We start from the raw sequence: 57,671 nt of genomic DNA, 5'->3' as shown, positions 1-57,671 counted from the left end.
GACGCCGTTTTGCATTTCACTGACGGTTATATCAAATTGAGTTGTCTGACCTTCTTTCAAAACCAATCCATCCACAAGAGACTGCAGCATACTAATGGTATTAGCCAGAAATCTATCAGGAATTTGAGTTGGATCCACAATTTGTTTTCTGGCGTCCATCAATTTGTTCCAACTTTCTTCTGTGTAAAGTGATGAATCCATAGAATCAATCTTTTGCAAAAGAGATTGTAGTTTCTCCAAATCAGTTTGTTCCACAGGAACAAGTTGATCAATCGCACCCTGCAGTTTTTCCAGAGCCATTTGTTGAAATCGTTCTGGAATCTGTGTCGGATCTATGATCGTGTCTCGGGCTTCCTTAAATGTCTTCCAGCTTTCCGGCGTATAATTTGACTCTTCAAGAGTGTCTGCGTAAGCAATCAAATCTTGTAGCTGTTCTAAAGTCGTTTTTTCCGCCGCAAAGACGTTGGCAATTCCTGCGCTCATGACCATCATCACAGCCAATAGCACAGCCAAACTTCGTTTAAGCCATGACTGTTTCGTTGTTGTCATTGTGTCTACCTCCATTCATTTATAAAAACAATGTTTCGGTTAGCATATTCTAACCGCTTGGTGAAAAATAATGCCGTTTCTACGGCATCATAAAAGATATCGCGCACCACTCCTCCTTTTGCGATGTTCTGGTCAAGAGAACAAGTTAACACGCTTGTTTCCCTGATATAAACGGGCAGAGGCAAAAGGTTATTCGCCTGAGTTAGGTTATGCTAACCAACCTCCTAAAAAATTGCTCCTTTCGGAGTTTTTAGGAGGGGATCGTTGTTGTCATATTGCTTTTGGCTCTGCTCTGCTGTTACTTTTCTGTCCGGCCTCAAAGACCAAAACAGGGCTGCGAATGATAAAACACACTGCTTTTATAATCCGCGTTTTCCTTAAAGCAAATTCAGTATAGCCAGTTACTATTTTGTTGTCAATGGATTTTCTGTTGCAAAACTGCTCCAAACAGCCCATCGGAGGGCTAAAAAAGCTCCTAAACCTCGATTATGACTGATAAATCAGTGTTGTTGCAAAACTGCTCCAAAAAATTTTTCGTTTCTTCTGAATCAGCCGCTTTTAATGGATGAACATGGTGAAAACAGCCGTACTCTCCGGCATATGCATATCCCCAACACTGCATTGCATTTTCAGGCATACGCTTCCGTGCAGCAGGGTATCCCGGCCTTTTCCCATAGAGATAAACCGCAGCGCCGTTACCGGAAAAAACACATAACGCCCGTCAATTCCGCCGTCACGGAATTCTCCGTCATATAAGTATTGCAGCTTCTGAATGCGTCCTTCCATTTTATTTTTGCTGGACATGGACTGGGCGGATACGGTTTTGACCGCCAAATACACAAGTCCTTCATGATCCTTTACGATGACTTCACACGGGTTTTCAAAACCACGGTTTGCCATGGAAAGGTTATTGTGATTTTTGATTTGTTCCCGGTAAATAATGAACGGAAAATAGTAACTGCCGTCACTGAGGTAATTACAAATATCCCCGCCATGGAAGTTCCGGCGTCCGGCAAATATTTCTTTGATATGCATTCGGCTTTCCTGTTCAGCCAGCCGCTCCATAAATTCATCAGAAAAACCGGCTGCCAATGCCCGAAGGGCATTCTCCTTAATCTGTGCAGGAGGGATATCCTGATACTGCATATATTTTTCTAATACCTTTCTCTGTTTCTGATACTTTTCTGCCAGTTTAACTCCCGGAACTGTCAAAACCGTTTTGCGATTCTCCAGACGTTCTACAATATTCAGCTTTTCCAGCGTATCCAGCGTACGAGTGACCACCCATTTACTCACATTCAGGCTTCTGGCGGAATCCGTTACCGTACGCTTTGACGGTTCCGCCGTCAGGTAATAAAGCAGCAGCTGAATTTGAAACGGCGTTAAGTTTTCTTTTTCTGACATTAAAATCCCCTCCGGTATTGTATTTGTATAAGGTAAAAACACTATAAAATCAAATGAATCATCTTCACCATACAAAACCGGTCAGAAACAGCCATACTAACCTTGGTGGATAGTTTTAAGCCGTTTTTGGGAATATAACGGTAGTAAGGCTCTTCCATAATCTCTGTAAACCCACCGCCGATCTTTCCGGCCAGTTCCGCTGCCGACTCCACATAAAAGAACATCTGCGCATCGGCGTGGCCTACCTGTTTCATGTATTTCTTTTGCATCATAGCCATACCTTTTTTATTCACAGTATCAAAGACGACTTCTATTTCTCCGAATTGTCTGAGCATACGAAGCAGAGAAATAACCTTATCTTCCTCAAAATAGTGAAACAGTCCGCCTGCGGTAACAAGGATAGGGGCGTCGGGCAAATCCGTGCGAACTTGCCTGATCCAGTCTTCGGAAAAGGCATCTCCGGCAAGATAGGTCTCCCGTTCCGATTCCGGGAGCAGTTCCCGCCGGTAGTCAATGACGTGTGGCAAATCAACGGCATACCAGCGCGTCTTTCCGTTATCACAGCGGTAATAAGTTGTTTCAAGTCCGCAGCCGAGCTGGACAATCACGCCGTCCGGTTTGCGCATTAAAAACTCCTGAATAAACCGATCCATATTGGCAGAGCGAGCCGCTGAAGCCAGCAGGGTATACTGGCTTTGACTGCCGTTTCCCAACAGGTCAGATGGCAGCTTTTCTTTTAATTCCAGAGCCTTTTTATCATATATGATCTGCGGGCAATGCTCACTGGCATAAATTCTTCCTAGCATAGGGATAAACAGGGTATCTTCTACAACGCCTAATTTCTGCATAACCAGTCCTCCTTTATAGTGAGATTATTTCCGGCCTACCAGGAGTCTGGAAGATCCTAGCATCATCATAGCTGCTCGGCGGTGTGAGCCGAACGCCTCTTGTGCAGTATCAATGAGACGAACATCCTGATACCCCATATCCCGCAGTTTCTGCGCAAAACCTTCCATGTCACCGTACATTTTTGGCTTCATATCATCGTTCAGAGCGAAGACGCCTCCTTTTTTTAACACCCGCAGGCTCTCCAGCAGCAGCTTGTGCATATCGGCTCCCATGACATTGTGGTAGACATAGTTGCTGATGACCGCATCAAAACTCTCATCGGGGAAATCCAGATGATTGGCGTCGCCATGCTGGAACACACACCGGGAGGCCACGCCTTCACTTGCGGCGTTTTTCTCACAGAGGGTCTTGCTGTAATTGTAAACAGCTCCCCAGTAGTCCATGCCAGTGACTTTTGACTCCGGCCAGGTCAGGGCCGCACGGATTGACAGCGCCCCGGAGCCGCAGCCGACTTCCAAGAGACTGCCCTGGCCGTCATAGTCCAGATGAGAGAGAACGACCCGGTGAACCTGTTCCATGATTCCGCCGCCGCCAAAGGCATACTGGCACCTGATCCATGTGATCCAGAACAGCAAAGCCACAAGTGCGATTGTGATAACAGCAAACAAAACACCCAGAACAGCAACACGGAATACATAAAAAGAGAGTACAGCCAGCACAGTGGCCAAAACTCCGATTCCGCCAATGATGTAAAAGACAGGATTGGACATCCAGCTTCCGTAGTCTTCCCCGTGAGTTCCAAGTCGAATATTCTCCTGTTTTAATTCTTTCTTGTTCATTGCATTATCTCCTCGTATATTTATAATCTCATCAACAATACTCCTACCCCTGCCTGCACCGCCGCCATCAGGGGACACAGGAGCAATGGCCATTGCAACAGATGCTCCGGCAGAGCGTAGTCTTTCATCCAGGCTTTGAACGCATAACCGGGGTGTCCCTCCGTTCCCGGGATGATAAACCGGCTTTTCGCCTTCCTCTGAATCAGCCAGAAATCCAGAAAAAACAGGTCACAGAAATTGACCATCATCCACTGGATATACCCGGTCAGGGCCAGACGCCAGAATCCTGTTGTCCCGCCCTCCATGGTACTGACCGCGCCATAAAGCAGGAGAGGCAGCAGCTCCCCAAAACAGATCCAAAGCCGGTAAAAACGATTCTCTGTTTTTGAGGGTGGTTCCGGCGCGTTCTTGATAATAGCAGGCGGGTAGCTGGGAAACATCAGTCGGGGATTGTATAGTGCCACGGCAGCAGCAAATAAATTAAAATAGGCTGCCATAGCAAATCCGTCTAATATCGTTCGCATCCAGTTCATACACATCCCCCATCACTATCATTTACTCGTCTTACAAGCGGGAAAAATTCGGTTAGGTATCATCGCACTCAAGCACCCAGCGCCACATCCAGCGTCATCATAAGGGTGAAACCAACTGCAAACAGAATGGTTCCCACATTGGAGTGCCTTCCGGCTGACATCTCCGGGATCAATTCTTCCACTACCACATAGATCATCGCTCCGGCGGCAAAGCTCAGGGCATAAGGCAGCACCGGGACTAAAATACCAGCCAGCAGAATGGTCAGAATGGCGCCTACCGGCTCCACTGCACCGGACAGCGTCCCATACAGGAAGGAGCGGGGTTTGGAGAGCCCCTCCGCTTTCAGGGGCATGGATATAATCGCGCCTTCAGGGAAGTTCTGAATGGCAATCCCCAGAGAAAGAGCCAACGCCCCCGCCAGTGTGATCCCACTGTCCCCGTAGAGCCACCCGGTATAGACCGCGCCCACTGCCATCCCTTCCGGAATATTATGCAACGCCACCGCCAGAGTCAGCATAGTTGTTTTTCCAAGACTGCTTTTGACGCCCTCGGCCTCTGAACTGCCGCGATGCAGATGCGGGATCAGCCGATCCAATCCCAGTAAGAATAAAATACCAAGCCAGAACCCAGCTACAGCAGGGAAGAAAGACCATTGCCCCATGTCTGATGCCTGTTCCATGGCATGGAGCAGCAGACTCCATATGGAAGCCGCCACCATAACCCCTGCCGCAAAACCGGTAAGCGCACGCTGAACCAGTTCACTCAAATTGTTCCGCATAAAAAAGACGCAGGCTGCGCCGAGCGTCGTCCCGGCAAAGGGGATCAGCAGCCCTTGCCATAATTCAAAAGGCATATCTTCTCACCCTCATCTATTTTCTTTTAAACAGGGAAAAACCTTGTTTTTCGTAAGGTTCACAACGAATATCCAACACCTTGTACCCGCATTCTTCCACAGCATGTTTCAGCAGCTGCGTGTCAACGGGGTCTTGTATAAGCAGTTCCGTAATCCCTTTTCTATGAGAAGAAGCCACTTTCTTAACAGAAAATACTTTTCTGATCGCATCGTTTATATGGGCCTCACACATTCCGCAGGACATTCCATCGATTTTCATTGTTATTTTTATCATCATTCGGTCCTCACATAGTTAGCGCAGGCTAACCACGACAAATAAAAAATAGTTAGTTAATTCTAACTAATTGATTTTACCATACCATGTTTCATTTTGTCAAGATACTGTGCTAAAGTGTTTTCGGATAAAGACAAAGCCACACTCAAAAAACAGCCGTGTTTTGCGTGCGGCATTTGCCTGTCATCCGGTTTGTTTCCGCATTAGAAAATCACACTATGCCAGCGTCCAGTTCTGGCTTTCTGTCTGTAATTTTACCATGCGGGTATAGATACCGTCTTGCCGGAGCAGGGTATCCGGATCGCCCTCTTCCGCTACCATACCATCGGAAAGCACGACGATTTTATCCGCACCGGCTACCGTGCGCATCCGGTGTGCGATCACCAGAACAGTTTTGTCTTTGATCAGCCGTGACAGAGCTGTCTGTATCAGCGTTTCATTCTCCACATCCAGAGAGGCTGTAGCTTCGTCAAGAAGGATGATCGGCGCGTTCTTTAAGAAGGCACGGGCAATAGAGATACGCTGGCGTTCTCCGCCGGAGAGCTCACAACCGTTTTCGCCTATGTTAGTATTCCATTTATCAGGAAGCTTCTCGGCAAATTCATCCACATTGGCAAGCCGTGCCGCAGCCAGAACCTCCTCATCTGTGGCGTCTTTGTTGCCAATACGGATATTTTCCAGTATGGTGTTGTCAAACAGGGTAACATCCTGAAACACAATGGAATAAAGAGAAAGCAGCGTTTCCGGATCCACTTTCGAGACATCCATACCGCCTACCGTAATTTTTCCCCGGCTCACATCCCAAAACCGGGCTGCCAGACGGGAGACCGTTGTTTTGCCGCCGCCGGAGGGGCCCACCAGCGCGGTTACTTCTCCCTGCTTGGCAGTAAAGCTTACATCCTTTAAAACCGTTTCTCCGGTGTTGTAGGCAAACCCAACATGGTCAAAGGTAATATCGTATCCTTTATTGGAAAGGCTGTTTTTGCCCTGCTGAATGGGATGGTCAAGGATTTCATTCATACGGGCGATATTTGTCCGGGTGGAAATTACCGCCGCCAGATTCTGCAGCGCACCCTGCAAGGGATCATAGAGCCGGGAAACCACCAGCAGGAACAGAAAGAAGGTCAAAATATCCAAACTGCCCTGCATCAACAAAACAGAGCCTGCAAGCGCGACCGTGGCAATCCCGAGCTTTAACACAAGGGAGGCGGATACAACAAAGGCCGCCAAACCGAACTCATTGAGAATGGAGCGGTGTTCCACTGCGCGGATCTTCTTTTCCAACCCTTTAAGGTATTCTTTTTCAGCGTTGTTGGCTTTCAGATCCTGTACCGTTTCGATGCACTCCTGAATCCCGTCCGCGCAGGCCATTTTCGCATCCATGGACTTCTGATTGAAACCTTCCTGTACCTTTGCGGAAAAACCTACAATGGCAAACGCCACCGGCATTACCCATAGAGCCGCCAGCGCCATACGCCAGTCATAGAAGAACAGGCTGACGGCAATCAAAACCGTAGAGATGATGGATCCGGCAAGCTCCGGGATAAAGTGGGAAAAGCTCTGCTCTAAAAAGGTGCAGTCCGCCATAATGGTGCTGGTAAGATCCGCAAGGTCTTTCTTTCCGAAGAAGGATAGGGGGATTTTCCGCAGCCGTTCCGCCAATGTAATACGGCGCACGCCGCTTTCCGTATAGGTGGCAAAATAAGTGGCGTTATACTGGAAGTAGGTTGTCAGCAGGATCAATCCCACACAGAGAATACAGCCTACAATATAGAAGGGCAACCGGCTTTCCGGAACACCGCCGTTCATCAGATCGCTCACCATGCAGTACAGCAGCCCAACAGGGAACATAAAAGAGATATTTTGCAGAACGCAGGCGAAGCAACCCTTGATTAAATCCTTTGCGCCCTGTTCGGACAAGGCATATCTTTTTTGCAGACGTCTGATCATCTTACTGTACCTCCTTTTGGACTTTCCACTGAACGGAAGTCTGATAGTTCTTCCACATCCTAGCGAAGAGACCGCCTCTTTCCATCAGCTCACGGCTGGAACCGCTCTCTGCGATTTGCCCGCCTTTTACAACGTAAATCTGATCTGCACCGGCCACCGTGGAAAGCCTGTGGGCAATCATAATGACCGTTTTGCCCTGAGACAGCTTGGAAAAAGCCGCCTGTACTCTGGTTTCATTGTCGGGATCCGCAAAAGCTGTGGCTTCATCCAGAATAATGATGGGGGTATTTTTCAGCATCACGCGGGCAATGGCAATCCGCTGCTGCTCGCCGCCGGAAAGATAGACACCCTTGGTGCCGATCACCGTATCCATACCATCCGGCAGTTTTTCAAGGATATCGTCGCACTGGGCATTTTTTAGGGCAGCCATGACTTCCTCCCGGGTAGCTTCCGGTTTGCCCAGACGCACATTCTCAAAGATGGAAGCTTTGATCAGTCGGCTGTTCTGGAACACAAAGGAAACCGTGTTCATCAGTTCTTCCTTCGGAATATTACGGACGTCCACGCCGCCTACCCTTACAGTACCGCTTTGAGGATCGAAGAAGCGGGAGATCAGATTTGCCAGCGTGGTTTTTCCACCGCCGGACGGTCCCACAAAAGCGACTGTCTGCCCGGCAGGAATAGAAATAGATATGCCCTTTAAAACCTCCTTTTCTCCGTCATAGCTGAAATGCACCTGTTCAAGCTCTACAGAGCCGTCTTTCGGATGTTTGGGATGAGCTGTTTCTTTCAGCGTCTCCAAATTCAGAACGCTGTCAATCCGCTGTAAAGCATCGTCCACGATCATAGCGTTTTCGCTCTGGAACATAATTCGTGTGAGCGTCACGGAAATGATCGGCGTAATGATGATATAGAATACCAGATTGAGTAAAAATTCTGTCGTGACCTGATCCTGCGTAAACAACAAGGCTCCTGCGATCAAGAAGACAAATACGCCGTTGATAGCTGCGGTATAGAACATCATCGGCGTGCGCAGCTGCTTGGTATAGGCGATCACCCATACTTTATAACGGTCAATGGAGTCTTTGAATTTCTTAAAGGAAAAGATGGTTTGGCCAAAGGTTTTTACCACCGGAATACCTCGGACATACTCTACAGCTTCATTGGACATATCATCCAGCGCATTCTGGTATTCCTTCATCTTCTGCTGCATTTCCTTTCCGGTCATCGCCATCATAATGAGAAAGCCCAGAAGTACCGGCGCCAGGCTCAAAAGACCCAGTCTCCAGTCAAACACAAACAGCAGAACCAGAAGACCGCAGGGGGTTGCGAGGGCGTTCGCACGGTCCGGGAGCTGGTGCGCCAGATAGGTTTCCGTAGCGGCGCTGGATTCATTGACGATTTTGCGCAGCTTACCGCTGCCAAAATGTTCCGCAAATCCCAGGGGGAGTTTTACGATATGGTTCATGGACTGCAAACGCAAATTGGTGGCAATGCGAAATGCGCCCAGATGGGAGCACATCAGCCCGGCGATGTACACCAGTACCGCAATGACCGCAAACATCACTGCCATCCAGCCGTTGTAGGTCAGATTCTGCGCACGGCTGAAATCCGGAGCGACTTCCAGCACTTCACGCATGACCTGCCAGATAAAATAATAAGGCACGAGTGCGATCAATGCGCTGATTGCGGAGAGGATCCAGGACGCATAGGTCAGATATCGGTAACTTCCCGCAATCGTGAGCAGACGTGATAAATTGGATTGTTTTTTCAAGAGAATTCCTCCTTTACCTTTCATTTATGATACAGAGGACAATGATGCGTCCTTCTTATATCCAACTCAGTTAGCTTAAACTAACTACAAGTCAAAAATTATAGGGCGCTATTGCCCCATAATTTTCATCCATCCTGCGGTGTAAAAGGCCCGCATTTCCTTTACATAGTTTTCCGCATCGGGAAGCGGCATTTCATGGATAACAAGTTCAAAAAACGTATGAAACATCCCGGTGATCAAAATATGCTCCAGAGTTGGGTCAAGCGGCGGGGAGGGTCTGCCTAATTCCGCCAGCACTCTTTGATAAGCGTGTGTCCCCTCCACTTCAATTTCCACCATCTCATCAATCAGCCCGGAAAAGCGGGTCCCTTCGGAACAACAAAGAATGAGCTTACATTCCTCTAAATGCTGATAGGCATAATGCAGCATATCAAACATGCATACCCCTGATATATCGCCCATCACTTCCGGCTGCTGTTCATGGGGCAGGTCGGCAAATTGCTTCTGAGCGTCCTTAAAACGATCAATCAAGTACTGATAATGCTCGCCAACCAGTGCCTCAAAGAGTTCTTCTTTGCTTTTATAATAACCGTAAAAGGCTCCCAGCGTCTTGCCCAAAGATTTGACGATATTCCGCAGGGAAGCGTCCTTGTAGCCTTTTTGCAAAAACTCCGCCTTTGCCGCCTCATGGATTTGATCCAAGGTTGTCAGATTCTCATCTATGGTACACACCTCCCTAAAAAATATAGCGGTGCTATATATCACTGCTATATTATAGCTGCCCGTAAGCTGAATGTCAAGTGCTTCTGCATTTTTTATGGATGAATAAAAAGAGAGAAACCACACAAAGATTTCTCTCTTTTGGTTGTCCGGCTATATACAGCAGTCATTTTCCTGTTTCGGTTTCGGCAGAGCACTCATACTACGCAGGCTGACGCCAAGCGTAGAAAGATTGTGCAGTGCGGCCGATGCTGCAGGAGGTAAAATTCCTGCCAATCCCAAGCCTATCAGCGTCCCGTTAAATCCGATGACAAACCGATAATTTGAGTGAATTCTCGCCATCAAAGCCATTGCAATGCGACGCAGCTTAACAAGCTCCCAAAGACTGTCCGCCGCAATGGTAATATCAGCAATTTCTCTGGCAATTGCTGCGCCGTCACTGATGGCAATTCCCGCATCCGCTTCTGAAAGGGCGGGAGAGTCGTTGATACCATCTCCGACCATTAAAACAATATGTCCTTTTTGGCGCAAATCGGCTACAAATTTTGCTTTATCCGCAGGAAGAACCTCAGCGCAGAATGCGTCAACCCCTAAGCGGTTTGCAACCGCAGATGCCGTCCGATAGCTGTCGCCTGTCAGCATAACTGTTTTTTGAATTCCCAAAGCACGCAGCGCAGACAATACTTCTTTAGCTTCCCTGCGCAGCGGATCGGAAATACAAATCACCGCCGTAAGTTCCCCGCCAATCGCCAAATACAAATGAGAATATTCTTCAGGAAGATGATCAAAACGCTCCTGTTCATTTAGCGGAACAGTTATTCCCTCATCTTCAAAAATGAAGTGCGCACTTCCAATCAACACCTTCTCTTCATTCACCGTACTGGCAATTCCGTGAGCCACTATATATTCTACCTTGGAATGAAATTCTTCATGGGATAACCCTCTGCACTGCGCTTCTTGTACTACGGCGTTTGCAATAGAATGGGGGAAATGTTCCTCTAAACAGGCTGCAAGACGCAGCATATCCGACTCGTCTCGCCCTCCGAAAGTGATGATCTGCGCAACCTTCGGACAAGCATATGTCAATGTGCCTGTTTTATCAAATATAATGGTATCCGCAGCTGCCACCGCTTCTAAGAACTTGCCGCCTTTTACAGTGATATGTTCTTTTCCGGCTTCCCGCATGGCAGAAAGCACCGCCAGCGGCATGGAAAATTTTAACGCACAGGAGAAATCCACCATAAGTACCGACAAGGCCCGCAGGATATTTCGTGTCAGCAGAAAGCTCAAGATACTGCCGGCAAAGGTATACGGAACCAATTTATCTGCAAGGTTAGCCGCTTTGCTTTCAGCTGCCGATTTCATCTGTTCGGATTTTTCAATCATGGTTACAATTTGATCATATCGACTGGAACCCATAGCTTGTTTTACTTCCAGTATGCACTCGCCTTCTTCTATGACAGTACCGGCATACACGGTGTTTCCCGGGTGTTTTACGACCGGTACAGACTCTCCAGTCAAAGAAGCCTGATTGACTGTGACTTCCCCCTCGGCTAAGATACCGTCCATAGGAATCATACTCCCGGTACGAATCACGATTTTGTCACCTGGGCGGATATCTGATACTGCTGTCAGAATTTCTGATTCCGGTGTCTTCAGCCATACCCGATCCACATTCAGGGCCATACAGCGAGCAAGGTCTTCCATTGATTTTTTTCTGGTCCATTCTTCTAACAGTTCGCCCAGTTCCAACAGAAACATGACAGTTCCTGCTGTTCCGAAATCTTTGCGAAATGCGGAAATTCCTATGGACAATGCATCCAGCACATCTACCTTCAGTTTTCCTCTCCAAAGACAGTGGATACCTCTCTTCAAAAAAGGGAGCATATGCCATACAATTCGTGCGATCTGCAATGGTTTCGGCAAAAAGAGCATAGACGCTGCTTTCAGTACCACTTTTCCGACCAGCTTTTCCTGAAATTTACGGTTTAATTCACGGCTGCTGTGCAGTGGCAAAGTGATTTGTGATTGCGCTTCCTGCAAGTTAAACTCACGGATAGCCGCCAGCACTTCCTTACGTGACCCGGAGTATTGCAGAATCACACACCCGGTGCGTTCATGGACAGTTACTTGTGTGATCCATGATTTCTTTTGAAACCAATTTTCCAGCACATCTGCTTCCTGCAAAGTCATTTTTTTCTGACTGATTCGAAAACGGATACGCCCTTTGCTTTCGTGTAAAATAATTGCCTTCATTTGTCGCTTCTCCTTCATAAAAAAAGAGCCGTATCAACGGCTCTTTTCTGTTACTCTTCCTCAGAACTTTCAAGTTGTGCGGCTGCCGCTTCTTCCGCTTCTTTTGCAGCTCTTTCTTCATTCAGATCCTTGGCAGAAGCTAAAATGTCCGATGCGTTTTCCTGCACGGTCGTTACCGTTTCCATGACATAATCTTTCATACGCAGCCCTGCGGCTGTTGCGTGAACATATGCTTTTTTAGCGTCTTTGCTGGACAGCAGTTTAATTCCAACCGATCCAAAAAGCGCGCCTCCCACAAAAAGAGCCAATTTATTGTATAAACTCATATAGAATCTTCCTTTCCGTTATTTTCTTTTGTATCCCGTAATCATTACCATAAGCAGGCAAATTACGGCTCCCCATGCCCAAAAACGGTGCTGTTTCAACCAGGTCCCTCCTTCATAGATTTTGTCTAATTATTATAACAACTTTAGCTAAATCATTCTTTTGGAAACAGACAAAAATCAACGGAATCAGACCTATTTCGATATTGTCTCGGTGTACAGGTATAACATTTTTTAAAAACCACATTGAATTGACTCAAACTGGAGTACCCGACAGCCTGTGCAATTTCAAGAACTGTCATAGACGAATAGCGAAGAAGTTCACCCGCTTTTTCCATTCGTTTTTGCAGCAGCCAGTTATGGACAGGCTGATCATAGACACTGCGGAAATATTTTTTGAAGGTAGTAGGGGATAGATAAAACCGGCGACATAAACTGTCAATAGTCAGTTTTTCATCTAAATGGAGCTCCATATAGGAACAAACGCTCCTTAAACGATCATGGACTGAGCCGTTCTTTTGCAACATTTCTACCTGTTGTACTTGTATCATTTTCTGACTCAGTAAATATAACAGCTCAATGCATTTCCACACACAATAATAATCCTGTTCTGTATCATCCAGAATATTTAAAACGGAAAACAGTGAAAATACCCACGGATTCCCCTTGATCAGAAAACCTCCGTTCATTTGCTCTGCATACTGCAAAGCCAAATGAATATCCAAATTCCAATTCCCAATTATTTTGGTTATAGCACAAAGACTATTTTGAATTTTTGGAATTTCCACAGTCAGAAAGAATCCTGATGTTTCTTTCTCTGTTTCAGATAAGGAAACGCAAACTTTTTCAGAAACACAGACAATTTCCTGCTGACGAGCATAAACTGCCTGCCCGTTCAATAACCGAATTCTTATTTTACCAGTGGAGCAAAAGATAAAATTTAAACACTTTTCAGGTGTATCCGGCAATTTATTAGTATAAAAGCAATCGGAACAAGAGGAAACATGAAAGCGAAACAATTTCATTCCGTCGATATTAAAATTGCACCCTGATTTTGTCAAAACAGCCTTTTTAAATGACTCGCTCATCATGTTTCCCTCCTTCCTGTTCTACCAATTTATTACAACAAAATATGCAGAGAGCATACTTGTTTTCAATGCCCTATGCAAAATGTGATTATCTAATTACACCAAAGCTGCGCCCAGTGCATTGCATTCTGCAACGGCTGCTTCGTCAGGTGCTTCATTACAGATTACGCTATCACAAGCTAAAACAGCGCCGTCTGAAGTACAGGTTTCTTCCCAGTTGCGCATCCATTCGCCGTCTCCCCAGCCGTACGAGCCGAACAAGGCAATTTTTTTGCCTGACAATTTGCTCTCGCACGAAGAAAACATCGGCTCAAATTCAGTTTCCTCCAGCTGTTCTGCTCCCATCGAGGGGCATCCGAACGCAATAGCATCAAACTGATCCATCATGGAAGAATCAAATTCTGAAGCTGTAAACATTACTGCTTCCGCGCCTTTTTCTTTGGCTCCCGACACAACAGCCTGCGCCATCGCTTCTGTGTTTCCCGTACCGCTCCAATAAACCACTGCAATTTTACTCATAAAATTTTCAACCTTTCTTATATTAGTCAAACAGCTACCGTGAGCCGTTCAATAGACTTTCCCTGCATATAACACCGACAATATGTATTTGTGCATTTTTTATATCGCTCAAAAGTTTTTTTCACTTTTTCCTCATCGCCATACACTTTCCAGCATCCTACATATTTGTAACCGCGGGCTTGATTTTGAATAAATCCCAAAACATCTTCCGGAGGATATCCCAAAAACAATCCGATTTCATGAGGAAAATCCGCACAGGAATTCAGTCTTGAAATTAAATTTCGAATCAAACACTTCGGAGAATTAACACAATACCCGCACTCTGTCAGAATCGTACGCGCTACATCATTTTCGAGATCTTTTGAAAGCTTTGACGGTCTGTACAAATAAATTAACGCGCAATTCTTCTGATACCTCAGCGGCAGAACACGAATCCCTTTTCCTCTGAACAAAGCATTCAATCTGCGCATCGTCTTGCGCAGTTCCGATGAATCCTTGAAATGATAAGTAAACATATTACCTGTTTTCATTCCGGCAAGGGTCGGAGCACAATGTCTGATAATCATTTCGTCAGGCAAGGAATCTCCTCCTTTTTACGCATGTTCATTTAAAATACTGCGCAAGGCCGAAGCCGAACTGGTGTGACAGCGCACAATCTTAATATCTTTCCCTTTTGTTTCATTCAAGGTAGAGCGAACCATTTTATGAGAAACAGTTCCTGTAAACAGCACCAATAAATCTGGTGATCCTATTCCTTTCAGGGCTCCGTCCGTTTTTGGGAAAACCTTGGATTTACAATGATACTCATCACAGATTTCCTTATAACGGCGAACCATACATTCATTTCCGCCCACAATGACCACGCTCATACCATTCACCTCTTATTAGGTTAGCTAAAGCTAACTGAAAGATGTTTTTTTCACCGCTCCTGCGGTGTTGTTAATATAGTAGCAAATTAAACCGCCACTTTCTGCTCCAAAAAGGTTGTATATAATCCAAACCGACCAAAACTTTATAAAACAGACATCACTACATAACCTAGTTTTTCTATCTGATTTATGATAGAAGTGTCATCTACCGGAGTTTCATACTCCACCAAAACCTGATTCTTTTTCAGGTTTACCGTTGCAGAAACTCCCGCAATACAGTTAACGGATTCTTCAATTCGGTTTTTACAATGTTCACAGTGCATACCGTTCACATAAAATGTTTTTTTCTCAATCACCGTTTTCAGCTTTTTCTTCTTCGGCTTGTATCCGCCTCCAGAACAGCACCCGCCTTTACCTTTCAATCGCTTGATTGTTGCACGCAGCGCAACCAACACAATGATTACTAACAGCACAACAACAATTATATTTTCCATCATATAACCTCCTTAGATTGAAGCTGTATCCGATATATTTCTTCTTTTGCAGACAGATCTGTATTTTACCGGAGAGAGTCCCTTTGCTGATTTAAAAGCACTTGCAAATTTGCTTGCATTTTCATATCCATGCTTACTCGCAATTTCAATCACACTTTCCTCAGTGTGTTCCAGCATATATGCTGCCGATTCCATTTTATGCGCTTTCAAAAAGGCATAAAACGGAATCCCGTATACCTGTTTGAATGCGTTCTTGATTTTTGTCGAGGAAATCTCAAAATATGAGGAAACTTCATCTAAAGTAATCCTTTCATCCATATTCGCAGTAAGATATTCACAAACCTCTTTGGCGAGTTTCACTTGATAGGGAGAAATCCCTTGACACAAAAGCTCATCACTTTCTAAATGGAACACACTTAAAAAAAGCATCAGCTCCAAAATTTTAATTTTAAAATAAGGCAGCCTGATATCCTGCGGAACGGTGTATAACTCTGCAAAAATATGTTCAACGGAAGCATTTGACCGGGTGATAAAGCATGGTTGAAAGCCGCTGAATTTTTGTTTTATCCTTTCGGGCTGTACCGAAACATCTTCCAAAAAACAAGACAAGCATTTCGGAGCTTGATCCACATCAATATGAATCGTAATACCATGATAGTGTTCTAACGGGAAATACATCACATCAGTCAACGGAATTTCCTGTGCAATCAGCAGATCGCCGGGAGAAACATAATAATAATGATCTCCGGCTTTACATTCCATTCTTCCTTCACGGCAATGGATAATCTCTAAAAAATCTTTACTTGCAGTTTGACAAATCCCCAGCGAGGATTCCTTTGCATGAATATTATGATAAAACAGCCTGATTCCCGGAAAAACATCATATCCGGTTGTGTTAGAATGGTGTAAATGATTAAACCTATCCATCTTTTAAGATCCTGCTTCCTTCGGAAAGAGACAGGCAAGTTTTTCTTCAGATAAATTTGCCAGAAAATAACAAATTGCTGTTTCTTCTATGTTGTCACATAGCTTTGAATGAAATAGTCGTTTATTCAATTCCATACTGTACTTTTCATATTCCAAAGCCTTTCCCATTCCATCATCCGTGAGTACAATATGTTTACCACAATCTCTCTTTACATACTGCACCTGTTCAAAAAAATCCACCATACGATGCACACTGGCTTTCGAAAGTTTTAGTTCCTTGGCAATATCTGCTCCGCGCACACTTCCCTGTCTCTCACATAACCTCTTTATCGCAATCAAATATCGTATCTGAGAAGCAGTTAATTCCGCATACTTTTTCATACACAGCTCTCCTCGTATTTAAAAGCAAACGCGGGGCGCGGTTTTATGTCCGCACCCCGCATCATTTGGCTTTATTGATTGCGATCCTTTTCCCGGTGATCGCATTTTCCTTTCGAAGCACACTGTTTTGCATAAGGACAACCAATACAGCTTTCGCCGCATTTCTTTGCTTTATACAGATAAACCAGAATGGCTCCTACAATCACCGCAAGGATCAAAATGATAATCAAATTTTTCATTATGATTTGCTTGCAGCATACGCTTTGCCTGCATTATTCAAAGCATATTCTGTTTTCAGCTTTTTATTGGTATTGCGGATCAAACCGATGATAACAACCGCAAACACAGCCACTGCTGCAAGTCCTGCAAGAGCTGCACCTACATTCAAGGTTTCCGGAGCCGTGATAAGGGTTCCGATGGTATAAACCGCATAACCTACGGTATAGCCGACGCCCAGCTGCAAGCCGATTGCGCCCCAAACCCATTTGCTGCTCTTCATTTCGGAGTTCATCGCACCGATTGCCGCAAAGCAAGGCGGTGTGTAAAGGTTAAACATCAGGTAAGCAAGCGCTGCCACCTTGGTGATGGCGATAATGCTTGCAGCCTCTGCACCTGCACCCTCAATCAAAGCGAGTTCATCGGCATCAATCAGGTTTTCCAGTCCTACAAAGCAAACGGCCAAAGTACCGACTACATTTTCCTTTGCGATAAAGCCGGTAACCGCTGCCGCCGCAAGCTGCCAGGACAGAACACCCACAATCGGAACGAGCAGATAGGCAAACGGAGCGGCGATAGAAGCGAGGATTGAGGAATCAGATGTTTCTGCAACGCCGAAGCTCCAGTTAAATGTCTGCATAATCTGAACAGCTGTGTTACACAAAAGGATAATAGTAGCAGCTTTTACGATGTACGCCCAGCCGCGGCTGCACATTGCTTTGAAAGCAAACCAAAGGGACGGTGCTTTGTATTCCGGCAATTCAATGATAAAGAAGGATTTTCTGTTTTTATAGCCTGCAATTTTGTTAACCAGCAGAGCTCCGAGGAAAATAAGTACAATACCTGAGAGATACATAGTAGTGCTTACCCAGCCTGCGTTGTCAAAAAACGCTCCGGCAAATAAAGCAATAACTGGGATTTTCGCACCGCACGGCATAAACGGAGCCAGCATCGCAGTTGCTCTGCGCTCACGGTCGTTGCTGATGGTACGGCTTGCCATAATACCCGGAACCGCACAGCCGATAGTGATAACAAACGGGATAACGGATTTACCGGAAAGACCAACCTTTTTAAAGATTGGGTCAAGTACCACTGCCACACGGGACATATATCCGCAGTCTTCCAAAATAGCGATGAGGAAGTACATGACCATAACCAGCGGCAGGAATCCTACAACAGCGATCACACCGCCGATCACGCCGTCTACCAGCAATGCGGAAAGAAGTGGATTTGCTCCTTCCATAAGACCGCCGACCCAACCCTGGAACATTTCAAGCAGGGGAACCAATCCGGGAATAAAGGTTCCGTTCGGCAGTTCTACGCCTTCTGCAATCCAGGTGCCCAGATAAGTCTGGGAAATTTCAAATACCAAGAACATGACAACGGCGAAAATCGGAATGCCCAGCCATTTGTTAGTCAAAACCTTATCGATTTTATCGTTGAGGTTTTTATCCTTGGTTAATACCTTACGGGTTTCTACTTCTTTCACAATACCATTGACAAAATCAAAGCGCTTGCGGTCTGCAGCCTCTACTGCCTTTTTATCTGTCAGGTCAATATTCCCCTGATGAAAAGGAGCCGTTTGATCCGTACCGACCTGAGCCGCTGCCTGCGTTACCACCGCTTTTAAACCTTCTGCAGAAATAGATACTGTTTCTACAGCAGGGCAACCCAACCTCTCGGAAAGCTTTTCAGCGTCAATCTTAGTTTCTTTCTTTTTGTTGACATCGCTTTTGTTCAGCGCAACCACAACGGGAATTCCCAGTTCCAACAGCTGAGTGGTAAAGAACAGACTTCTGCTCAAGTTGGTGGAGTCAACAATATTGATGATGACATCCGGATTCTCTTTTTTGACATAGGAGCTTGTGATGCTTTCCTCGCTGGTAAACGGGGACATGGAATATGCACCCGGCAGGTCAACAGCGATCAGCTGCTCTCCCCCTGCGTAATAGCTCTTTTTAATAGGATACTCTTTCTTTTCTACTGTAACTCCTGCCCAGTTTCCGACTTTTTTCATTTCGGCCTGTCAGCGCGTTATACATGGTGGTTTTACCCGAATTAGGGTTACCTGTCAACGCAATTCTCATAGCGGTTCCTTCTCAGATTTTGTCCATGATTTTATGTATAATTAGCATAGGCTAACCAACAAACAAAAAAATATATCAACTGCTGCAGATGCTATTATACAATAATAGCACCTGCCAGTTGATGATCAATGTTATATCTGCCGTCTTTGATAGAAACGACACATCCACCTTTGAGATGAGATACAACGGTAATCGATTCCCCCGTGTAGCATCCTAAAGAAAACAAAAAGGCATCCATCTCTTCATCGTCAGTTTCAATCGCCTTTATGATATATTCGGTTCCTTCGACCGCTTCTCTTAAGGTCATCTTAAATCCCACTCCTAATCATCCGAATAGAACAACTTTATGGCGTTAGCGAAAGCTAACTTGATCGGCTTAAATAAGGTTAGCGACTGCTAACTATTTGACAGTATACTCTATATTTTTTGTTTTGTCAAGCTAAACTTTAAAAACTATTATTTTTCATGATTATCATTTAAATATAAACGTCCTGCTTGAATCAAATGTCATTTTATGATATAATATCATAATTCACTAAAAGGAGTTTTTATTATGCATTTACAAGAATCCGGTGAAATGTATTTGGAAACGATCTATATCCTAACCAAAAAGAATCACGATGTCCGCTCGCTGGATGTCGCGGAATATATGAATTTTTCCAAACCAAGTGTCAGCAGAGCAGTTGGCTTGTTAAAGCAAGGGGAATACATTACGGTAGATCAGGAAGGGTATCTGCATCTTACTGCTATGGGAGAGGAAATTGCAGCTAAAATGTACGAGCTGCACATGCTTTTAACGGAATTTTTAATACGGCTAGGTGTCGACCGCGAAACTGCTTCAGCAGACGCCTGTAAAATCGAACATGACATCAGTGACAAATCTTTTGAAGCGATTAAACGACATGTCAACGAAAAGAAAGCTGTATCATTCGAATAAGTATAATTATGCGAAAACCAGAGGCGTTTATTTGCGTCTCTGGTTTGCTTTTATGTAAGGTTCAGTCTCTTTCTGAATATGAAATTTAACAGATTCATATTTAAAAATACAATTGAATAATGCAGTAAACCATGACAAAATAACAATCAGTTAGCATTAACTAACTGATTGTTATTTTAGGAACGGAGTGATACTTTGGATCATGTTTTTCTAGCTTTTTTCTGACACTTCTTGCCGGTCTCAGTACCGGTGTCGGCAGTTTCATCGCTTTTCTCTGCCGCCATACAAACCGAAAATTTCTTTCTGTCGCCCTAGGCTTTTCTGCCGGTGTTATGATCTATGTTTCCATGATTGAAATTTTCTTTAAAGCACAAGAAGCACTGGTCGCTCAAATGGGACATCGTATAGGCAGTTGGATCACTGTTGCTGCTTTTTTTGGTGGAATGCTGGTCATCGCAATCATCGACAAACTGATTCCGCCAGGCGAAAACCCCCATGAAATAAGGAAAATCGAAGATGTGCAAACTAAAGATCCGCAACCGAAACGATTGATGAGAATGGGCATATTTACAGTGCTGGCAATTGCTATTCACAATTCCCCTGAAGGGTTGGCTACTTTTGTATCCGCTCTTCAAGAGCCAAGCGTTGCCATACCCATTGTAGCGGCAATTGCTATTCATAATATACCAGAAGGGATTGCTGTTTCTGTTCCCATTTATCAAGCAACAGGCTCAAAAATCAAAGCATTTCGATATTCTTTTTTATCGGGATTAGCAGAACCTTTGGGCGCATTGATCGGCTGGCTGATTCTAAAACCCATTATGAGCGATACCGTATTCGGAATTCTCTTCGCCGGTGTTGCAGGAATTATGGTGTTTATTTCCTTTGATGAACTTCTTCCGGCCGCCCGTGAATACGGAGAACACCATCTCTCCATTTACGGTTTGATTTCCGGTATGGCAGTAATGGCAATTAGTCTGCTTTTGTTTCTGTAATTACCTTACATAAGATTCTGTTTGCATATAAACACAAAAAATCTTATCCATTCTTTTTCATTGAAAGTATTTGCCATGAGCTTTGCTCCCACACCTTGCCAAACCTCTATTCATCTTTGGCACTAAAAAAATTAAGCGCATCAGTGCGCTCTCCATTCTGCCATACTTCAAAGTGCAGGTGGTTTCCGGTAGAATTGCCGGTGGTACCGACATATCCGATCACTTCCCCCTGTTTCACTTTCTGACCTACGGTCACGCAGATAGAGGAACAGTGGGCATACAAGGTGTCAAAAGTATCATTGTGACTTATCTTGATATGATATCCATATCCACCGCCCCAAGAGTCGATGGCGTTGGCAATGGTGACGGTGCCACCCGCCGCTGCCAGAATTGGTGTGCCGCCCGGAGCACCGATATCGGTTCCGCTATGATAGGCAATTTCTCCGGTAAAGGGGTCCGCACGGTATCCAAACGGTGAAGTAATCGGGTAGCTCTGCGGAAGAGGCCACTGAAAGATCCCGATTCCTTCCCAATCTGTATCCGGATCGATAATCTCGCCGCCCCCACCGACAAATCCACCCAGCAGTTCTGCCCACAGATTCTGATTTTCCGGCTCCGACATTAAAGCAAGATATTCATTCTGTCTGGCATTGAAATTGTACTGCTGCGCCATTTCCTCCGCTGTTTTATGTGTTAGAGAGATTTCCGAATGGTTTCCGTTACCGTTTCGGTGCGGGTAGTTTCTTTTCCGTCCTCGTCTACTTCGGTAACTTCCACTTCATGGCTCTCAGTACGGGTGCTGGAAGACACTGCATTCATCTCCCACATAATATCCCGCATCTGCTGAACTTGAGTGTCATCCAAAGAAGCCACCTGAGCGCCATCTTCTGCACCGGTCACCTTGGCTGAAAAAACAGCGAGAACATCTTCCCAATTGATAGAAAGCACTCCGTCATTTGAAGTAAACTCCACCCGATCATGGCTATTGCTATCTTCAATTTCTTGAATGTGTGCCTGAAATTCCCCGTTTAAAGTTGTCACAGCCTGCGTAACGCTGGTGCCGGTTCCCGTAGAATCCGAACCGAAAAATAAGCCGAAACAGGAACCGACAATCAGGGCAATCAAACAAATTAACAAGATTATCACTACAGCTACCCAACCTCCGGCAGCGATGGCGGCAATCAACCCTTTTACAGCCGCAATGGTTGCTTTAACCGCTGCTATAGTTACACGGACCGCCGCTTTAACTCCTGCAATTGTTGCTTTCGCAGTAGCCTTGGCGGCCTGTGCGGCTTTTTGTGCCGCTTTTGCAGTGGCCTGCGCTGTTTTCTGCGCTGTCTTGGCTGCCTGCTGTGCAGTCTTTGCCGAGTGCTGGGCAGTTTTGATACCTTTAGCGCTATTCTTCACACCTTTCATAGAACGGCTGGCGGTTTTCACTGCTTTTTGAGGTTTTCCTTTGACCGCCTTGGCAGCGGTATTTTTGGTTCGTATTTTAGAAGCGGTATCCTTCGTGATCTCCGTTGCTTTGCTGCCAGCGTTTTTCGCTTCCGAGAGGGTACGGGAAATTTCTCTTTTTTCTTTGACTTTCCGAGCGGCGGTCTGCGCCAGTTTTTTCCCGCCCCGATAGGTAATGTTGGCACTCTTTTTTGCGGTGGTTTCGATACCGGACAGCATTTGATCTCCGGCCCTGTTGGCGGGGGCGTTGGAGGTTTCTCCCTGCTGGCTGGCAAAAGGCGTCCCCTTCAATTCCGATACGGCTTTCTCCTTGGATTTCAGCCATGCATCCTTCATTGCGGTTTTCGGGGCTTTGGCGGCACTCTCCAAAAGCCTTGGTTTTCCACCTTCCGGTTTGATTTTAATTTCTTTCAATGGCATACCTCCTATAAAAAATACAGGGAGCCAAAGGAGGCTCCCTGCTGCGGTGTTGTTTCATGTATGGGTTTACACCCCCCTCAATGCTTCGTCCGGCTTGGTGGTCATCAGCTGGTACAGACGGGTATTGCGGGGGAAGCTGTTTTCAAACGGTACAATGTTGCCAGCACAGCGGATGAGACCACAGCCAGCCGCTACATTGGTGATGTAGCCAAGCTGGGTGTCCGAGATATGGAGGAGATTCGCCAGTTCATCACGGTCGGTGGAGGACTGGTTCAGAAGGAGCAGGAACTCCGAGTTTGCCAGCATCAGGCGGGCAGTATCGGAACGGAGCAGCTCCTCCACATTCTGCGTGAGCCCTGTCACAAGGCCGTTATATTTTCGGATGCGCTTCCACAGCTTGTAGAAAAAATCGGCGCTGTACTGGTATCGGAACAGCAGATAAAACTCATCGGCAAATACCCATGTGGTTTTTCCTTTCTTCCAGTTTTGGATCACACGGTTGAAAATCGCATCGAGGGTGACCAACATCCCGATGGGCATGAGCTGTTCGCCCAATTCACGGATATCATAGGCGATGATGCGAGCTTTGGTGTCTACATTGGTGTGCTGGGCAAAGGTGTTTAAACTGCCGGTGATGAACAGCTCGGAGGAAAGCGCCAGCCCTCTGGCTTCCGGCTCCGGCTGCTTTAAGAGGGAATGGTACAGATCTTTCAGCGTGGGCGCTTCACCCTCATAGTTGTTTGCCATGTACTCCCGGTACACATCATAGGTGCAGCGGTCCAGAATAGATTTCTCTTTGGCAGACACACCGCCTGCCCCTACTAACTGCTCGAACAGCGAGAGAATGAATTCTGATTTTTCAATCAGTGGGTTGCGCTCGTCACCGTAGGCTTTGTCCATATCAAGGGCGTTCAGGTGGGTGTTGGAAGCTGCGGAAATCCGAATAATTTCCCCGCCAAGCGCTTCTACCATGAACCCAAATTCCGACTCCGGGTCCAGAATCAGGATATCATCATTGGTGGACAGCGCAATGCTCACGATTTCTTCTTTGGCGCTGAAAGATTTGCCGGAACCGGAAACACCGAGGCGGAAGCTGTTACCGTTTAAGAGCTTGCGGCGGTCGGCCACAATCATGTTTTTGGAAACAGCGTTCTGCCCATAGTAGATACCCCCGGTTTGCATGATTTCCTGCGCTCGGAACGGAATCAGCACAGCGGTGCTTTCGGTGGTCAGGGTACGGATGGCTTGGATTCTGCGCAAACCATAAGGAAGCACAGTATCCAGCCCATCCTTCTGCTGCCAGCGCAGAACACTCATCTGGCACAGATGTTTTCTGGCTGTTGTGAGGATCGTTTCTGTGTCACTGTCCAATTGTTCCTTGGTATCAGCCAGATGGACCATGGTCACGAGACCGAACATCATTCTTTGATCCCTGTTGGTCAGATCGTCCAGCATTTCCTTGGTTTCTTTTCGCTGCTGTTCCATGTCGTAAGGAAGGACAGAGGAAAAGTTGTTGGCTGCGTTCTGCTTTCGCTGCCAGTTTGCCGCATTGGTTTCCACACCCAAGAGCTTGTTCTGGATTTCCCTTACTGCTTCATCGGTGGGAACAGGCAAAATGTCAATGGAGAGCATGAGGCTGCGGTCCATATCGCAGAGTTCAGCAATCATGGAATCTTTGATATAGCTGGCGTAGCCCTGTAAATACAAAACCCTGCCCCAGCGGTCATTCAGGCGGAAGTGGTCTTTCTGGAATTCCATGCTGTCCGGGCAAAGCCAGTCCTTGAAGCTGTGTCCCTTTTTCATCTGTTCCTTGAGATCAAAGGCAAAAGCGGCAGGTTCATTGCCCTTAAAGAAATCCCGGAACACCTGCAGGCGGGTTCCGGCGTCCAGTTCCCGTCCAATAGAGGAAAGCTGGGACAAATGGGTGATCAGATCCGTACCCACACGGGAGAAATAGGTGCGGGCTTCATCGATATTCCGTTTCGCTACCGTGATGGTGATGTAACGGTCCTGCACCACACTGTTGTTGGTGCCGGTTACCTTTGAGAGCAGCATTTCGTTGTACTCTTTGCGGAAATGGTCCAGCCCGTCCTCTTTCATCGGAAGCAGCAGGGATTTCTCAAATTCCGCTTTATTGATTTTCCGGTTGTTGATGGTGATCTTGGCGCTGGCACCGGAATCCAGCGCATTGAGGAGCTCTGAATAATCGAGAAACATCGCTGTCTTATCCTCTTTTCCGGCGATTTGATAGTTAATATCGGTAAAGGAAAAGGTTTTGGAAAACCTGCTTCCTACCTGAAAAATCCCATCCGGCCAGATGCGCTGGATGAGGATGGCGTCCTGTACGGACTTCGGGATTGTGAATTTTTCTTTCTCTAATTTCGTTGCTTTGAGAAGCGTTTTGATAATAGGCATCCTTCCTTTCAGTGCAAAAAATGAAAAGGTTACTGTTCTTTCCCAGCAGGTGGCTGAGACTTACTCTTTTTCCTTTTGCGGGGCGGTTTTTCGCCCTCTGCGATGGCGTCCTTCAAGGCTTCGTAGTAGAGATTCTCAGACTTAAACACAAGCTTTTTCGGATACAGAAATTCTGATTTAAACCAAGCCCATGCCACTTGTTCGGCAGTCATCCCATGGTATTTAAAAAACCCGCAAGCAGCGAATGGGGCTGCTCCAAGAATGCACATCCAGCCAACTTCTTCGCTGCCGATCAGAGGGCGTAAACCAAAATACAGACCGACTGCCACCCCTACTGCAAGCAGGGAACAGATAAACTGTCGGGTAGAAAGTCCAAAAAAGATGGACTCCTGATAATCCCGGATTTCCTTTGGTACTTTTACTTCTATATTGCTTCACTCCTTTCACGGCCTTACAGACCTAACAATTCCTTGACGATCCGGTCGCTCATCCGCACAGCTCCTACTAAAACCAAAAGGTTAAAAATGAGCTCGCCTACATAACTCCATACGGCGGTAACGGCTGAGACGTTAGGATCAACCGCTGGCGGAGAAGCCGCCATAACGGAAAAGATAATACAGGCAAGGGCAATAATAGCACCTTCCAAACATACCCCGGCATAGGAACGCAGGAAGTTCTTGCCCACATTGCTGGTTGGTTCTCCCGCAAAGCTGGAGAGAGGGATAGGCGCAAGCGCTGTGTACATATAGAGTTTAAACATACGGGAATAAACCGTTAAAATCATGATAAAGGACAGCACTGTAATAAACAGACCGCCTAAAAGGGTTACCGCCCACAAAGGGATACTGTCCCAAAATCCTACGTTATTGATTTTATCGATGATTTCCTGCGGGAGCGTGGTGCCGCTGCTTCCTGACAAACCCGATTGGGTAATAATGGTGGAAATGATCCCCTGTACGATTTTAAATACAGCAAGCATCAAATCAAGTCCGTATGTTACAGCAGCCTTCGCCAAAGCAAAGCGAATGAACAATTTTAAAGCGTGTTCCGGGCGTTTTACATCGGTAAAAGAGCCGCAGGTTTTAACGACACCAACCGCAAAAAACAGTACCAGCAAACCATACCCAATGGCTTTCAGCGCCCCGTTAATATCCAGCATAACCTGCCAGATCCCGCCGCCCTTGAAAGTGGCGGGGTCTTGGGTAAGCAGTGTCCAGATTTCAGCCAGTTTGTCATTACATGTTCCGAGGGCAGAATTTAAGTTATCTATGATCCAGTTTCCGGCTGGTCACCTCCCATCAAAAAAATTACGGGGGCATCCTTTCGGATACCCCCGGTCTGTAACATGGAAACTCAGGCGGTGATAAGGTCAAGGATTTCCTTGGCGAAGGTGATTACCAGCCCACCGGCCAAGGTCAGGAAACCCTGCGAACGCTGGGAGGGATCATGGCTCTGGAAGGACAGGCCGACCTGTACGACACCCCAGCCCAACAAAATCATACCGATGGCACGAATCAGGGAGAAAATGAATGTGGAAAGGTTGTTCACCACTCCGAGAGGATCGCCGCTGGCTGCAAAGGCGGTAGTGGAAAGGCAGCAGGCGCACAATACTACAGCGGCATAGCTGGAAAATCCAAGGCGTCCCTTTTTCCCAAGAGGCAGAGCATTGGTGGGTTTGTTGTCCTTTTTACGGTTCGTCAGAGAACCAATTTTTTTCAGAAACTTATTCAGAAGCATTCCTCCAATTTCATGTGAATTATTATGGTTTGAGAAAATCCTCCGGTTCCAGCAGTTCGAAATCCTCATACTGGTCCGGGGAATAATCGAGATCGTCTGAGGCGTCCTTCGCCTGTGTGTAGTCGTAGGGCGCAGCGCCGCCATCCTCTGTCAGGTGGATGTTTGGGTGATGCATCAGGTCGTATTTGTCATCCAGCATGGGCCTTTCACCCCTTACAAAAAGAATGGCTTTGCGGTTATCCAGCATTCGGACTTCATCGGGCGTTAAGAGTTCCCGGCCTGTCTGCTGGTCGTTGACACTAAAGCTGCCGCTTCTTCCACGGCTATGACCATAGGCGTTGGTATCCAATGTTTCCTTGCCCATGAGTTCGGAAACATATTTGTGAGTTTCCTTCTCGTTGCCGCCGAGGTAGAGAAACTCATCGCACAAGCCCACCAGCGATTCCCACTGTTCCTTGAACAATGCCTTGATCTGCGCCATATTCTGTGCGATATAGCTGCAGAAGATGTTACGGCTTCGCATGGTGGAAAGCCAAGGCAGGAAGTTATCCGTGGGCAGGGCGATATTCGGTGCTTCGTCAATCAGCAGATGGACCGGAACCGGAAGCCTGCCTTTGTATTTGCGGTCAGCTACAAAATAGAGTGTCTGGATGAGCTGCCCGTAAATCATGCCCACAAGGTAGTTGAGGGATTTGTCACTGTCCGGGATACAGCAGAACAGGGCGATCTTCTTTTCGCCCATTTCTTCCAGATGGAGGTCGTCGGTGTAGGTCAGCCTTGCGATCTGCGGCAGATTAAAAGCGGAGAGACGCACGCCGACACTGATTAAAATAGATTTCAGAGTTTTTCCGGCTCCCATCTTAAAGACATGGTATTGCTTCACGGCAATGCTCTCCGGGTCCCGCATTTCAAGCCTTGCGAACAGGATATCCAAGGGGGACTCGTATTCCTCATCTTCCTCCCGGACTTCCGCTGCCGCCAGCATCTCCATTACCATGGCAAAGTTTTGTTCCTCCGGCGGTGCTTCATGCATCAGGTACAGCACCAGCGCCTGCAAAAGCGCTGTTTCGGATTTCGTCCAGAAAGGGTCCGTGCTCTGTGCTCCGGGCGGAGTGGTGGATTGGATGAGGGTTTCAATCAGGCGAAGAACATCCTTGTCATCCCGCACATAAGCAAGGGGATTATAGCAAAAGGAGGCGTCGGGGTTCAGCAGATCAAACACCCGCACATCATATCCGTTTGCTTTGAGCGCACCGCCTGTTTTCCGCAGAATTTCACTCTTGGGATCGCAGATTACCAGAGAACAGTTGCCGCAGTTTAAGGTATTCGGGATCGCATACGACCGGCTTTTGCCTGCACCGGAGCCGCCGATCACCAGCACGTTGGTATTGCGCTTATGCTTGTGTCCATCCATCCCCATTTGGAAATGCTGGGTTAGGATGAGATTTTGTTTTGGATTCTTTTTATCCCGGTATTTCTTGGCGATCTGGAACACATCGCCCCACTTGGCGGAACCGTGTTCTTCTCCACGGCGGCGGTTTTTCTGGTTTGAGGTCACCACAAGGGCGATCACCCCGTACCCAAGGGAAAAGAAAAACAGGCACCGAAGAGAATCATCCGTCCAATGAATGGAAAAGGGACTGTTCATCGCTGCCGAAAGCTTTCCCAGCAGATCCACAAGACTCATTCCATCTGACCAGCTTCCGGCCACTAAAAGCGCTGCCCACCAGACGATGGGCAATGGCAGAAGCCATACCCACCATGGATTCTTTCGTTTTACAATGGAGTCAAAAAATATCCTTCCTTTCTTCAGATCAAAATAAAAAAGAAACCCCGGAGCCTATGGAAAAGCATTCCCACAGGTTCCGGGGTAACGGGCAACCTTAAATCTTATCGAACCGGCACGTTTCGATATTTACTGCTCATGAGCTTTGCGAGAACACGGTCAATCCCGCCGCTGCTTCTGCCCGCAGACAGATAAGCGTTGCGCATTCCATTTAAAGACTGCGCCGCATACTGGAATTCCGTGTCGCTCAGGTACAGCTTTCCCTTTGGCGCATTGACGGTTTTATTGATAAGGCCCTGCACCTTGCCGGAGGTTTCCGGTCCGGATGATTTTTGTGCGTCGCAGAGCGCCTTGACCAGAAAATTCTTTTCCAGCATTCCCATCTTAAAGAGACGTTGTTTTTCCAAGGGTATCCCTGCCTTTCTCTATATTTTCTTTAGCTTCACCATACCACAGCGGCGGACAGAAAGCTACCGCACAAAAGAAAACAAACGGAAAACTTCCGGCGGTTCGCTTTCTCATCGTTCCGTTTCCTTCTCCGGTTTGGATTTGGGAGCTTTGGCAGGCTTCTGCGTTTCTACCGAAAACTCATCGGGCTGGACTGTCTGCTCCAAATCCCGAAAGCTGCGCTGCATATCCCTGCCTATGGAATAAGCCGCCCGTTTCACATCGCTTATGAAACCACGCTTTTCTTCCGGAGTCATTTGAGCACAGCTTTCGCATACCTTGTCAAACCGGAAGGCCGAAGTATCCAGACCGCACCGCTGTGCGACCACATAAGCGGCACAGTAGCTCTGTGCCGCATACGCCTGACGGTAGTAACCGCTGCCGACAGTATCGAAGCTGGCATGGGCCTGTTCACGTGCGATAGCGCAGATGGTGGTGGTTTCATCCATCCCGTTGCGGACAAAAATCGTATGCTGTTTGGGAACATACTGTGCCTGTACCCCTTGAGGAAGCTGATCCGATATGGCAAGCTGGACCGGACTCTGTTCTACCATAGCGGCAATGATTTCTTCCGGCAGATGTTTCTGCGGCGGCAGGGACTGAGGTCCTCTGGTTTGGGAAATATCATAGGCTTTTGTAAGGGTATAGCCATTCGCTATGGTACCATCCTCTTTGATATATTCCTGATCCGCAAAGAAGGTGTATCCCTTTTCACCGGAACGGATGGAGCGCCCGGCTTCCTTCCATTTATCAAAAGTGCGGGGATGGGTGATTTCCTTGTTCTGGTGATATAGGATGAGAAGGTTGCGGGTACTTTGCGGGGTACACTGCGCCATAAAACCTAAGAAGCCCTTCATGGAAGCGTCATCTTTGAACACTTCCTGTGCCTGAGCATCCACTTTTGCCCATGCATCCTCACGTTCAGCCTGCTTCATGGAAGCATATTCTTCCTTGGTGTACTGCTGTTCTGGCTGGGGTGATTGTTCTTTTCTTCCGATCAAATTTGATAAATCGATACTGCATTACCTGCCTTTCTGTTTTTTCTTCTTTTTGCGGGAATGACCCGGTGTAGAATGCTGACGATCCTGCTGTTTGGTCTTTTCCGCTTTTTTCTTCACTTGTTCCTGCTTGATCTCCTGCAGTTCCTTTTTCACCGAAGGCTTTTGCTCCGGCTGCTCACGGCTTGTTAAGCCGGGCAAAGAGTTTTTGCTGGGCGAGGAAGGCTCGGACGGACTCTTTTCCGCTGCCGGGGGTTCTGATTCCTTCTCCCGGCCAGCGGTAAAATTTCCGGCTTCACCCTGCCCGGCAGGACTGATATTGAAGTCATCTTCAAATCCGCCCACCTCGAATTCCACAGCGTCCTGCTCGGTTTGGACAGTTTCCGTTTTGCCGGGTTGGGAAGCGGCAGGAGCCTGCTTCTCCTGTTCCACCGCTTTCTCCACAGTGGCTTCTCCGGCTTCCGCTTTCACATAATCCAAGCCGAGATTGTCATAGATACGCTGAATCTTAGCGGCATCATCCGCAAATACCACCAATTCGACGAAATCGCTTTTTTGTTTGTTACGGATGGGCACATACAAAAGACCGTGCCCTTTGGCTTCCCGCACAAATTCTTTCATGTGCGTTGCAGGCAGATTGAAAAACTTAAACGGACGCTGCTCACGAAGCATTCGGACAAGCCTTGTCTTGCCATGGGTTTTCTTTTGGTCTTTCAGCACTGCATAAACAAACAGCGCAAAGTTCTTCGCCGCCAGTCCCGACAGCTTGAGGGCTACTTCGGTCCCTTCAAGGGTAAATCGGACGATCTGGTCAGCAGGATCGCTTCCGTAGTTCAGTCATCATTCTCCTTGTATAATAAATTTAGGTTGATAAGAGAGCCTATCTCCCAAAATCAACTGTATAATTATTCAACATAATGTTGTATAATTGTAGTTATTAGATAGAGGATGACGTATTCTCCTTGGGGAGCCAAAAGCTACTCCGTACTGGAAAGACTGACACCTCTTTCTGATAAACAGATTACGAATAAGTTGGATGTTGACGGCTGATTGCCGTACTTCGAATATAGAACAAGGCAGTAACGTTTATCAGATAAGAGGAACTATCTAAAATCTGTTTATTTAGGTGAATGTTATGCTTTATCTCGGAATTGATATCGGCAAAAATACTCATGTTGCTTCTCTTATTGATGAAACGGCAAAACCATTATTCAAAGCATTCTCGTTTTCAAACACAACCGAAGGCGCAAACAGCCTGATTGAAAAATTATCAGTACATATCAATAATCAATCAGAAGTTGAAATAGGAATGGAGGCTACCGGTCATTATTGGCTTTCGATTTACTCATTTCTTGTTGAAAATGGATTTGTTGTTCATGTCGTTAATCCTATTCAAACTGACGGCTGGCGAAAAGGGACTGAAATCAGAAAGCGTAAAACAGATTTCATCGATTCTGTTCTCATTGCTGATTTGATACGCTACGGTGATTTTGTTGAAACCTCACTGTCAGATGAAGACACAATGTCACTGCGTAATCTGTCACGCTTTCGCACTTATCTTGTTTCGTCCATTTCAGACTTGAAGCGCAAGGTAATCTGTGTTCTTGACCAGGTGTTCCCAGAATATCACACTGCTTTTTCAGATGTTTTCGGCGAAACCTCTAAAGAACTTCTTTCGCACTTTCAGACTGCGGATGATTTTGAAAACATCTCTTCTGAACAGCTTGAAAACGTGCTCAAAAAGGTCTCTTTTAAGGGTTTTGCCAAAAACAAAATCACTCAGATTTCAGAGCTCGCAGCAAGTTCTTTCGGACTGAAGTTCTGTCAGGATAGCTTCTCTTTACAGCTTCGGCTTTTAATTGAGCAGATTAAATTTATTGACGCTCAGGTATGTGATGTGGAAGCAGAAATCAAAGTTATCCTTGATAAAATTAATTCTCCTATTATGACTGTACCGGGTGTAGGCAATATTAACGCCGCTGTTATTTTAGGAGAGATCGGTGATATCTCTCGCTTTTCAAACGCTTCCAAGCTTGCTGCTTATGCAGGTATAGACGCTTCTGTCAGCCAATCCGGTGAATACCAATCCACCAATAACAAAATGAGTAAGCGTGGCTCTCCCTATTTGCGCAAAGCTCTGTTTCAGGCTGCCTTGATTGCAGCCTTTCATGATCCGGTTTTCTCGGCTTTTTATCAAAAAAAGCGATCCGAGGGCAAGCATCATCTTACTGCTGTTGGTGCTGTTGCCAGAAAGCTTTGTAACACCATTTTTGCTGTTTTAAAATACAATACCGCTTACGTCCCTCAATTTAAATAATCTTTTTATACCCACTTATCCATCGACTTGGACTTTTTGTTCAGGTCTTTTTGTCTTGCATATTTTTTCATCCCTTATTCGTTATTTTTTTATTTTTCCTATTGACTTTTTATAGTTGGTCTTTCGGATAAAATAAAAAATGCCCCCGCAAGCTGAAAGAAAACTCTCAACCTACGGGGGCAAGTCAATTTATCGTTCTTCTTTGTGTTTGGGATGGCGCTGTTTTTTGTGGGGGACTACCTTCTGAGGCAGTTCCTGCTGTGTACAGCGGACCGCTTCGATTACAGTTTGGGTATCGATCCCATTTTGTCTGCACCCATTCAGAATACCTTCCAAATAGGAAACAGAGGGCATGGCGGGTTTGTCTTTATACGGGCTGTTCATGGTATAGGCCATGATTTCCCGTCTGACTCCGTCCTGATTTGTCACTGTAACAGGCTCTTTCCCATATAAAAAGGGAAATCCTTCGTAATGATCCAGATGCTGTTCGTCCCGTTCGGAAATACGCCAAAGGACGCCGTCCACATAGCTTCCTTCTTCCGGCAGAATGGTGGCAACGCCATTCCCGCCGCCATTGGTGCGGAACGCAAGGCGGTATCCCTCTAACCGAACAGATTCCACAACTTCTGCATCCGGACAGCGAAACGCCATCTGATTCAGGTTCATATTAGAACCATACGCAAAATAAAGTTTTTCTTTGGTTTTGATCATCTCCTATCGTTCATGGTTTTGGCGGTTCTGCAGGCTGGGGTATTGAGCTTTATCGTAGCGCCATGCCCGGTCGCCGGGAAGGTTTGAAAGCAGATGTTCCCGCACATTTTTGTATTCCGGTCCAATAAGCCCAAGACGCAGTAGAAAGGTGCGGAAGGTAAAGGCGGGGTTTTCGCTGATCTCGGTTTTCCGCATGACTGTTCGGCTCTGGTTAATAGCCTGTGCGGAGATCGCCAGTGCCAGCGTGATGTTTGCCCTGACTTTGCCTGCATGGAGGGTGCTTTCAAAACAGCGCCATTCCAAGGTTCCACGGTAAAACACAGAATGAAGGTTTAAGGCATAGTATCTTGTCCAGTTGTAATGCTCGTAGCTTCCGTCAGAACCTTCATACCATTCCCGCCTTAACCGATCCATGGTAGTATTGCTTGGAAGTTTGCGGATTTTCTCCAGCATGGGTTCCCGCACCTTCTGGCACCAGCGTTCCACCCGGCTCTCATTCACATTTAAGGCTTTGAATAGGATATCCTCTTTGGAATACATAATGGAAAGGGCATTTTTCAGGCTCTGCGGTGTATGCTTAGAAGCGTCCACATGGACGTGCATACCGCAGCTTCCATTGACAACAGCCCCCGCATGACGCAGGGTACGGACAACTTCCTGCAGTTTTCCCATTTCGCTGTACTCCAGTTTTGGGGAATTCATCTCCACCTTGTAGTCACCATCACCGATTGGAATCTGCTGCCGCCCGGTTCGATGAGAACCATGGATACTGGAGTCGTAAACAAACCGCCATGTTTTTCCCTCGTTATCGGTCACTTCCCACGGATCGTAGGTGCGGGATGAACGGGAATGGACAGCGTTGGTTCCAAACAGGGAAGCCATGGCTTCTGCTGCCTGCTGGCGGGTGAGTCCCGTCATCTCAATTTCACAGCCGAAGTATTGGTCTTTCAGATCAATCGATGGCATTCACCTCCCGATACTCCATGATCTATATTTTTGTTTTGTCGTTTACATATCACGCTCCTTTGTAATAATCGCAAAGACTAATATACAATCAATGGACATCGCCCCTTTCCCATGGTGAAATGAAATATATATGAAAACAGCCCGCAGGAAACTGCGGGCTGCTGCTGGCTGTGTTATGCGTAGGTTTCATCTTCATTTTCATTGGTTTCGCCGGATTCTATGGTATCGTCATCCGGCTCGGTTTCTTCTTCCTCATCCCGATTCCAGCTTTCCGGTGTAGTATCCTCATCATCCTCGCTGGGTCCTTCCTCGCCCTCACCGGTTTCGGTGTTTTCTGCAGGTTCCCAGCTGCTTCCGGTTGTTTCTTCATCAGCACTGAGTCCCTCGGTTTCGCCATTTTCTTCGTCCCAGTCCTCTGGTGCCTCGTCATCGGATACTTCCTCGTCCTCATCGCTTTCAGCGGTTTCTGCTGCTTCCCAGCCGTTTTCAGCCTGTTCCTCGTGCTCGGCTGCTCTGGCGGCTTCGAATTCTTCTTCCGCTTCTTCCAGCGCCTGTTCGATCAGCCCAATCACGAATTCTTTTTGGGTGAGGCGGCGATGATAGGCTTTCTCGTAGTTTTCAAGGTATTCCTTTACCCTCTGGAACAATTCCTCGCTCACCTGAAATGCTAATGTTCTTCCTTTTTCCATAATTCTGTTAGCCCCTTTCTCATAATGTTCCCGGATGATCATTTCGATGAATTTGCTCATCGTGCTTTCTGTTTCCCTGATTTCCTCGCTGATTTGGTTATGCAGATCCAGCGGAATTTTGCAGGTTACGCCCTTTGTTTCCACGCCTATCGCTCCTTTTTTCGTTCTTTCCCTTTCGGGCAACACAAGCATACTGCAACCCACCGGATAAAGCTATTACCAAGACCAACAACCTTTCAGTCAAAGCAGGCTCGACAAACGTCACAACCAATAAAGGCTATGTGGGGGTTATTCTTCTTCCAGCAGGGAACCAAGGAAGCCCATCATCTCCTGCGGAATGGCTTCTTCCTGCTGCGGTACTGGCTGGGAAGGCACAGCTTTGAGTTCTTCCCGCAGCACCCGGCGCAGAATTGTTTCCAGTTCTTCTCGCTGGGCATTTTCCAGAATCACCTGTACCAGAAAGGCGTTTTTCTGACCTTCCGGCACAGCCTGCAGGATTTGCCACGCCCTGCGATGTTCTTCATTCTGGAGGTTGGGGCGGAACATAAAAAGGGGCCTGCTCATGCCTTGCCCACACTGCCCGAAAACTGCCCCAAAATCCTCTCGAACCCTTCAGCGTTTACCTTGTCGTCTATCAGGGCAAAAACCCGACACAGGCTGTCCTGTTCGCTCACGTTGCCCTTGACTACCGATGCGCCGCCGCCCAGCATCACCACCGGGATAGCTTTCAGATCAAACCCCGATTCCATGGCAGTCCGGCGGCAATGCGCACCGAACACTCTGTTTTTCTACCTCGCTGTTTGATTTCCTTGGCAATGGCTGCAAGGGTAAGCAGGTAGTAATTGTCGTTTTCCATTTTGTTGCGCAGGATCGGCTGTCTGCCGGTTCCGCAGACATAAAACTTCCCGCCGAATTCCAGTGTGTTTTGCAAGGTGTAGGGTTCATGGGAATACTCTGCAATACCGGCTGGGAAAGAAAAATGCCGGGTTTTGATTGCGTAATAGCCATGGTCGATGCCAATGTTCATGGTTTTACTCATCCTTTCTTGTTGGTTGTTGAAAACTTGAGATCTTTGCTGAGTTAGAGCTTAGAGTTATCTTGTTCTTTCCCATCTGGTAAAGTATTAGGGGGAGAGTGTGAGAGGGGGGAAAGCGGAAAACCGCCCCGGCCATTCAGCCGGAGCGGTTCTGAAAAAGGGCGCACTACCCCCTTGTATTTTGAGGGCTTGAAATTGACCCATTTGGGGCTTCCGTCAATCTATCTATATATCTGCCGAAAACTTTTACAGTTCCGTGGGCGGGAAAAAAGAGTGGTAAACGCAAAAAAGCGGAGTTCCCAGCCTGAAAAATCAGGTGAAAACTCCGCTTATGCTCATAAAAAGTCTTTGTTTTGCTATTTTTGGGAAAAGGCATCTATGGAAAATCACTTTGGATTTTGCGCTCTAAAAAGCCCGCAAACCCGCATGAATACTGACAAAAATGGGGTAGACATCTAAAGTGTCTACCCCAGATGGTGGGAGAAGGTGGATTCGAACCACCGAAGTCACTGACAACAGATTTACAGTCTGCCCCCTTTGGCCACTCGGGAATTCTCCCATATTTAAGGACTGCATTTAGCAGTCCTCTTTTGGAGCTGGTGGACGGACTCGAACCCCCGACCTGCTGATTACAAATCAGCTGCTCTACCAACTGAGCTACACCAGCGTTTTTGGTGTTTGTTTTTGTTTTGTTTTGTCGCTGTCTCCCTGCGACTGTTATATAATACCACAGGGTTACCCATTTGTCAACACTTTTTTCAAATTTTTTTTGAAAAATTTCCGACAAAATGATTTTATTTTAAAAAGCTGCATTTTCCCTATTTTTGTAGTATATTTTGCACAATCAAACAGGTAATCATCGCACCTTTATATAGTCAAAATCACATCCATTCTCATAATCAAAAACTTTAGATAAATACTTAATTTTTAAAAAAATATTAAAACACAAAAAAATTTTTTTGATTTTTTCAAAATTATTTTTTGTTTTTTCCTATTTTTTATTCAACAGAAAATATTATTCTCAAAAAAATTTTAGAAAAAACAGTTTCCTGAAATTTATTTTTTTAAGAACAGATAATTTTTTATTTCTAAATTTTATTTTCAACCCAAATCCGCAATTTAGCAAGAGAATTATTTAAATATTTTTTGTAAAATTTTCAAAATAAAAACACTCCTACGTGCTATTATTTCCTCTCTCCTGCATTTTTTATTTTAAGATATAAGAAAACTCACTTCCATATAAAATGCATAAGAGACGCTTCACAGCCCCAAAAGCTTTACCATAAAAAATTATCCCAAAACACAAAAACAGCCGCAGCAAAAGCCACGGCTGTAAAAATTATTTATCAATATTCGCCTTCAGGAAGCGGAGCTTTTTCTTCAAAAGTTCCGTTTACCATTGCTCTGAACTCGTCGCCGCTCATCTTCTCGTGCTTGATAAGATACTGGGCAACATTGTGGAGCTGGTCAATATGGTCTTTCAAAAGCTTCTCACAAGCCTTGTAACCGTTATTGACAATTCTCAAAATCTCTTGGTCAATCTTAGCGGCTGTCTCCTCGGAATAGTCCTTTACCTGTCCCATATCCCTGCCGATAAACACTTCATTGTTGCCTGAACCGTAGCAAACAGGGCCGAGAACATCGGACATACCGTACTTAGTAACCATTGACTTTGCGGTGCTTGTAGCTCTTTCTATGTCGTTAGAAGCGCCTGTGGAGATATCTCCCATAATAAGAGCTTCTGCCACACGTCCGCCCAAAAGAACCACAATATCCTCCAGCATTTCATTTCTTGAGCTGTAGGTCTTATCCTCTGTAGGAAGGCTCATAGTATAGCCTCCTGCTCTTCCTCTTGGAATAATTGAAATCTGGTGAACAGGATCCTGTGTCGGACAATACTGAGTACAGATAGCGTGACCTGCCTCATGATAAGCTGTGAGCTTCTTCTCTTTATCAGACATAACCTTGGATTTTTTCTCAGTACCAACAACAACCTTGATTGTGGCTTCCTCGATTTCCTCCATGGTTATAGCTCTCTTATTCTTTCTTGCAGCCAGCAAAGCGGCTTCGTTTAAAACATTCTCCAAATCAGCTCCGGTAAATCCGGCTGTTGAAGAAGCGATAGTTCTAAGATTTACATCAGGAGCCAAAGGCTTCTCTCTTGCGTGAACCTTCAAAATAGCTTCTCTTCCGTTGATGTCAGGATATCCAACAACAACCTGTCTGTCGAAACGTCCAGGACGAAGGATAGCCGGGTCAAGAACGTCAGGTCTGTTGGTAGCTGCAATAACGATTACACCTTCGTTTGCGCCGAAACCGTCCATCTCAACAAGAAGCTGGTTAAGTGTCTGCTCTCTTTCGTCGTTGCCGCCGCCAAGGCCTGCACCTCTCTGACGACCAACGGCGTCGATTTCATCGATAAATACAATACAAGGTGAATTTTTCTTTGCTGTATCAAAGAGATCTCTTACACGGGAAGCACCGACACCAACGAACATCTCAACAAAGTCAGAACCTGAAATTGAGAAGAAAGGAACACCGGCTTCGCCTGCAACAGCTCTTGCAAGCAATGTTTTACCTGTTCCAGGAGGGCCCACCAAAAGCACGCCCTTAGGTATTTTTGCTCCCAATTTGTTATACTTTTCCGGTGTTTTAAGGAACTGAACAATCTCTTCCAATTCTTCCTTTTCCTCATCAGCGCCGGCAACATCTGCAAAGGTTGTCTTTTTCTTTTCATCGTTGGAGTTTTTAAACTTGGCTTTACCAAAGGTCATTTCTTTGCCGCCAAGTCCTGCACCCATTTTCTTCATCAAAATGAACCAGAACACACCGATAATTACGAACATTATCAATGTAGGAAGCATTTCCAGCCAAATAGACCTGTCAGCAGCTCGCTGAATATCGAATGTAAGCTTTTCACTGTCAGGCTTATCGGCGTTGTACTCGTCGATATACTCCTTTACATCGCTGTAGAAAAGGTCAACACTTGCCAGCTTATACTCTACTATAAGGTTACTGCTGGAATTTCCATCGCCGAAAAGTCCCTGATTCTGCATCATTTGCTTATCCTCAAGGCTTGGAATTTTTGCGCCTTCCTCAAGCTTCATGGTGAGGACGCCGGTTCCGGCATCGACGCTGAATTCCTCTACTTTCTGTTCCTCAAAAAGATACAGCACATCGGAATAAGTCATGGTATTCGACGTGCCGCCTCTCAAAAAGAACAAAAGCAGCAGAATAACCAAAATCGGCAGACCCAAATACAAAAGTAGATTCTTAATCTGCTTGTTTTTGTTCAATATCATCCACTCCTTTGTTTATTATACTAAATCCTCTCTATATTATGTAAACGAAGAAACAGTTATTTTCTCATTCATTATGAATACACAGAAGGCTTGAGTATTCCTATATACGGAAGATTTCTGTAGTACTCAGCAAAATCAAGTCCATAACCCACAACAAACTCATCAGGGATGTCAACGCCGACATAGTCCACAGGGATATCTGTCTGACGTCTTGAAGGTTTATTGAGCAATGTACAGATTTTAACTGAGCCTGCATGTTTCGCCGCAAGATATTTTGAAATAAAGGAAAGTGTGTTTCCGCTGTCGATAATATCCTCAACAATAAGGATATCCATATTTTCAACAGACTGAGAAACGTCCTTCAGAATATTAACTCGTCCCTTACTTACAGTACCGTTTCCGTAGCTGGAAGCTGCAATAAAGTCGATTTTACATGGTACAGTGATTTTCTTCATAAGATCAGCCATAAAAGAAATGCTGCCTTTAAGAAGACCGATGAGCATCAATTCTTTGCCCTGGTAATCCTTGTTTATCTGGTCAGCAATTCTGTCAACGATTTGTGCAATTTCCTCTTCGGAAAGCAGTATTCTTTCAATATCCTGATGCATAGTAAATTATACCTCCGTTTAGTGACGAGAAACTGAAATTTTAATTCCTCTTTTTGAATTTTTACTGAATTCAACATCATATGCCGCTCCGATTCCGTCTATCCACAATACATTGTTGTCAACAGCCACAAGAGGAACCGAGTATCTTTTCTCAGCCGGCATTTTTATTTCGTTAAAATATTTTTTCAGGGACTTAGTAACCTTGCGTTTTTTTAGTGTAAAAACATCGCAGTCATCCCTTGTTCTGAAAACTGCGCCACGGCACTTTTCAATATCTAAAACCACCCCGTCGTCTTCTAAACAATCCACCAATTCAAAGCTGTAAACAGTACCCTGAACAGTGATTTTTTTAGGGTAGCTACCATTTATTATATCATCTAAATTCAGATATACAAGTCCTTTTTTTATTTCCTTGTCAAAGCTGTTTTCTTTGATTTTAAAACAGCCTTTTTCAATACAGGCTGTGTATTTTTCGTTAATCTGAACAGCGCCTTTTTCCTTAGAAATAATATCAGAGCAAAGCTCAACAAGCCTGTTCTGATTTATATTGTCCCCTGTCTTTTTAAAATAAATATAATTTATACAGTAACTCAGCAAAGCCGGATGAAGCTGCTTTAAAAGACTGCACCTGCACTCCGTATTCTTTACGGCGTCCTTGGCACACTGGGTCATAAAATCGTCAACAAGCCTTGCTGACCTTGAAAGTCTTGTAATATTTCCGTTGACGCCCTCGTTTATATCCTTTAATACAGGTATTACTTTGTGCCTTATTGAGTTTCTTGTATAGTCATCGGTAAGATTTGTACTGTCTGTCACAAAAGAAAGATTGTTCTCAAGGCAATAACTTTCCACCTCTTCCCTTGTGACAAAAAGCAAAGGACGGATTACCTTTCCCCTTATAGGAGGGATACCCGCCAGTCCTTTTATGGAAGAGCCTCTCGCCATATTAAAAATAACGGTTTCACTGTTGTCAGAAGCTGTGTGAGCAGTAGCCACCGCCGCTTTTAATGACTTTGAAAGCTCCTCAAAAAATTCATATCTTTTAATTCTTCCGCTGGTTTCAGTGCTGACTTTGAGCTTTTTCGCCCATTGCGCCACATCCACAGTTCTCGAAAAAAATTCACAGCCTAAGCTTTCTGCAAAATCCTTTGAAAACTTCAAATCTCTTTCTGCCTCTTCACCACGCAGATTGTGGTTTAAGTGAGCCGCCGAAAGCTTAAAATCATATTTTCCGCTGTTTTTAAGCATATACAGACTGTGAAGCAAACAAACCGAATCCGCTCCGCCGGAAAGAGCCACAATAATATGTTCCTTTCCTTTTAAGATATTATAACGGTGTTCAGCTTCACAAATCTTATTTAAAACCAAAACAGAAGCTGTTTTTTCAGCTTCTATATTATTAAAAAAAATATTATTGGTCACGGTTTGCCTCCACAGAAGTAAAACGCATAAATTCGCCCTGCCAATGGAGCTTTACTGAGGTTGTCTCGCCGTGTCTGTTTTTAGCAACAATACATTCACCGGAATTTCTGTCCACATTTGACTGAGCCTGAGCTTCTTTGGACTTATCCTCATAATAGCCCTCTCTGTACAGGAACAAAACAATATCTGCGTCCTGCTCGATAGAACCTGAATCTCTCAGGTCGGAAAGCTGAGGCTTGTGTTCCGAACGCTGTTCACTGGCACGGGAAAGCTGTGAAAGTGTGATAAGGGGAACATTTATTTCCTTAGCCATAATTTTCAGATTTCTGGTAATTTCAGAAACCTCCTGAACACGGTTGTCTATTCTTCTTCCGCTGGACATAAGCTGGAGATAGTCAATGATTACCAAATCCACATTTTTAAGACGGCGAAGCTTTGCTTTTATCTCAGGAACTGTGATACCAGGCGTATCGTCAAGATAAATCTCGGTTTTACTCAAAACATCGCCGGCAGAAATAAGTCTCTGCCATTCATCCTCGTTGAGCTTTCCTGTTCTAAGCTTTGTACCGCCTACAAGAGCTTCTGTGGACAAAAGACGTGAAGCAAGCTGCTCCTTTGTCATTTCCAAGGAGAAAAACGCCACCCTCTTTTTTGCTATGCAGGCAACATTTTTGGCAATGTTCAAGGCAAAGCTTGTCTTTCCCATACCAGGACGAGCCGCAAGCAAAATAAGGTCGCTTCTGTTAAGTCCTGTTATAACTCTGTCAAGGTCACCGATTCCCGAAGGTATCGGCTTCATGCTGTCGTCATCATCGCTGTTTAAAAGGTCAAGTCTGTCAAAGGTCTTTAAAATAACCTCATTGAGTCTTTCCAGTCCGTCAACGGTCTTGCCCTTTCTTATGTCAAAAATCTTTTGCTCAGCTGAGTCCAGAAGAATTGAAGGCTCGTACTCGTTTCCCGACGCCTCGTCGATAATCTCCCTTGCGGCGTTTATCAAGCTGCGGACGTCGTATTTTTCACGGACAATATTTGCGTAAATCTCAACATTTGATACAGCAGGACAGTTCTCGGCAAGTCTGACTATGTACGCCTTTCCGCTGGTTTCATCAAAATTCTTGTCCATCCTTAAGGCTTCCATCAGGGTGACATAATCCACCGTTTTGCCTTGGGTGTACATGCTCAGCATTGCTGAATATATTGTGCGGTGTAAGGAAAGGTGAAAATACTCCGGCTTAGTCAAAATTCCCACAATCCTGTTAAGACAGTCCGGCTCCATTATAACTGCACCCAGCACCGCCTGTTCAGCCTCAGGACTGTAAGGCATATTTATTCCGTCCAAGCCACCCGACATATTCAAATCGGCCATATTTTCACCCTCCTTTTAATTCAAACTACTAAAATTAAGCTTCGCTTACCTGAACCTTTACCTTTGCAATAATTCCGTTGTAAAGCTTGATTTCTGCATTATATGTGCCAAAAGCCTTGATATCAGCGTCAAGAGTAATCTTTCTCTTGTCAACATCGATACCCTTCTGCTTCTTAATCTCTGCGCTTATCTCCTTTGGAGTTACGCTTCCGAAAAGTCTTCCGCCATTGCCGGCTTTTGCTGTCATCTTAAAGGTTTCACCCTCAAGCATAGCCTTAGCTTCGTTGGCTTTTTTGATATCTGTTTCAATTTTATACTGCTTGGAATTTTCAGCATTTTTAAGCTCGTTCATAGCCTGAGCGTTAGCTTCCTTTGCAAGTCCCTTTGGGAAAAGGAAATTTCTTGCGTATCCGTCGGAAGCCTTAACAAGCTCGCCTTTTTTTCCTAAAGATTTTACGTCCTGAAGTAAGATTACTTTCATTTTGTTCACCTTCCGTAAATTATATTTTATGCAAGAAAATCATCAATAGCGTCAAAGAGCTGTTGTCTTGCACTTTCCATACTGGTGTCAGGCATCTGAGTAGCCGCCATAGTCTGATGACCGCCGCCGCCCAGTTTTTCCATAATAACCTGAACATTTATTTTTCCGTAGCTTCTGGCAGAGATATTCGCCGTGTTTCCGTTTGTCATAAACAGAACAAAGGAAGCCGAAACATCCTGAACGCCCAAAAGCTCGTCAGCCGCCTGAGCGGCAACAAGACGTGGGTCTTTTATTGTGTCGTCGGCAAAAGCCACTGCACAGCCACGGTAAATTTCCGAAGCGGAAACCAGTTTGTATTTTTCCTTATAGGTTTTGATATTCTCTGAGAAAAGCTTTTTAACTGCAACGGTATCAGCACCACGTCTTCTCAAAAACGCCGCCGCTTCAAAGGTTCTTGCACCGGTTTTTACAATAAAGTTCTTTGTATCAAGCATAATACCAGCCATAAGGGCGTCAGCCGCATAGGAGGTAAGACACTTTTCTGCAAGATAATTTATAATCTCGGCGCACATTTCCGAAGCAGATGAAGCTGTGCTTTCGTGATAGAATATCAATGTATTTGATATGTAGTTGACCATCTTTCTGTGATGGTCAATAACAATAACCTTTTCAAATTGCTTATAAAAGCTTTCGCTTTCCAAAAAGCTTGGTGAATGTGTATCAACAACAATCAAAAGAGAATTAGGAGTAACCTTAGAGCTTACATCGCTTGGAGATTTGAAAACATCCTCTTCCTCGTTTTCCTCAATCATATCAATAAGGGATTTCGCCATTGTCTTTTCCTTATTGATAACAACAAAGGCAGGCTTCTCCAAAGCCTTGGTTATCATGCAGTGCAAGCCTACAGCGGCGCCCACACAATCAAGGTCTGAAAATCTATGACCCATAATAAATACCTTGTCACAGGCGGCAATATAGTTTCGCATTGCGTTGGCGATAACCCTTGTTCTTACTTTGCTTCTTTTCTCTACGCCCTGAGAAACTCCGCCGAAAAACTCATAACCGTCGCTTTTCATAACGGCAGCCTGATCTCCGCCTCGTCCCAAAGCCATATCCAAAGCCGCACGGGCCATCATTTCACTTTCCTTTGCGGTTGTAGCGTATCTTCCCACGCCTATAGAGATAGTTGCGCTTAAATCGTTATATTTAATAGTTCTAATTTCGTCCAGTATTTTAAACTTTTCTTCAACCAGCTTTTGAATATCTCTCTCCTGAAAGATAATCATGTATCTGCCGCCGGAAAGCTTTTTATAAAGAGCCTTGTAGTTTGCCGCCCATCTCTGCAAAGTATTTTCCAGAGTAAGCAAAACTCTTGCGCTCTCCTCTTCGTTTTCGTTTATAAACTCTTCCCTGTTATCAAAGGCAATGGAAGCCACAACGCTTCTGCTCTCTGAGTACTCCTCTTCAATATTTTTAAAATAGGTATTGTCGAAGAAATACAGAAGAGTTCCTTTTTTGCAAGTGTTTGCATAAACAGTAAATTTTCTCCCGTTGCACTCAATGTCTGTTCCCGCCTTTTCAAGAACATCAGCCACCCTTTTGTGACTTATATAATCGGAGATATCCTCTCCCGACGGGTCCAGCATATTTGCCGGGCTCTCCAAAAACATCTGGTTATACCATATAATAGCCCCGTTGTCGTCAACAAGAACAACAGGAAAACGAAATCTTTCCAGATACTCTGCGTCAGCGTTGTGAAGGCTTCTAAAGGCGCTGCGCACAGTTTCATAAATTCTGCTTTTAAACTTATAGGTTTCATAAATGGTAACGCCCATAGTTATAATCGAAATAGAAACCTCGATATAACCCATAAGCTGACTATATTGAAAAGTATAAAGCGCCATAAACAACATAACCACAGAAAAGATTCCGAAAAACGGTATGACCGTCCAACTTTTGTTCTTCATAGCTAAACCCCTTTTAAAAGTGGATTATACTTCCATTAGTATTGGCAAAATCATCGGACTTCTTCTTGTTCTCTGAGTTATAAGCTTTGAAACATCGTCCTTTATTTTGTTCTTGATTGTTCCCCACTCGTGAACCTCGTTCTTATAACAATCCTCCAGAGCTTTATAGGCAAGCTGTTTTACCTCGTCCAAAAGTGACTCGCTTTCTCTAACATAGACAAATCCTCTTGAAACAATGTCAGGACCGCTTATAAGTCTTCCGTCATAGCTGTCTATTGACGCAACAATAATAATAAGTCCGTCCTGTCCCAGGTGCTTTCTGTCTCTCAAAACTATGCTTCCTACATCTCCAACTCCGAGACCGTCAACAAAAATCTTGCCGGCAGGAACCGGAGCAACCTCTTTCATATGGTCAATTGAAAGCTCAATACTTCTTCCGATATCACCCACATAAATTCTATCCTTGCTCATACCCATAGACGCAGCTAAGTTAGCGTGTTTTATAAGGTGCTTTTGCTCTCCGTGTACCGGAATAAAGTACTGAGGTCTTACAAGACTGTGTATTATTTTAAGCTCTTCACTGCATGCGTGACCGGAAACATGAACCTCATACATGGATTCATATACAACCTGACAGCCTCTCTTTAAAAGCTCGTCAACAACGTGACCCACAGTTCTTTCATTTCCCGGAATCGGATTAGCTGAAATAATGATAAAATCTCCGACGCCTACTTCTACCTTTCTATGGTCAGAATAAGCCATTCTGGAAAGAGCCGACATAGGCTCACCCTGGCTTCCGGTTGTAACAAGCACAATCTGCTCTGCGGTGTATTTATTGAGCATATCAATATCAATTATAACACCTTCAGGCACATTTATATATCCCAGCTCACGGGCAACGGTAAGATAGTTTATCATGCTTCTTCCGGAAAAAGCAACTTTTCTTCCGTACTTATTGGCGCAGTTGATAATCTGCTGTATTCTGCTTATGTTGGAAGCAAAGGTGGCGATTATAATTCTGTTCTTTTCGGCACGTCTGAAAAGACCGTCAAAGCTGTCGGAAACCTTTGCCTCAGAGGGAGTAAAGCCGGGTCTTTCTGCGTTGGTGCTTTCAGCCATCAAAGCCAAAACACCCTCGTCGCCCAGTCTTGAAAACTTAGGAAGATCAATCATCTTTCCTGATGCCGGTGTGAAGTCGATTTTAAAGTCGCCGGTATGAACAATTGTACCTGCCGGAGAATGAATTGCAATTCCCACCGCATCCGGTATTGAATGATTTACATGGATAAACTCAATATTAAAGCATCCCAGTTCAATGTTGCTGCTTTCTTTGATAACATTAAGTCCTGTGGAATGATTTATACCATGCTCTTTAAGTTTGTTTTCCACAAGACCGATTGTCAAAGCAGTTCCGTAAATCGGAACATTGAGTTTCTTCAAAAGGAAAGGAATACCTCCTATGTGGTCTTCATGACCGTGTGTGAGAACCAAACCTCTGATTTTATCAAAATTCTGTTCAAGGTAAGTAAAATCAGGGATAACAAGGTCTACACCAAGCATATCACCGTCAGGGAAAGCCATTCCGCAGTCCAAAATAATAATATCGTTGTTACATTCAAAAACAGTGATATTCTTTCCTATCTCATTAAGACCGCCCAAAAAGGAGATTTTAATAACCGGAGCATCCTTCTTTATCTGCTTAAAAGAGCTCTTTTTATTTTTATATCTTTTCTCAGGTTCATTTTGAGAAATATACTCAAGCCCCATATCCCCAGGTTTTTTCATAACGCCGTCACGGTTTCCGCCCTTTACATATCCGGCGTTTCTGGTGTTTTTCTTTCCTGTCATACGGGGTGCGCTCTTTTTGTTATATTTACTTTTTTCTTTAATCACTTATTTTTACCTCCGTAAATAAATAAATTATTCTCGTTCTGATTCTATATAATAATGCACCGTTAACCATTTAATTTCCCGAACAATTTCTCAACGGTGCTTTAATGCGTAACAAATAAAAGGTCAAACCAAACCCTTTTTATCAGCCCAAAAGAACAATTTACAAAATAATTATCTCAAAAACTTAAAACTCTAATGTTCATTTAGGCATAGATTCCGAGCATATAAATCATTACCTATATATTAACCTTTTATTTCTTTTATGTCAAGTCCCATAGGAATTACATTAAACCGCCTTAAAATACCCTTGTTTTTGTTGACGTGACAGATATTAACGGATATAATTATATGTAAATAAAGTCAAATCCGGCGATTCGGATACTAAATATAAGTGATAAATAAGGAGATAATATGAAAGCTGTTGAAATTTTCACAGACGGAGCTTGTAAAGGAAACCCGGGGCCCGGAGGCTGGGGCGCAATTCTCAGATACAAAGATAAAGAGAAAGAAATAAGCGGAGGAGAAGCCAACACAACCAACAACAGAATGGAAATCACCGCCGTTTTAACTGCCCTTAAAATGCTCAAGGAGCCCTGCGAGGTAACACTTTACAGCGATTCTCAGTATGTTTGCAACGCACTGAAGCTGGGATGGGCTAAAAAATGGAAGGAAAACAACTGGATGCGCAACAAAAAAGACCCTGCTCTCAATCCGGATCTTTGGGATGAACTTCTCAAGGAATACGACAAGCACAAAGTAACCATCGTCTGGGTAAAAGGTCATGCAGGCCATCCGGAAAATGAGCGATGCGACCGACTTGCCGTAGCTCAGGCTGAAAAGTACAGTTAAAATAATTTTATATGTACGGAGTGCATTAAGCACTCCTTTTTTAATTTTTTACTTCCTTATCCTTCATATAGTTTTTGTCCTTTATTCCACACTCTCTGGCTACAACAGAAGCGATATTTCTGTAATTCTCCATTTGTTTCCTTGAGGGGGCAAGCTTATCCATAACACTTTTTCTCTCGTCATCGATATACATATTGTTGTTCATTTTCAACTGCAAACACTCCTTTCAAAATATCTGAAAATATTATTGTCGGGAACAAATACAGTTATGCAAAAGAAAAAGGCGTGAACATAAAATTCACGCCTTAAAATATTTTATATTACTTTTCAGACATAAGCTTGTTAAGCTCTTCAAGGAAAGTATTTATATCCTTAAACTGTCTGTATACAGAAGCGAAACGCACATAGGAAACCTCGTCAACCTTTTTAAGCTCTTCCATTGCAAGCTCACCGATAAACTGAGAAGTAACCTCTCTGTCAAGAGAATTTTGCAGTTTCATCTCAATATCGTCTACCATTTTTTCTATCTGCTCGATTGAAACCTTTCTTTTCTCGCAGGCTCTGAGTATTCCGGACAAAAGCTTATTTCTGTCGAAAACCTCACGGGATCTGTCCCTTTTTACAACAATTATAGGAACTGTTTCAATCACTTCATGTGTTGTAAATCGCTTGCCGCAGCCGAGACACTCCCTGCGTCTTCTTATACGTTCACCGTCATCGGCAGGTCTGGAATCTATAACTTTACTTTCCTCATAACCACAGTATGGACATTTCATTTACAACACCTCTTTGTCTAAAATAACATCATCATCATGTAATATATTATATCAAAATATTCAATTTATTTCAATAGTTTAAAAGGCTATTTTGACACAAAAAGACCGTTTTCCCCTATAAAATCATCATATTTTAATATTATCTCCAATTAGACTTAACCATTTTTTTCTTTCCTGACAGAGCGTCATTTATGTTCAAAAAGGAATATCTGCGACAATTAAGCAGTTCCTTTCTTCCCTGCTCTGTTCTCGTGTATATAAGATAATATTTACCCATAATTTTTTCAATATTTCTTCCCAAAAGCTCAGCGGTTTCCTTATTTCCTGCAAGAATACCTGGACATGAATAGCTTTTACTGTAGCTCTTTCGTCCGCCCAAGCCCTTTTTCACAAACACATATCTGGGATTATCAATAGAAGAAAACATTTCTCCTATAGCCTGAGAAAAAATCTGTTTTTCTCTTACAGATGCATTTTCCAAAGTACAGTAAATAAATGTGTTAGATGTATCAGAAGCAACTGTCACATATCCGCCCTTTTGAATTTTTCCGGTTTCAGTAAGAGTTTTTAAAACACAGTTTGCTAAAGATTTCATAGCCTTTTTAGGCGAAATCATTCTGACAAATTTCAACACTCCGACTATACAAACAGGAATGGCCACCAAAGATAAAATTACAACTATCATTATCCATATAGGCTCCGAGAAAAACAACAAGCTGCTGCCTATACGACAAAACAGCAAATAAAACATTATAAACAAAAATTCACCGATGAAGTTTCTATACACAAAACCTCTTGGGAACTTTTCTTTCTCTATTTGATTAACATCAACAACTGTGGTATATTTGCCGTTACCCATGGCGTCAAACCAGCTTTTTGCTGTTCTATCTCGCTGAGAAGCCAAATAGAGCATTTTAATATTTATATTCTTTATTCCCTCTGCATCATACGGCGGTTTAATAATATCAAGCCTTGATATTCCGCTTTCAATAACATTTACACTGTATGCAGGTGCCATAAAACATTCAAATCTCTTTTTTACCGTTTCATAGTCTGCGCCAAATATTTCATCCGGTTTGCCCTCGACTATTTTATTCACAAGCTGAGACTTTTTATCGCTGACACTTTCCGGCAAAACCGTCACAAGATGCCATATATTTGAAACCTTATTAGGGTTATTCCTATCTACTCTAATAGCTCTTCCCCTCATCTGATTAGAAAGCATAAAACTGCCGACAAAGCTTGCTAGAATCAGAGAATTTATACACGGAGAGTCCCAACCCTCACCCAATAAAGATTTTGTACCAATGAGAATATTTATAAAGCCTTTTTCAAACATTTCCGTTAAAAGAGCGACACGTTCTTTTGAAGTTCCCTCAATTTCAACCTTCAAAAATCCTGTTTCGTTAATTTCCGAAGCCGATACCTCGACATTATCCCTTCGAGCAATCTCTTTCAAAGCCTCAAAAATCTCACAGGGTATCACCACAAGGGAACCGGTTAAAATACACATCTTTATTTCCCCGGAAATACTGCGTCGTAAAGTTTCAAATATAGGAACCGTTCCCATTGTATGAAAAGGAGTGTCATTGCCCACTGAATCCAAAAGCTCCTTTTTGATATAGTCTGTCAAAATCAACATTCTTAAACCTTTATTCAGGTTATTCCATTCACTTTTTACAATTTCAACCATACTGTTCAGTTTACCAAGAGATGAAATTAAAAGCTTATCGGTCTCTTTACTTTTAGTCAAAGCCACCGTATTTTTTTCAATAAGTCCATTCCTCTTTAAAATATTTTTAATTTCTTCAGAAATTTCTTTAGTAAATATTTCATCGTGGTCTATGATAAACTGCAAAGCTATCTGACAATAATTAGAATTAAATCTCGGCAAGCCTTTATTAACGGTAATCAATTTTACAATTTCTCCCGGAACAAAAACTCCGCATTCCTCACAAGTTGTCATAAAAGCGGTAAATTCCAGCGGATATTCCAAAAAACAGCTTTCATTTTTATTAAGATTAAAAATTCCCGAAACGTCTACAGCTCTTGCCATAAAATTTTCTGAAACAAATTTTTTTATAAACTCATTTGATTTCTTTCTGTATAAATCTATTATTTCGAACTCTTCATCAGTGGGATAGTTGAAATATATAAAATCCTGATGAGGACAGAGTGTTCCCTGAGCCACAAGCTGAGGCACAAAAATTTCTTCATCTATTTCGCCGCAAGTAGAAATATACCTGTCCCACTCGGCAGGCGTACTGTCATAAGGAGGAGTCGCAGTAAGGGAAACCACAAAAATATCATCGCCCATAGCTTTTATAAATGCTTCAAGAGCTTTCTGCCACTCACTTTTAAGGTGGTGTGCCTCATCAAGGCATATTGTTTTTATTTTCTTTTCTTTAAGCTCAGCGACCAAGTCAAAATTGCTGTAGTCCTCTTTTTCAGTAAGCTCAGTTTCCTCTACGCTTTCAACATCCTCAATTCTCTTCATTGCTGCATGCAGAGCCTGATAGGTCACGCAGGTGATAAGAGCCGGATTTTTCAGAGAGTATGAAACATATTCTGCTCTGTCATTTTCCTTGACAAAATGCTGATTAAATCTTTCACCCCACTGCTGTCTAATGGTTATCGACGGGGTTAAAACAATTGCAGGCTCATTTAATCTTCTTATAATCTCCAGTCCTAAAACAGTTTTTCCGCTTCCCGGAGCAGCCACTATATGTATTTTTTTATCATCCATGTGCTTTCCTAAATTGTTCAGAGCGGACTGCTGATAATCACGAAACTTCCCGGAAAATAAAATATTTTTAAAATTCTCCACCAAATCACCCCTAACTTATTTTTAATATAATACCATAATATATCCTGCTTTGACCATAAAATATTCAAAAAAGAACGACCCCGCATTTCTGCGGGGCCGCCGTGTAAAGCTTTTTCACGGGAAAAGCTTTACTATTCTTGAAAAAGAGATTTTAAATTAGAAAACAGGATCTGTGTCAGCTGTATAGATTTTAACGTTGTCAATCTGGAAAGAGTTAGCATTTCTGCACTCAAATCCAAACCAACCGCCGTCTGTTGGTATTCCACCAGTGACAGTTGAGTTAACCAAAACAACATCATCTACTGTAAGCTTAACTCTATTGTTGCTTATTTCAGCTACAACATGAACTGTATTGCCGCTTGTGAAGTACTCATTATTGCTGAACATTGATGACCAGCTGTTAGCTGAACCATTCCACCACTCATAGAAGTACTGGTTGTTAGCATCGCCTACACCTGTCCAGATTCTCTGGTTCATATTTGCTGCACGGAAGTTAACACCAAATCTGATACCGTTTGCGGACATTGTTGTAACGTCAAATTCGATACGACCATTCTTAACTCTGTCAAGACCTTCGTCCTCGATAAATACGTTAGCTCTGCCGCCGCCAGGGAATCTAATCTGAGCCTTTCCGTCAACTGCTGTAACTGTTACATCGCCGCCTGCATTGTCTTCCTGGTTAACAAGCATTGAAACGTCACCGTCATCAAAGTTGTACTCTGCCAAGAGACCGTCAGCACTTACTGCGTTAAGAACAACGTCTGTATTTGTAACCTCATTAAGAACGATAGGAGCTGTTACGCCGTATCTTGTTGTATAGCCGTCAGCAGATGCGCTTGCGCCATACTCTCTGTTTCTGAGATTCTCAAATGTAACCATACCATTCTCATCAGCTACGCCTGTCTGCTTTGCGATTGAATCATCATTATAGCAATCAAGAGCAACCTTTGCACCTGGGATTACTTCGCCCTCTTCGTTCTTAACTGTGATTGTGATTGTGCCGTAGGCAACTTCAAGAGCTTCTGCTGCATCGATGAGAGCCTGTGTAGCTGCATCAACTTCTGCCTGCTCTGCATCAGAATTCTGGAACAATGCCTCTACATTTGCGAGAGCCTCTGCGAATACTGCCCACTGATCTGGAGCGTAGTCAACCTCGTTGAGGCCGGAATACTTCTCATATGCTGCCATCATTTCTGATTTGTCAGACTTACTAACCTTAATGCTTACATTATCAATTACGAGATCCTTATAACCGATGAAGGAGTCTGTATTCTCAGGAGCCTTAGATGTTGAGTAGATACCGAACCAAGTCTGTCCGCTCTCGCCGCCGATAAGGCTGAAGGAGAATGTATGCTTGCTTGTACCTTCATCTGTGATAGCCTGCTCGTTGAGTGGGAGGAGTGAATAAGAATTGCTTCTGTACTCGCCTTCTCCGTATACAACGCCGTATGTACCGGCTGTACCGATTTCATAGTCGAAGGAAATATCGTATGTTACGCCTGGCTCGAAGCGGAAGTTCTGAGGAATTGTCTGCATAACCATGTTATTTCTCTGAACAAGACCGTTAACCTTTACGGACCACTCGCCGTCGATAACGTCGTCAAGCTTCTTGATATCCCAGCCAGCCTGTGTGTAAGGATCGTGGAGCTCGGAGAGGTGAGTTCTGTTATCCTCAACGCCTTCGATTCCGCCGATTACGAATGGGTAAACACCCTGAACGTTCTTCTCGAAATCATTGTAGAAGCTTACTACATTGCCTTCTTCATCGTACTCAAAGAAGGAAGCGTCGCTCTCTGTGATTCTGATATCGTCGAAGTAAACATTGCCTGTACCTGTCTGCTCGAGCTGGAGGTAATACTTCTCACCTTCAACAGGAGTGAAGAACAAGTAAATGTTCTGGAAGTAGCTTGTGCCGCCGATTGTAGCACTTGAGTTACTATGTGTATAAGCCTTGATATAGTTCTTAGCTATAGATCTGTTTGTGTAGTTTTCTGCTACAACATTGCCGTTAGAATCAAGGATTCTTACATATGCATTGCTGTTGCTTCTGTTGTCAACGCCGAGATATACAGCGTACTGTGTACCTGCTGTAAGATCTGTGAGCTCCTGCTTTGCGCTGATTTCGCCGTTAAGTACGAACATTGGGTTGCTGTACTGGCTCTTCTGAACTGTAGCTGTACCAGAAACTGTAGGAGCCTCTGTTCTGCCTGCTGCGATAAGCTGAATTGCTGTTACGTCAGCAACTGTGATGATACCATCCTTGTTAACATCAGCAGCCTTCTCGTTGATTGTTGTGCCAGCATTCTTATTGATAAAGAGCTGAACAAGTGATGCGTCGTTAATGTTTATAGCTTCGTCACCATTTACATCGCCGTAATTGATGTCTGCTGTTTCTACATCCCACAATGTGAGAATGTTATCAATACCGCTGTTGAAACCAGCGTCTACAATGTGCATACCCTCTGACCATACGATCTCGAGTTTTGTAGCGTCGCCCTTCTTAACGATGTAAGGAGTTTCAGCGTCTGCCTCAATTGTAATCTGACGGTTTTCGTCAACTTCGATAATCTGCTCTTCTACTGCGCCAAGGTCTGTAAGCTTGTAGTACTTAACTTCTGATACATCGCTCCAAGACTCAGGAAGTGTCCAAGTTGTTGTGCCGCCTGCTGTGTTCCAGTGATAGAGTTTCTCGTCCTTAGAATCAAGGAACTCACCTGTTGAAGAATCCCAAAGCCATGGGATGAGGTATGTCTGGTTACCCTTAGAGTTGTCGTTGTCACCACGGTTTTCAGAACCGTCAAGAACTGTAATACCGTTAAATGTGATAACTCTCTCTCTGAATTCTGCGCTGTTAGGATCGCTTGACTTTCTTGTTACTACTACTTCGTTGCCTGCATCGTCACGGAGAACAGCCTTTACAGAAGGTGTCCAATCAGCTGATGTAGGAACTGTAGGATCTGCGTCATTTGCATACTCCCAAGATACTACTTCGAAGTGCTGCAAGAATTTTGTTGAAAGATTGTGTGTATAAAGGTTTCTAATCCAAGCATCGTAGTCATTTCTACCCTGCCAGCCTTCGAAGTCCTTCATGTTCATACCACCGAGGAGAGGAGCCTGAGCTTCGCCGCCATATGAAGGATAGTCGCCTACCCATACGTCCTTCTGATGGTTTCTGATAAATCTGATAAGTGTGGAGTTAACACCCTTAAGGTCTGCTCCGCCGTATGTAAGGTCTGTTGACCAGTGTGTAAATGTTGCATCCCAGTCGTTTGCAACACCCCACTCATTAGCCATTCTCCAGCCTCTCTCTGTGATTTCCTGAGAAATTACTCTTGTTCCCCAAGTACCGTCAGAAGGAGTCTGTCCGTTGCCCCAAACGTCAACGTATACGAAGTCGAGGTTTGTGCCAACCAATTCATAAAGCTTCTGGAAACGATTTTCTCTGTAGAGATCATCATATGTTGCATCAGGATCATAGTTAGCCATATCGTACCAACCGTTCATGTTGATACCCTGGTCAATCCAGTTCCAACCGTAGTTAGGTGTACCTGTAACATTCCACTTAATACGATTCTCGTTGAATGCCTCTGCTTCTGGATAGAACTCGGAAGCATTTACATGGATACCGAATACTGCGCCGTATTCCTTACCCTTTGTAAGGAGTGTATTCATATCCTCTGCTCCACCGATTCTCTCACCGATATTCCAGTAGTCTGGGTGACCTGAGTCATGACCTTCACTTGCATAACCCTTGAGGAGGATTGACTGTCCAAGACCGTCTGTATGAGCAGCAACTCTCTTAACGTTATCAAGAGTTGTGAGGAATGGGTTCTGAGCCTGTCCGCCGAAGTTCATGGAAATACGATATCCAACCAACTCAGGAACTTCGTCAGATTTAGCGATTTTGTGAGAAATATCACGGAAAGCAATAGCACCATCGTTCCAGTTGATAACTTCGTCGCCATTCTCGTCGCCTGTGATTACAACTCTTACATATGGCATATCAACAGGGTTATAAACATATGTTGTTGTGTTTGTAGCGCTTCCAACATTTGTTGTTACTCTGTACTGATAGTCCCATGTATTACTCTGAAGTCCGAGAGTCTTAACTGTCTCATATTCGCCGTCTGCGTTAGGAACAGCACCGTCGTAAACCTCAGATACGATTCTTGTGTTGTTAGCGCCTGCACCACTGAAGCCTCCGCTTACAACTCTGCCATCAACTGTTGAGTTTGATTCCATAGAAGCACTGATCTTAGAATCAGAGATAACTGCGTATGCGTAGTCAGTTGTCTTGTTTGCAGATGTGCTTGTAAGCTTGAAGTACTCGTCGCCGTCAACCTTTGTCTTTGAAGAAATGATTGCGCCGAAGAGGTTTGAAGCATCATCATTTGCATTTACAGATACCAAGCTGTGCTGTGGAATGTAAATCTTCAAGATTGGGTTAACCTGAGAATCAAGATTATTTTTGATTTCTGTAATGTTGAATGCCAAAGTGTTATTCTCAATAACAAGTTCGCATGTCATTTCCATATCAATTGTGTTGTCCTCTGACTTGAGAGGGAACTTATATGTAACCTTGTCAGCAGCTTCTGTAGTTACTACTGTTTCAGGATCTACTGTAAGATCAACACCGTTGATTCTGATAGTGTCAAGAGTTTTTGTCTGACCATAAACAACGTTTCCATTTGCAAGGTCGTACTTAATAACTCTTGGGAACTTAGCGTCTACAGTAACGTTCATAGCGTCGTTTGTAAGAACAACAGTCTCTCTGTCAGGATCTACAGGAACCTCTGGAGGCTCTGTGCTTGAAGTTGGCTCTGTTGTAGGCTCTTCATCCTTATGCTCTCTTACATAAACTTCTGTAAGCTCCATACCACTTGTGCCGTTGTAAGAACCGCACTTGATAGCAATCTTGTCGCCCTCTGCATATGCAAAGTCAGGAATACTACCTTCAAAGAGGCCTTGACCGTTAACTGTAGCTTTAATAAACTTATTGTCTGTCCATGTAAGCTGAAGTCTGACTGTTTCGCCTGCGTTAGGACCCTTTACTCTGGTACCATTGTACCATGTTTCACCTGTTGCACCGTAGTTCTGCCAGAACCAACCACCTTTATCGTAACCGATGAACATGCCATTGTTGGTATCTGAGTATTTAAGCCAAATACCAAAACGTGTAGTTGAAGCATCGTTTACAGCCTTAATATCCCAATCCAAAGTACCCATATTTTCAATTACCATTGTGTCGTTAACAAAGGTAGCTGGGTTCTTGCTTGGATTTGGGTTGTTTCCGTTATTAGGACCGGATTTAAAATGCCACCAACCATCTTCAGTCAGCTCATTGATGACGTCGGTTGTGTCAGATTTTTCCTGAGTCCAGCCGGAACCTTCGCCTTCTGCAAATACCATAGATGGAACTATGGATAACAGCATGCAGATGCTGAGTATCACAGAAAGCACTTTTTTGAACTGTTTGTTTTCTGTTCTCATTATTAAATCTCCTTTCAAAAATTCCCGAAAAGATCCGCATACTAATCTTGACGGGTACTGGCAGTACGCAGACTGCCTCTTGTTCTAATTATATCATTAAACGGAAAAAAGTCAACATTTTCACATGTTTTATTTAGGATAAATCACCCGAAAAATTCGATTTATAAGAAAATGAATGTATATAATACACAAAAAAATCAAGTCAATAAATGAACAAAAGGAAAATAAAAGAAATAATTATTAAATAATGAATTTTTTTATAATAGTTACCGAGCAAGAAATTAACATTTTTTTATTTCTCTCATTTTCACATGGATATATTGTACAAAAATTGCCTTCTGTAAAACAAATTCATTACTACCGTACCTTAAACTGACTTTAAAAAAGAAAAAGCAGCGAGTTTTCTCACTGCTTTTCATTATATTTCATTCAAATAGTCAAACCTTAACGCTTGCTGCCCATCTTTCAAAATCTTCTTTTACAGAATCAAATTTGCTTGCTGTAGTTCCGAAGTTTACAAACCAGAAAGATTCTTCAGACTCATAGCAAACGCCCATGTAATTATATTCAACATCGCTTACTGTTGAAGAATACTCAAAGTATGGAGCATCTGTTCCTGTAAGTGTTTTGATATCATCTGCACTGTAGCCATTTACTTCTGCCACAAGAGCTGCATACTCCTCAACTGTTGCATCCTCGGAAAGTCCCAATGACTGCAAAGAGCTTTTTGTCTCCTCGATAGCTGCTACAACAATGTCATTGCCAACCTGATAGCATGCAGTATAACCAAGGCTCTGATCCATTTCCTTAGCATTGCCCGGCAATGTAACGGTAAAACCGTTTGATGAAAACTCTTTGTTCTCGGCTGAGCCGCA

Annotated in this window: 56 protein-coding genes, 2 tRNA genes and 1 pseudogene (2 of these 59 cut by a window edge); 5 read left to right on the top strand and 54 right to left on the bottom strand. The window is 44.3% G+C overall.

What is annotated here, in order from left to right; translation table 11 throughout:
* The 24 genes from CGICJO_RS06965 to CGICJO_RS06855 all read right to left on the bottom strand — a co-directional run.
* On the bottom strand, positions 1 to 549 hold the 5' portion of the coding sequence (locus tag CGICJO_RS06965; protein ID WP_486498337.1) for an NEAT domain-containing protein. Its footprint begins 3,360 nt before the window's first position; 549 of the gene's 3,909 nt are visible here — the first part of the coding sequence; it begins with the start codon at positions 547 to 549; its stop codon lies off the left edge, out of view.
* Between the two features lie 558 nt (positions 550 to 1,107).
* Positions 1,108 to 1,953, bottom strand: coding sequence for a hypothetical protein (locus tag CGICJO_RS06960; protein WP_486498336.1), 846 nt, complete (start codon positions 1,951 to 1,953; stop codon positions 1,108 to 1,110).
* Between the two features lie 41 nt (positions 1,954 to 1,994).
* Positions 1,995 to 2,801, bottom strand: a complete 807-nt coding sequence (locus CGICJO_RS06955) for a class I SAM-dependent methyltransferase (protein ID WP_486498335.1) — start codon at positions 2,799 to 2,801, stop codon at positions 1,995 to 1,997.
* A 24-nt stretch (positions 2,802 to 2,825) separates the two neighbouring features.
* Positions 2,826 to 3,641: a class I SAM-dependent methyltransferase gene (locus CGICJO_RS06950; RefSeq protein ID WP_486498334.1), complete on the bottom strand. Its 816-nt coding sequence runs from the start codon at positions 3,639 to 3,641 to the stop codon at positions 2,826 to 2,828.
* 20 nt (positions 3,642 to 3,661) lie between these two features.
* Positions 3,662 to 4,174: a hypothetical protein gene (locus CGICJO_RS06945; RefSeq protein WP_486498333.1), complete on the bottom strand. Its 513-nt coding sequence runs from the start codon at positions 4,172 to 4,174 to the stop codon at positions 3,662 to 3,664.
* 68 nt (positions 4,175 to 4,242) lie between these two features.
* The gene (locus CGICJO_RS06940) at positions 4,243 to 5,028 is read right to left on the bottom strand and encodes a ZIP family metal transporter (RefSeq protein ID WP_486498332.1); all 786 of its coding nucleotides are present in this window, start codon (positions 5,026 to 5,028) and stop codon (positions 4,243 to 4,245) included.
* Between the two features lie 16 nt (positions 5,029 to 5,044).
* Complete coding sequence (locus CGICJO_RS06935) at positions 5,045 to 5,302, bottom strand: heavy-metal-associated domain-containing protein (RefSeq protein WP_087379146.1); 258 nt, start codon at positions 5,300 to 5,302, stop codon at positions 5,045 to 5,047.
* Between the two features lie 216 nt (positions 5,303 to 5,518).
* The gene (locus CGICJO_RS06930) at positions 5,519 to 7,252 is read right to left on the bottom strand and encodes an ABC transporter ATP-binding protein (RefSeq protein ID WP_204446548.1); all 1,734 of its coding nucleotides are present in this window, start codon (positions 7,250 to 7,252) and stop codon (positions 5,519 to 5,521) included.
* Between the two features lies 1 nt (position 7,253).
* Complete coding sequence (locus CGICJO_RS06925) at positions 7,254 to 9,026, bottom strand: ABC transporter ATP-binding protein (protein WP_486498331.1); 1,773 nt, start codon at positions 9,024 to 9,026, stop codon at positions 7,254 to 7,256.
* Between the two features lie 108 nt (positions 9,027 to 9,134).
* Positions 9,135 to 9,758 (bottom strand): TetR/AcrR family transcriptional regulator, encoded by a 624-nt coding sequence (locus tag CGICJO_RS06920; RefSeq protein WP_204446610.1) that lies wholly within the window; start codon positions 9,756 to 9,758, stop codon positions 9,135 to 9,137.
* 141 nt (positions 9,759 to 9,899) lie between these two features.
* Positions 9,900 to 12,002 (bottom strand): heavy metal translocating P-type ATPase, encoded by a 2,103-nt coding sequence (locus tag CGICJO_RS06915; protein ID WP_486498330.1) that lies wholly within the window; start codon positions 12,000 to 12,002, stop codon positions 9,900 to 9,902.
* 50 nt (positions 12,003 to 12,052) lie between these two features.
* Positions 12,053 to 12,328, bottom strand: a complete 276-nt coding sequence (locus CGICJO_RS06910) for a DUF6110 family protein (protein WP_087379134.1) — start codon at positions 12,326 to 12,328, stop codon at positions 12,053 to 12,055.
* Between the two features lie 18 nt (positions 12,329 to 12,346).
* Positions 12,347 to 12,427 carry a DUF6219 family protein gene (locus CGICJO_RS12715; RefSeq protein ID WP_490363530.1) on the bottom strand — a complete coding sequence of 27 codons (81 nt, stop codon included), beginning with the start codon at positions 12,425 to 12,427 and terminating at the stop codon, positions 12,347 to 12,349.
* A gap of 53 nt (positions 12,428 to 12,480) precedes the next feature.
* Positions 12,481 to 13,416, bottom strand: coding sequence for a helix-turn-helix domain-containing protein (locus tag CGICJO_RS06905; RefSeq protein ID WP_486498329.1), 936 nt, complete (start codon positions 13,414 to 13,416; stop codon positions 12,481 to 12,483).
* 93 nt (positions 13,417 to 13,509) lie between these two features.
* On the bottom strand, positions 13,510 to 13,932 hold the full coding sequence (locus tag CGICJO_RS06900) for a flavodoxin (protein ID WP_486500007.1): 423 nt from the start codon (positions 13,930 to 13,932) through the stop codon (positions 13,510 to 13,512).
* 26 nt (positions 13,933 to 13,958) lie between these two features.
* Positions 13,959 to 14,510 carry a DUF3793 family protein gene (locus CGICJO_RS06895; RefSeq protein ID WP_486498328.1) on the bottom strand — a complete coding sequence of 184 codons (552 nt, stop codon included), beginning with the start codon at positions 14,508 to 14,510 and terminating at the stop codon, positions 13,959 to 13,961.
* A 15-nt stretch (positions 14,511 to 14,525) separates the two neighbouring features.
* Positions 14,526 to 14,801, bottom strand: coding sequence for a DUF2325 domain-containing protein (locus CGICJO_RS06890; protein WP_486498327.1), 276 nt, complete (start codon positions 14,799 to 14,801; stop codon positions 14,526 to 14,528).
* A 143-nt stretch (positions 14,802 to 14,944) separates the two neighbouring features.
* Positions 14,945 to 15,295, bottom strand: a complete 351-nt coding sequence (locus CGICJO_RS06885) for a heavy-metal-associated domain-containing protein (protein ID WP_486498326.1) — start codon at positions 15,293 to 15,295, stop codon at positions 14,945 to 14,947.
* Positions 15,296 to 15,307: 12 nt separating this feature from the next.
* Positions 15,308 to 16,222, bottom strand: a complete 915-nt coding sequence (locus CGICJO_RS06880) for a helix-turn-helix transcriptional regulator (RefSeq protein WP_486498325.1) — start codon at positions 16,220 to 16,222, stop codon at positions 15,308 to 15,310.
* A gap of 3 nt (positions 16,223 to 16,225) precedes the next feature.
* Complete coding sequence (locus CGICJO_RS06875; protein WP_486498324.1) at positions 16,226 to 16,603, bottom strand: helix-turn-helix domain-containing protein; 378 nt, start codon at positions 16,601 to 16,603, stop codon at positions 16,226 to 16,228.
* Between the two features lie 71 nt (positions 16,604 to 16,674).
* Positions 16,675 to 16,842: a FeoB-associated Cys-rich membrane protein gene (locus CGICJO_RS06870; RefSeq protein ID WP_486498323.1), complete on the bottom strand. Its 168-nt coding sequence runs from the start codon at positions 16,840 to 16,842 to the stop codon at positions 16,675 to 16,677.
* Positions 16,842 to 18,836, bottom strand: coding sequence for a ferrous iron transporter B (gene feoB / locus CGICJO_RS06865; RefSeq protein WP_486498322.1), 1,995 nt, complete (start codon positions 18,834 to 18,836; stop codon positions 16,842 to 16,844). Before feoB ends, CGICJO_RS06870 begins: the two co-directional genes overlap by 1 nt.
* Positions 18,778 to 18,906, bottom strand: a complete 129-nt coding sequence (locus tag CGICJO_RS06860) for a FeoB small GTPase domain-containing protein (RefSeq protein ID WP_486498321.1) — start codon at positions 18,904 to 18,906, stop codon at positions 18,778 to 18,780. The genes feoB and CGICJO_RS06860 overlap by 59 nt, the downstream gene beginning before the upstream one ends.
* A 94-nt stretch (positions 18,907 to 19,000) precedes the next feature.
* Positions 19,001 to 19,225: a FeoA family protein gene (locus CGICJO_RS06855; protein WP_486498320.1), complete on the bottom strand. Its 225-nt coding sequence runs from the start codon at positions 19,223 to 19,225 to the stop codon at positions 19,001 to 19,003.
* A 234-nt stretch (positions 19,226 to 19,459) separates the two neighbouring features.
* Here CGICJO_RS06855 and CGICJO_RS06850 point away from each other — a divergent pair, with 234 nt between their 5' ends.
* Positions 19,460 to 19,843: a metal-dependent transcriptional regulator gene (locus tag CGICJO_RS06850; protein WP_486498319.1), complete on the top strand. Its 384-nt coding sequence runs from the start codon at positions 19,460 to 19,462 to the stop codon at positions 19,841 to 19,843.
* Positions 19,844 to 20,055: 212 nt separating this feature from the next.
* Positions 20,056 to 20,838: pseudogene (gene zupT / locus CGICJO_RS06845) on the top strand (zinc transporter ZupT); the annotation flags it as partial.
* A gap of 106 nt (positions 20,839 to 20,944) precedes the next feature.
* On the opposite strand, the gene CGICJO_RS06840 reads toward zupT, so the two are convergent.
* From CGICJO_RS06840 to CGICJO_RS06795, 10 genes are all read right to left on the bottom strand, one after another.
* On the bottom strand, positions 20,945 to 21,511 hold the full coding sequence (locus tag CGICJO_RS06840) for a M23 family metallopeptidase (protein WP_486498318.1): 567 nt from the start codon (positions 21,509 to 21,511) through the stop codon (positions 20,945 to 20,947).
* Positions 21,512 to 21,531: 20 nt separating this feature from the next.
* Positions 21,532 to 22,707, bottom strand: coding sequence for a hypothetical protein (locus tag CGICJO_RS06835; protein ID WP_486498317.1), 1,176 nt, complete (start codon positions 22,705 to 22,707; stop codon positions 21,532 to 21,534).
* Positions 22,708 to 22,779: 72 nt separating this feature from the next.
* A complete protein-coding gene (locus CGICJO_RS06830; protein WP_486498316.1) occupies positions 22,780 to 25,128 on the bottom strand; it encodes a VirB4-like conjugal transfer ATPase, CD1110 family in 2,349 nt (782 codons plus the stop codon).
* A gap of 29 nt (positions 25,129 to 25,157) precedes the next feature.
* On the bottom strand, positions 25,158 to 25,556 hold the full coding sequence (locus CGICJO_RS06825) for a PrgI family protein (RefSeq protein WP_486500006.1): 399 nt from the start codon (positions 25,554 to 25,556) through the stop codon (positions 25,158 to 25,160).
* Between the two features lie 23 nt (positions 25,557 to 25,579).
* Positions 25,580 to 26,401: a VirB6/TrbL-like conjugal transfer protein, CD1112 family gene (locus tag CGICJO_RS06820; protein WP_486500005.1), complete on the bottom strand. Its 822-nt coding sequence runs from the start codon at positions 26,399 to 26,401 to the stop codon at positions 25,580 to 25,582.
* Between the two features lie 80 nt (positions 26,402 to 26,481).
* Complete coding sequence (locus CGICJO_RS06815; protein ID WP_486498315.1) at positions 26,482 to 26,865, bottom strand: glutamyl-tRNA amidotransferase; 384 nt, start codon at positions 26,863 to 26,865, stop codon at positions 26,482 to 26,484.
* Between the two features lie 22 nt (positions 26,866 to 26,887).
* Complete coding sequence (locus tag CGICJO_RS06810; RefSeq protein WP_486498314.1) at positions 26,888 to 28,552, bottom strand: VirD4-like conjugal transfer protein, CD1115 family; 1,665 nt, start codon at positions 28,550 to 28,552, stop codon at positions 26,888 to 26,890.
* Positions 28,553 to 28,755: 203 nt separating this feature from the next.
* A complete protein-coding gene (locus CGICJO_RS06805) occupies positions 28,756 to 29,058 on the bottom strand; it encodes a hypothetical protein (protein WP_486498313.1) in 303 nt (100 codons plus the stop codon).
* 111 nt (positions 29,059 to 29,169) lie between these two features.
* Entirely contained in the window at positions 29,170 to 30,099 is a 930-nt protein-coding gene (locus tag CGICJO_RS06800) for an ArdC-like ssDNA-binding domain-containing protein (protein ID WP_486498312.1), read from the bottom strand.
* Positions 30,100 to 30,120: 21 nt separating this feature from the next.
* The gene (locus CGICJO_RS06795; protein WP_486500004.1) at positions 30,121 to 30,831 is read right to left on the bottom strand and encodes a PcfB family protein; all 711 of its coding nucleotides are present in this window, start codon (positions 30,829 to 30,831) and stop codon (positions 30,121 to 30,123) included.
* A gap of 400 nt (positions 30,832 to 31,231) precedes the next feature.
* Between CGICJO_RS06795 and CGICJO_RS06790 the strand changes: the two genes are divergently transcribed.
* Complete coding sequence (locus tag CGICJO_RS06790; protein WP_087376648.1) at positions 31,232 to 32,413, top strand: IS110 family RNA-guided transposase; 1,182 nt, start codon at positions 31,232 to 31,234, stop codon at positions 32,411 to 32,413.
* A 189-nt stretch (positions 32,414 to 32,602) separates the two neighbouring features.
* On the opposite strand, the gene CGICJO_RS06785 is transcribed toward CGICJO_RS06790, so the two are convergent.
* The 6 genes from CGICJO_RS06785 to CGICJO_RS06760 form a co-directional block, all read right to left on the bottom strand.
* Positions 32,603 to 33,124: a gamma-glutamylcyclotransferase family protein gene (locus CGICJO_RS06785; RefSeq protein WP_070100432.1), complete on the bottom strand. Its 522-nt coding sequence runs from the start codon at positions 33,122 to 33,124 to the stop codon at positions 32,603 to 32,605.
* 3 nt (positions 33,125 to 33,127) lie between these two features.
* Positions 33,128 to 34,090 carry an amidoligase family protein gene (locus tag CGICJO_RS06780; RefSeq protein WP_486498311.1) on the bottom strand — a complete coding sequence of 321 codons (963 nt, stop codon included), beginning with the start codon at positions 34,088 to 34,090 and terminating at the stop codon, positions 33,128 to 33,130.
* Between the two features lie 173 nt (positions 34,091 to 34,263).
* Entirely contained in the window at positions 34,264 to 34,971 is a 708-nt protein-coding gene (locus CGICJO_RS06775; RefSeq protein ID WP_486498310.1) for a hypothetical protein, read from the bottom strand.
* A 96-nt stretch (positions 34,972 to 35,067) separates the two neighbouring features.
* Positions 35,068 to 35,343: a plasmid segregation centromere-binding protein ParR gene (locus CGICJO_RS06770; protein WP_486498309.1), complete on the bottom strand. Its 276-nt coding sequence runs from the start codon at positions 35,341 to 35,343 to the stop codon at positions 35,068 to 35,070.
* Positions 35,340 to 35,528: a hypothetical protein gene (locus CGICJO_RS06765; RefSeq protein ID WP_486498308.1), complete on the bottom strand. Its 189-nt coding sequence runs from the start codon at positions 35,526 to 35,528 to the stop codon at positions 35,340 to 35,342. Before CGICJO_RS06765 ends, CGICJO_RS06770 begins: the two co-directional genes overlap by 4 nt.
* Positions 35,507 to 35,806, bottom strand: coding sequence for a hypothetical protein (locus CGICJO_RS06760; RefSeq protein ID WP_486498307.1), 300 nt, complete (start codon positions 35,804 to 35,806; stop codon positions 35,507 to 35,509). Before CGICJO_RS06760 ends, CGICJO_RS06765 begins: the two co-directional genes overlap by 22 nt.
* Positions 35,807 to 36,088: 282 nt before the next feature.
* On the opposite strand from CGICJO_RS06760, the gene CGICJO_RS06755 reads away from it, so the two are divergent.
* Positions 36,089 to 36,274 carry a hypothetical protein gene (locus tag CGICJO_RS06755; protein ID WP_486498306.1) on the top strand — a complete coding sequence of 62 codons (186 nt, stop codon included), beginning with the start codon at positions 36,089 to 36,091 and terminating at the stop codon, positions 36,272 to 36,274.
* A 15-nt stretch (positions 36,275 to 36,289) separates the two neighbouring features.
* Here CGICJO_RS06755 and CGICJO_RS06750 read toward each other — a convergent pair.
* From CGICJO_RS06750 to CGICJO_RS06710, 9 genes are all read right to left on the bottom strand, one after another.
* Positions 36,290 to 36,374: transfer RNA gene (locus tag CGICJO_RS06750), tRNA-Tyr, on the bottom strand.
* 32 nt (positions 36,375 to 36,406) lie between these two features.
* Positions 36,407 to 36,482 (bottom strand) — tRNA-Thr (locus CGICJO_RS06745).
* 679 nt (positions 36,483 to 37,161) lie between these two features.
* The gene (ftsH, locus tag CGICJO_RS06740; protein WP_486498305.1) at positions 37,162 to 39,111 is read right to left on the bottom strand and encodes an ATP-dependent zinc metalloprotease FtsH; all 1,950 of its coding nucleotides are present in this window, start codon (positions 39,109 to 39,111) and stop codon (positions 37,162 to 37,164) included.
* Between the two features lie 77 nt (positions 39,112 to 39,188).
* On the bottom strand, positions 39,189 to 39,725 hold the full coding sequence (hpt, locus tag CGICJO_RS06735) for a hypoxanthine phosphoribosyltransferase (RefSeq protein ID WP_087377428.1): 537 nt from the start codon (positions 39,723 to 39,725) through the stop codon (positions 39,189 to 39,191).
* An 18-nt stretch (positions 39,726 to 39,743) separates the two neighbouring features.
* The gene (gene tilS, locus CGICJO_RS06730) at positions 39,744 to 41,147 is read right to left on the bottom strand and encodes a tRNA lysidine(34) synthetase TilS (RefSeq protein ID WP_486498304.1); all 1,404 of its coding nucleotides are present in this window, start codon (positions 41,145 to 41,147) and stop codon (positions 39,744 to 39,746) included.
* Entirely contained in the window at positions 41,137 to 42,513 is a 1,377-nt protein-coding gene (gene dnaB, locus CGICJO_RS06725; protein ID WP_486498303.1) for a replicative DNA helicase, read from the bottom strand. The genes tilS and dnaB overlap by 11 nt, the downstream gene beginning before the upstream one ends.
* A gap of 34 nt (positions 42,514 to 42,547) precedes the next feature.
* On the bottom strand, positions 42,548 to 42,994 hold the full coding sequence (gene rplI, locus CGICJO_RS06720; protein WP_486498302.1) for a 50S ribosomal protein L9: 447 nt from the start codon (positions 42,992 to 42,994) through the stop codon (positions 42,548 to 42,550).
* 26 nt (positions 42,995 to 43,020) lie between these two features.
* Positions 43,021 to 44,961 carry a DHH family phosphoesterase gene (locus CGICJO_RS06715; RefSeq protein ID WP_486498301.1) on the bottom strand — a complete coding sequence of 647 codons (1,941 nt, stop codon included), beginning with the start codon at positions 44,959 to 44,961 and terminating at the stop codon, positions 43,021 to 43,023.
* Between the two features lie 24 nt (positions 44,962 to 44,985).
* On the bottom strand, positions 44,986 to 46,854 hold the full coding sequence (locus CGICJO_RS06710; RefSeq protein ID WP_486498300.1) for a ribonuclease J: 1,869 nt from the start codon (positions 46,852 to 46,854) through the stop codon (positions 44,986 to 44,988).
* Between the two features lie 411 nt (positions 46,855 to 47,265).
* Between CGICJO_RS06710 and rnhA the strand changes: the two genes are divergently transcribed.
* Positions 47,266 to 47,703 carry a ribonuclease HI gene (gene rnhA / locus CGICJO_RS06705; protein ID WP_087377418.1) on the top strand — a complete coding sequence of 146 codons (438 nt, stop codon included), beginning with the start codon at positions 47,266 to 47,268 and terminating at the stop codon, positions 47,701 to 47,703.
* A 40-nt stretch (positions 47,704 to 47,743) separates the two neighbouring features.
* Here rnhA and CGICJO_RS06700 read toward each other — a convergent pair whose 3' ends face one another.
* The 5 genes from CGICJO_RS06700 to CGICJO_RS06680 all read right to left on the bottom strand — a co-directional run.
* Complete coding sequence (locus tag CGICJO_RS06700) at positions 47,744 to 47,914, bottom strand: hypothetical protein (RefSeq protein ID WP_158096238.1); 171 nt, start codon at positions 47,912 to 47,914, stop codon at positions 47,744 to 47,746.
* 109 nt (positions 47,915 to 48,023) lie between these two features.
* Positions 48,024 to 48,479 carry a transcriptional regulator NrdR gene (gene nrdR, locus CGICJO_RS06695; protein WP_087377416.1) on the bottom strand — a complete coding sequence of 152 codons (456 nt, stop codon included), beginning with the start codon at positions 48,477 to 48,479 and terminating at the stop codon, positions 48,024 to 48,026.
* Between the two features lie 139 nt (positions 48,480 to 48,618).
* Positions 48,619 to 51,306, bottom strand: coding sequence for a DEAD/DEAH box helicase family protein (locus tag CGICJO_RS06690; protein ID WP_486498299.1), 2,688 nt, complete (start codon positions 51,304 to 51,306; stop codon positions 48,619 to 48,621).
* A 156-nt stretch (positions 51,307 to 51,462) separates the two neighbouring features.
* On the bottom strand, positions 51,463 to 56,796 hold the full coding sequence (locus tag CGICJO_RS06685; RefSeq protein WP_486498298.1) for an endo-alpha-N-acetylgalactosaminidase family protein: 5,334 nt from the start codon (positions 56,794 to 56,796) through the stop codon (positions 51,463 to 51,465).
* Positions 56,797 to 57,233: 437 nt separating this feature from the next.
* Positions 57,234 to 57,671, bottom strand: the 3' portion of a protein-coding gene (locus CGICJO_RS06680) for a hypothetical protein (protein WP_486498297.1). It continues 69 nt past the right edge of the window; 438 of the gene's 507 nt are visible here — the last part of the coding sequence; its start codon lies beyond the right edge, outside the window; its stop codon occupies positions 57,234 to 57,236.

It is taken from the genome of Candidatus Limousia pullorum (assembly GCF_057405065.1).
The sequence above is the reverse complement of the archived record's forward strand: the minus strand, read 5'-3'. Positions and strand labels throughout refer to the sequence as shown.

Excerpts from the sequence above, each read along its gene's own strand:
- CGICJO_RS06840 (WP_486498318.1), bottom strand. The coding sequence starts at position 21,511 with ATGGCGCAGCAGTACAATTTCAATGCCAGACAGAATGAATATCTTGCT.
- CGICJO_RS06890 (WP_486498327.1), bottom strand. The coding sequence starts at position 14,801 with ATGAGCGTGGTCATTGTGGGCGGAAATGAATGTATGGTTCGCCGTTAT.
- CGICJO_RS06950 (WP_486498334.1), bottom strand. The coding sequence starts at position 3,641 with ATGAACAAGAAAGAATTAAAACAGGAGAATATTCGACTTGGAACTCAC.
- CGICJO_RS06775 (WP_486498310.1), bottom strand. The coding sequence starts at position 34,971 with ATGCTTGTGTTGCCCGAAAGGGAAAGAACGAAAAAAGGAGCGATAGGC.
- CGICJO_RS06900 (WP_486500007.1), bottom strand. The coding sequence starts at position 13,932 with ATGAGTAAAATTGCAGTGGTTTATTGGAGCGGTACGGGAAACACAGAA.
- CGICJO_RS06870 (WP_486498323.1), bottom strand. The coding sequence starts at position 16,842 with ATGAAAAATTTGATTATCATTTTGATCCTTGCGGTGATTGTAGGAGCC.
- CGICJO_RS06785 (WP_070100432.1), bottom strand. The coding sequence starts at position 33,124 with ATGATCAAAACCAAAGAAAAACTTTATTTTGCGTATGGTTCTAATATG.
- CGICJO_RS06780 (WP_486498311.1), bottom strand. The coding sequence starts at position 34,090 with ATGCCATCGATTGATCTGAAAGACCAATACTTCGGCTGTGAAATTGAG.
- feoB (WP_486498322.1), bottom strand. The coding sequence starts at position 18,836 with ATGAAAAAAGTCGGAAACTGGGCAGGAGTTACAGTAGAAAAGAAAGAG.
- CGICJO_RS06930 (WP_204446548.1), bottom strand. The coding sequence starts at position 7,252 with ATGATCAGACGTCTGCAAAAAAGATATGCCTTGTCCGAACAGGGCGCA.
- dnaB (WP_486498303.1), bottom strand. The coding sequence starts at position 42,513 with ATGGCCGATTTGAATATGTCGGGTGGCTTGGACGGAATAAATATGCCT.
- CGICJO_RS06875 (WP_486498324.1), bottom strand. The coding sequence starts at position 16,603 with ATGAAAAAGTATGCGGAATTAACTGCTTCTCAGATACGATATTTGATT.
- CGICJO_RS06850 (WP_486498319.1), top strand. The coding sequence starts at position 19,460 with ATGCATTTACAAGAATCCGGTGAAATGTATTTGGAAACGATCTATATC.
- CGICJO_RS06960 (WP_486498336.1), bottom strand. The coding sequence starts at position 1,953 with ATGTCAGAAAAAGAAAACTTAACGCCGTTTCAAATTCAGCTGCTGCTT.
- CGICJO_RS06830 (WP_486498316.1), bottom strand. The coding sequence starts at position 25,128 with ATGCCTATTATCAAAACGCTTCTCAAAGCAACGAAATTAGAGAAAGAA.
- CGICJO_RS06940 (WP_486498332.1), bottom strand. The coding sequence starts at position 5,028 with ATGCCTTTTGAATTATGGCAAGGGCTGCTGATCCCCTTTGCCGGGACG.
- CGICJO_RS06765 (WP_486498308.1), bottom strand. The coding sequence starts at position 35,528 with ATGGAATCGGGGTTTGATCTGAAAGCTATCCCGGTGGTGATGCTGGGC.
- CGICJO_RS06715 (WP_486498301.1), bottom strand. The coding sequence starts at position 44,961 with ATGAAGAACAAAAGTTGGACGGTCATACCGTTTTTCGGAATCTTTTCT.
- CGICJO_RS06885 (WP_486498326.1), bottom strand. The coding sequence starts at position 15,295 with ATGGAAAATATAATTGTTGTTGTGCTGTTAGTAATCATTGTGTTGGTT.
- hpt (WP_087377428.1), bottom strand. The coding sequence starts at position 39,725 with ATGCATCAGGATATTGAAAGAATACTGCTTTCCGAAGAGGAAATTGCA.
- nrdR (WP_087377416.1), bottom strand. The coding sequence starts at position 48,479 with ATGAAATGTCCATACTGTGGTTATGAGGAAAGTAAAGTTATAGATTCC.
- CGICJO_RS06790 (WP_087376648.1), top strand. The coding sequence starts at position 31,232 with ATGCTTTATCTCGGAATTGATATCGGCAAAAATACTCATGTTGCTTCT.
- CGICJO_RS06880 (WP_486498325.1), bottom strand. The coding sequence starts at position 16,222 with ATGGATAGGTTTAATCATTTACACCATTCTAACACAACCGGATATGAT.
- CGICJO_RS06955 (WP_486498335.1), bottom strand. The coding sequence starts at position 2,801 with ATGCAGAAATTAGGCGTTGTAGAAGATACCCTGTTTATCCCTATGCTA.
- CGICJO_RS06915 (WP_486498330.1), bottom strand. The coding sequence starts at position 12,002 with ATGAAGGCAATTATTTTACACGAAAGCAAAGGGCGTATCCGTTTTCGA.
- CGICJO_RS06905 (WP_486498329.1), bottom strand. The coding sequence starts at position 13,416 with ATGATGAGCGAGTCATTTAAAAAGGCTGTTTTGACAAAATCAGGGTGC.
- CGICJO_RS06810 (WP_486498314.1), bottom strand. The coding sequence starts at position 28,552 with ATGAGTCTTGTGGATCTGCTGGGAAAGCTTTCGGCAGCGATGAACAGT.
- rplI (WP_486498302.1), bottom strand. The coding sequence starts at position 42,994 with ATGAAAGTAATCTTACTTCAGGACGTAAAATCTTTAGGAAAAAAAGGC.
- CGICJO_RS06945 (WP_486498333.1), bottom strand. The coding sequence starts at position 4,174 with ATGAACTGGATGCGAACGATATTAGACGGATTTGCTATGGCAGCCTAT.
- CGICJO_RS06860 (WP_486498321.1), bottom strand. The coding sequence starts at position 18,906 with ATGAGAATTGCGTTGACAGGTAACCCTAATTCGGGTAAAACCACCATG.
- rnhA (WP_087377418.1), top strand. The coding sequence starts at position 47,266 with ATGAAAGCTGTTGAAATTTTCACAGACGGAGCTTGTAAAGGAAACCCG.
- CGICJO_RS06770 (WP_486498309.1), bottom strand. The coding sequence starts at position 35,343 with ATGAGCAGGCCCCTTTTTATGTTCCGCCCCAACCTCCAGAATGAAGAA.
- CGICJO_RS06910 (WP_087379134.1), bottom strand. The coding sequence starts at position 12,328 with ATGAGTTTATACAATAAATTGGCTCTTTTTGTGGGAGGCGCGCTTTTT.
- CGICJO_RS06815 (WP_486498315.1), bottom strand. The coding sequence starts at position 26,865 with ATGCTTCTGAATAAGTTTCTGAAAAAAATTGGTTCTCTGACGAACCGT.
- CGICJO_RS06685 (WP_486498298.1), bottom strand. The coding sequence starts at position 56,796 with ATGAGAACAGAAAACAAACAGTTCAAAAAAGTGCTTTCTGTGATACTC.
- CGICJO_RS06760 (WP_486498307.1), bottom strand. The coding sequence starts at position 35,806 with ATGAACATTGGCATCGACCATGGCTATTACGCAATCAAAACCCGGCAT.
- CGICJO_RS06935 (WP_087379146.1), bottom strand. The coding sequence starts at position 5,302 with ATGATAAAAATAACAATGAAAATCGATGGAATGTCCTGCGGAATGTGT.